General features: G+C 57.9%; 52 protein-coding genes and 1 tRNA gene (2 of these 53 cut by a window edge). 17 read left to right on the top strand and 36 right to left on the bottom strand.

What is annotated here, in order from left to right:
- On the top strand, window positions 1-776 hold the end of the coding sequence (locus IEX40_RS15020; protein ID WP_188749718.1) for a hypothetical protein. It extends 838 nt beyond the left edge of the window; the window shows 776 of its 1614 coding nt (coding positions 839-1614); its start codon lies off the left edge, out of view; the stop codon is at window positions 774-776.
- Here IEX40_RS15020 and IEX40_RS15015 read toward each other — a convergent pair.
- Window positions 773-1705 (bottom strand): LysR family transcriptional regulator, encoded by a 933-nt coding sequence (locus tag IEX40_RS15015; protein ID WP_188749716.1) that lies wholly within the window; start codon window positions 1703-1705, stop codon window positions 773-775. The two genes, IEX40_RS15020 and IEX40_RS15015, sit on opposite strands and share 4 nt — an antisense overlap.
- A 181-nt stretch (window positions 1706-1886) precedes the next feature.
- On the opposite strand from IEX40_RS15015, the gene IEX40_RS15010 reads away from it, so the two are divergent.
- Window positions 1887-2111: a DUF1127 domain-containing protein gene (locus IEX40_RS15010; protein ID WP_188749715.1), complete on the top strand. Its 225-nt coding sequence runs from the start codon at window positions 1887-1889 to the stop codon at window positions 2109-2111.
- A 62-nt stretch (window positions 2112-2173) separates the two neighbouring features.
- Here the strand turns inward: IEX40_RS15010 and IEX40_RS15005 are convergent, their stop codons facing one another.
- From IEX40_RS15005 to IEX40_RS14980, 6 genes are all read right to left on the bottom strand, one after another.
- On the bottom strand, window positions 2174-2392 hold the full coding sequence (locus IEX40_RS15005; protein ID WP_188749713.1) for a Nif11-like leader peptide family natural product precursor: 219 nt from the start codon (window positions 2390-2392) through the stop codon (window positions 2174-2176).
- Between the two features lie 207 nt (window positions 2393-2599).
- Entirely contained in the window at window positions 2600-4531 is a 1932-nt protein-coding gene (locus IEX40_RS15000) for an FUSC family protein (RefSeq protein WP_188749711.1), read from the bottom strand.
- Window positions 4528-5001, bottom strand: a complete 474-nt coding sequence (locus tag IEX40_RS14995; RefSeq protein ID WP_188749709.1) for a MarR family winged helix-turn-helix transcriptional regulator — start codon at window positions 4999-5001, stop codon at window positions 4528-4530. The genes IEX40_RS15000 and IEX40_RS14995 overlap by 4 nt, the downstream gene beginning before the upstream one ends.
- Before the next feature lie 172 nt (window positions 5002-5173).
- Window positions 5174-5329, bottom strand: a complete 156-nt coding sequence (locus IEX40_RS14990) for an entericidin A/B family lipoprotein (RefSeq protein WP_188749707.1) — start codon at window positions 5327-5329, stop codon at window positions 5174-5176.
- 90 nt (window positions 5330-5419) lie between these two features.
- On the bottom strand, window positions 5420-6379 hold the full coding sequence (locus IEX40_RS14985; protein WP_188749705.1) for a sensor domain-containing diguanylate cyclase: 960 nt from the start codon (window positions 6377-6379) through the stop codon (window positions 5420-5422).
- A 157-nt stretch (window positions 6380-6536) separates the two neighbouring features.
- Complete coding sequence (locus tag IEX40_RS14980; RefSeq protein WP_188749703.1) at window positions 6537-7001, bottom strand: hypothetical protein; 465 nt, start codon at window positions 6999-7001, stop codon at window positions 6537-6539.
- Window positions 7002-7111: 110 nt separating this feature from the next.
- On the opposite strand from IEX40_RS14980, the gene IEX40_RS14975 reads away from it, so the two are divergent.
- Window positions 7112-7771, top strand: a complete 660-nt coding sequence (locus IEX40_RS14975) for an HAD family hydrolase (protein ID WP_188749702.1) — start codon at window positions 7112-7114, stop codon at window positions 7769-7771.
- Here the strand turns inward: IEX40_RS14975 and IEX40_RS14970 are convergent.
- Entirely contained in the window at window positions 7761-8660 is a 900-nt protein-coding gene (locus IEX40_RS14970) for a LysR family transcriptional regulator (RefSeq protein WP_188749700.1), read from the bottom strand. The genes IEX40_RS14975 and IEX40_RS14970 overlap by 11 nt on opposite strands.
- A gap of 109 nt (window positions 8661-8769) precedes the next feature.
- Here IEX40_RS14970 and IEX40_RS14965 point away from each other — a divergent pair, with 109 nt between their 5' ends.
- Window positions 8770-9720, top strand: a complete 951-nt coding sequence (locus tag IEX40_RS14965; RefSeq protein ID WP_188749698.1) for a DMT family transporter — start codon at window positions 8770-8772, stop codon at window positions 9718-9720.
- Window positions 9721-9860: 140 nt separating this feature from the next.
- Entirely contained in the window at window positions 9861-10670 is an 810-nt protein-coding gene (locus IEX40_RS14960; RefSeq protein ID WP_188749697.1) for an ATP-grasp domain-containing protein, read from the top strand.
- A gap of 9 nt (window positions 10671-10679) precedes the next feature.
- Here IEX40_RS14960 and IEX40_RS14955 read toward each other — a convergent pair whose 3' ends face one another.
- A complete protein-coding gene (locus IEX40_RS14955) occupies window positions 10680-11309 on the bottom strand; it encodes a TetR/AcrR family transcriptional regulator (RefSeq protein ID WP_188749695.1) in 630 nt (209 codons plus the stop codon).
- Window positions 11310-11523: 214 nt separating this feature from the next.
- Between IEX40_RS14955 and IEX40_RS14950 the strand changes: the two genes are divergently transcribed.
- Window positions 11524-12477: a homocysteine S-methyltransferase family protein gene (locus IEX40_RS14950; RefSeq protein WP_188749693.1), complete on the top strand. Its 954-nt coding sequence runs from the start codon at window positions 11524-11526 to the stop codon at window positions 12475-12477.
- A 51-nt stretch (window positions 12478-12528) separates the two neighbouring features.
- Here the strand turns inward: IEX40_RS14950 and IEX40_RS14945 are convergent, their stop codons facing one another.
- The 9 genes from IEX40_RS14945 to IEX40_RS14905 all read right to left on the bottom strand — a co-directional run bounded on the left by IEX40_RS14945 (window position 12529) and on the right by IEX40_RS14905 (window position 22453).
- A complete protein-coding gene (locus IEX40_RS14945) occupies window positions 12529-12954 on the bottom strand; it encodes an NUDIX hydrolase (protein WP_188749690.1) in 426 nt (141 codons plus the stop codon).
- A 103-nt stretch (window positions 12955-13057) separates the two neighbouring features.
- On the bottom strand, window positions 13058-14122 hold the full coding sequence (locus tag IEX40_RS14940; protein WP_188749688.1) for a sensor domain-containing diguanylate cyclase: 1065 nt from the start codon (window positions 14120-14122) through the stop codon (window positions 13058-13060).
- Window positions 14123-14357: 235 nt separating this feature from the next.
- On the bottom strand, window positions 14358-15593 hold the full coding sequence (locus IEX40_RS14935) for a saccharopine dehydrogenase family protein (RefSeq protein ID WP_188749686.1): 1236 nt from the start codon (window positions 15591-15593) through the stop codon (window positions 14358-14360).
- Between the two features lie 35 nt (window positions 15594-15628).
- Window positions 15629-16726, bottom strand: coding sequence for a carboxynorspermidine decarboxylase (nspC, locus tag IEX40_RS14930; RefSeq protein WP_188749684.1), 1098 nt, complete (start codon window positions 16724-16726; stop codon window positions 15629-15631).
- Between the two features lie 116 nt (window positions 16727-16842).
- Entirely contained in the window at window positions 16843-17451 is a 609-nt protein-coding gene (locus IEX40_RS14925; protein ID WP_188749682.1) for a TIGR04282 family arsenosugar biosynthesis glycosyltransferase, read from the bottom strand.
- On the bottom strand, window positions 17448-18122 hold the full coding sequence (locus tag IEX40_RS14920; protein WP_188749680.1) for a TIGR04283 family arsenosugar biosynthesis glycosyltransferase: 675 nt from the start codon (window positions 18120-18122) through the stop codon (window positions 17448-17450). Before IEX40_RS14920 ends, IEX40_RS14925 begins: the two co-directional genes overlap by 4 nt.
- On the bottom strand, window positions 18119-20239 hold the full coding sequence (locus tag IEX40_RS14915; protein WP_229680802.1) for a dihydrolipoyl dehydrogenase family protein: 2121 nt from the start codon (window positions 20237-20239) through the stop codon (window positions 18119-18121). The genes IEX40_RS14920 and IEX40_RS14915 overlap by 4 nt, the downstream gene beginning before the upstream one ends.
- Window positions 20240-20293: 54 nt before the next feature.
- The gene (gene arsS, locus IEX40_RS14910; RefSeq protein ID WP_188749677.1) at window positions 20294-21247 is read right to left on the bottom strand and encodes an arsenosugar biosynthesis radical SAM (seleno)protein ArsS; all 954 of its coding nucleotides are present in this window, start codon (window positions 21245-21247) and stop codon (window positions 20294-20296) included.
- A 66-nt stretch (window positions 21248-21313) separates the two neighbouring features.
- Window positions 21314-22453, bottom strand: a complete 1140-nt coding sequence (locus tag IEX40_RS14905; RefSeq protein WP_188749675.1) for an FAD-dependent oxidoreductase — start codon at window positions 22451-22453, stop codon at window positions 21314-21316.
- A gap of 142 nt (window positions 22454-22595) precedes the next feature.
- Between IEX40_RS14905 and mtnP the strand changes: the two genes are divergently transcribed.
- Together mtnP and IEX40_RS14895 are read left to right on the top strand one after the other, a co-directional pair.
- On the top strand, window positions 22596-23462 hold the full coding sequence (gene mtnP / locus IEX40_RS14900) for an S-methyl-5'-thioadenosine phosphorylase (RefSeq protein ID WP_188749673.1): 867 nt from the start codon (window positions 22596-22598) through the stop codon (window positions 23460-23462).
- Between the two features lie 14 nt (window positions 23463-23476).
- On the top strand, window positions 23477-25177 hold the full coding sequence (locus IEX40_RS14895) for a VRR-NUC domain-containing protein (protein WP_188749671.1): 1701 nt from the start codon (window positions 23477-23479) through the stop codon (window positions 25175-25177).
- A gap of 16 nt (window positions 25178-25193) precedes the next feature.
- Here IEX40_RS14895 and IEX40_RS14890 read toward each other — a convergent pair whose 3' ends face one another.
- Window positions 25194-25751: a response regulator gene (locus IEX40_RS14890; RefSeq protein ID WP_188749669.1), complete on the bottom strand. Its 558-nt coding sequence runs from the start codon at window positions 25749-25751 to the stop codon at window positions 25194-25196.
- Between the two features lie 652 nt (window positions 25752-26403).
- On the opposite strand from IEX40_RS14890, the gene hutC reads away from it, so the two are divergent.
- Window positions 26404-27114: a histidine utilization transcriptional repressor HutC gene (gene hutC / locus IEX40_RS14885; RefSeq protein ID WP_188749665.1), complete on the top strand. Its 711-nt coding sequence runs from the start codon at window positions 26404-26406 to the stop codon at window positions 27112-27114.
- 43 nt (window positions 27115-27157) lie between these two features.
- On the opposite strand, the gene hutH is transcribed toward hutC, so the two are convergent.
- The 3 genes from hutH to IEX40_RS14870 form a co-directional block, all read right to left on the bottom strand.
- Window positions 27158-28690 carry a histidine ammonia-lyase gene (hutH, locus tag IEX40_RS14880; RefSeq protein ID WP_188749662.1) on the bottom strand — a complete coding sequence of 511 codons (1533 nt, stop codon included), beginning with the start codon at window positions 28688-28690 and terminating at the stop codon, window positions 27158-27160.
- The gene (gene hutU / locus IEX40_RS14875; protein WP_188749660.1) at window positions 28690-30366 is read right to left on the bottom strand and encodes a urocanate hydratase; all 1677 of its coding nucleotides are present in this window, start codon (window positions 30364-30366) and stop codon (window positions 28690-28692) included. The genes hutH and hutU overlap by 1 nt, the downstream gene beginning before the upstream one ends.
- A 477-nt stretch (window positions 30367-30843) precedes the next feature.
- Complete coding sequence (locus IEX40_RS14870) at window positions 30844-31770, bottom strand: LysR family transcriptional regulator (protein ID WP_188749659.1); 927 nt, start codon at window positions 31768-31770, stop codon at window positions 30844-30846.
- Between the two features lie 261 nt (window positions 31771-32031).
- Between IEX40_RS14870 and IEX40_RS14865 the strand changes: the two genes are divergently transcribed.
- From IEX40_RS14865 to IEX40_RS14850, 4 genes are all read left to right on the top strand, one after another.
- A complete protein-coding gene (locus IEX40_RS14865) occupies window positions 32032-33036 on the top strand; it encodes a tripartite tricarboxylate transporter substrate binding protein (RefSeq protein WP_188749656.1) in 1005 nt (334 codons plus the stop codon).
- An 83-nt stretch (window positions 33037-33119) separates the two neighbouring features.
- Window positions 33120-33641, top strand: a complete 522-nt coding sequence (locus tag IEX40_RS14860) for a tripartite tricarboxylate transporter TctB family protein (RefSeq protein ID WP_188749654.1) — start codon at window positions 33120-33122, stop codon at window positions 33639-33641.
- 2 nt (window positions 33642-33643) lie between these two features.
- Window positions 33644-35197 carry a tripartite tricarboxylate transporter permease gene (locus tag IEX40_RS14855; RefSeq protein WP_188749653.1) on the top strand — a complete coding sequence of 518 codons (1554 nt, stop codon included), beginning with the start codon at window positions 33644-33646 and terminating at the stop codon, window positions 35195-35197.
- On the top strand, window positions 35184-36113 hold the full coding sequence (locus tag IEX40_RS14850; RefSeq protein WP_229680778.1) for a shikimate dehydrogenase family protein: 930 nt from the start codon (window positions 35184-35186) through the stop codon (window positions 36111-36113). Before IEX40_RS14855 ends, IEX40_RS14850 begins: the two co-directional genes overlap by 14 nt.
- Window positions 36114-36371: 258 nt before the next feature.
- Here the strand turns inward: IEX40_RS14850 and IEX40_RS14845 are convergent.
- Together IEX40_RS14845 and IEX40_RS14840 are read right to left on the bottom strand one after the other, a co-directional pair.
- Window positions 36372-36448: transfer RNA gene (locus IEX40_RS14845), tRNA-Val, on the bottom strand.
- A gap of 134 nt (window positions 36449-36582) precedes the next feature.
- The gene (locus IEX40_RS14840; protein WP_188749651.1) at window positions 36583-39150 is read right to left on the bottom strand and encodes a bifunctional diguanylate cyclase/phosphodiesterase; all 2568 of its coding nucleotides are present in this window, start codon (window positions 39148-39150) and stop codon (window positions 36583-36585) included.
- A 138-nt stretch (window positions 39151-39288) separates the two neighbouring features.
- On the opposite strand from IEX40_RS14840, the gene IEX40_RS14835 reads away from it, so the two are divergent.
- A complete protein-coding gene (locus IEX40_RS14835) occupies window positions 39289-40119 on the top strand; it encodes a substrate-binding periplasmic protein (RefSeq protein WP_229680777.1) in 831 nt (276 codons plus the stop codon).
- Here IEX40_RS14835 and IEX40_RS14830 read toward each other — a convergent pair.
- The 7 genes from IEX40_RS14830 to uvrB form a co-directional block, all read right to left on the bottom strand.
- Window positions 40107-40760: a response regulator transcription factor gene (locus IEX40_RS14830; protein WP_188749649.1), complete on the bottom strand. Its 654-nt coding sequence runs from the start codon at window positions 40758-40760 to the stop codon at window positions 40107-40109. The genes IEX40_RS14835 and IEX40_RS14830 overlap by 13 nt on opposite strands.
- Window positions 40761-40769: 9 nt before the next feature.
- Window positions 40770-42128, bottom strand: coding sequence for a cache domain-containing protein (locus tag IEX40_RS14825; protein ID WP_188749647.1), 1359 nt, complete (start codon window positions 42126-42128; stop codon window positions 40770-40772).
- An 87-nt stretch (window positions 42129-42215) separates the two neighbouring features.
- Complete coding sequence (locus tag IEX40_RS14820; protein ID WP_188749645.1) at window positions 42216-43502, bottom strand: TRAP transporter large permease; 1287 nt, start codon at window positions 43500-43502, stop codon at window positions 42216-42218.
- 18 nt (window positions 43503-43520) lie between these two features.
- Window positions 43521-44057, bottom strand: a complete 537-nt coding sequence (locus tag IEX40_RS14815; RefSeq protein WP_229680776.1) for a TRAP transporter small permease subunit — start codon at window positions 44055-44057, stop codon at window positions 43521-43523.
- A gap of 83 nt (window positions 44058-44140) precedes the next feature.
- Window positions 44141-45220, bottom strand: coding sequence for a TRAP transporter substrate-binding protein (locus IEX40_RS14810; protein ID WP_188749644.1), 1080 nt, complete (start codon window positions 45218-45220; stop codon window positions 44141-44143).
- Between the two features lie 255 nt (window positions 45221-45475).
- Window positions 45476-47320, bottom strand: a complete 1845-nt coding sequence (locus IEX40_RS14805) for a methyl-accepting chemotaxis protein (protein ID WP_188749642.1) — start codon at window positions 47318-47320, stop codon at window positions 45476-45478.
- A gap of 179 nt (window positions 47321-47499) precedes the next feature.
- Window positions 47500-49515: an excinuclease ABC subunit UvrB gene (uvrB, locus tag IEX40_RS14800; protein WP_188749640.1), complete on the bottom strand. Its 2016-nt coding sequence runs from the start codon at window positions 49513-49515 to the stop codon at window positions 47500-47502.
- Between the two features lie 242 nt (window positions 49516-49757).
- On the opposite strand from uvrB, the gene IEX40_RS14795 reads away from it, so the two are divergent.
- Genes IEX40_RS14795 through IEX40_RS14785 form a run of 3 tightly spaced genes read left to right on the top strand, consistent with a single transcriptional unit; the run spans window position 49758 to window position 53521 of the window.
- Window positions 49758-50945 carry a pyridoxal phosphate-dependent aminotransferase gene (locus IEX40_RS14795; RefSeq protein ID WP_188749638.1) on the top strand — a complete coding sequence of 396 codons (1188 nt, stop codon included), beginning with the start codon at window positions 49758-49760 and terminating at the stop codon, window positions 50943-50945.
- Window positions 50946-51003: 58 nt separating this feature from the next.
- Window positions 51004-52233 (top strand): GGDEF domain-containing protein, encoded by a 1230-nt coding sequence (locus tag IEX40_RS14790; protein WP_188749636.1) that lies wholly within the window; start codon window positions 51004-51006, stop codon window positions 52231-52233.
- The gene (locus IEX40_RS14785) at window positions 52223-53521 is read left to right on the top strand and encodes a TolC family outer membrane protein (RefSeq protein WP_188749633.1); all 1299 of its coding nucleotides are present in this window, start codon (window positions 52223-52225) and stop codon (window positions 53519-53521) included. The genes IEX40_RS14790 and IEX40_RS14785 overlap by 11 nt, the downstream gene beginning before the upstream one ends.
- A 37-nt stretch (window positions 53522-53558) precedes the next feature.
- Here IEX40_RS14785 and IEX40_RS14780 read toward each other — a convergent pair whose 3' ends face one another.
- The 5 genes from IEX40_RS14780 to IEX40_RS14760 form a co-directional block, all read right to left on the bottom strand.
- Window positions 53559-54347 (bottom strand): hypothetical protein, encoded by a 789-nt coding sequence (locus IEX40_RS14780; protein WP_188749631.1) that lies wholly within the window; start codon window positions 54345-54347, stop codon window positions 53559-53561.
- 105 nt (window positions 54348-54452) lie between these two features.
- Entirely contained in the window at window positions 54453-55094 is a 642-nt protein-coding gene (locus tag IEX40_RS14775) for a hypothetical protein (RefSeq protein ID WP_188749629.1), read from the bottom strand.
- A gap of 20 nt (window positions 55095-55114) precedes the next feature.
- The gene (dcd, locus tag IEX40_RS14770; protein ID WP_188749627.1) at window positions 55115-55681 is read right to left on the bottom strand and encodes a dCTP deaminase; all 567 of its coding nucleotides are present in this window, start codon (window positions 55679-55681) and stop codon (window positions 55115-55117) included.
- A 148-nt stretch (window positions 55682-55829) separates the two neighbouring features.
- The gene (gene apbC / locus IEX40_RS14765) at window positions 55830-56924 is read right to left on the bottom strand and encodes an iron-sulfur cluster carrier protein ApbC (protein WP_188749625.1); all 1095 of its coding nucleotides are present in this window, start codon (window positions 56922-56924) and stop codon (window positions 55830-55832) included.
- Between the two features lie 42 nt (window positions 56925-56966).
- Window positions 56967-57671 carry the end of an acyl-[ACP]--phospholipid O-acyltransferase gene (locus IEX40_RS14760; protein WP_188749623.1) on the bottom strand. The gene runs 2823 nt beyond the window's last position, so only the last 705 of its 3528 coding nucleotides appear in the window; its start codon lies off the right edge, out of view; its stop codon occupies window positions 56967-56969.

Genomic DNA, 57671 nt, shown 5'->3' with positions numbered 1-57671 from the left:
GGCACTACACAACCTTTGTTGACGCCCACATAGCGGATGTCTATGCGCTAAGCGGCCGGGTCGATGAAGCGTTCAACCGGATCAATGTCATCAAGTTGCCTAAAGTCCGGCTCAGTGGTTGGCTCAACAGTGCCGACACACTCAATGGTGAAGCACGATACGCGGATGCGAAGCGGTTTGCCGACCGTGCCTATGACGAAGTCGAAACCCTCTCGGAACAGGAGGTCAGTATTGGCGATCTACAGAAGCTGGCCAAGATCTACGCCGTTATACAGCCTGGGGCCGCCACATCCAGCCGCCGGAAATCTCTGCTGGACCTGGCAGCGGTGCGTGCTACGCGTGCCCCCTTCTCCCCCCTTGACTTCAGCCAGAACCTGAGAACGGTGGAACTCTACCGTGATCTATCGGAAACAGAGGCGGCAGACACACTGCTCGACACGCTGTTAACGCGCGCGGCGTCCGCCGAGATGAGCTCGGCACTGGATAGCGCTCTTGTCCGACTTGCACGTATGTTTATCGAACAGGGCAACTCGGAAGGCTACCAGCGGCTGTTGTCCGACTTCGATCTGTCGGATCGGACACGCGACAGACTTAAGGATCTCGAGTTCAAACAGCAGTTGAGCTCGGGTGAGATCAACGCCGCGCTAAAAACGCTGAAAGACTTGCCTGAGCGTAACAAAGTCTGGGCGCTCCGGGACACGACCCTCTACCTTCATGAACACGAGCATCAGCTGGACACCGAAGGCAAACGATTGCTGGCAAGTATTATTGACTAGCCCGTCAGCTGCGCGGTTTGATGTTCGCTCTGTACGGCGCTCTGACTCTCGTCAACGCCCCACAGGGCGCAAACGCTCTCTTTAAGCGCCACCAGGGCAGGCTCCTGCGCTCGTTGCTTCAGCATTACCAGGTTGATCGCCAGCGATGGCACGGCACCGTCCCAACACACACCGTAACCCTCATCGACCGCACGTTCGGCGTCATCCACCCGCACCACCGACAGGCCCACACCGGCACGCAACAGCGTGCGTATCGCATCCTCGTTATCGCACCAGACGATCTGTCTTGGTAGCGGGTTGCCCGCTTCGAACAGGGCTTCAAACAAAAGGTAGAAGGGGCAGCCGGGCGTGGTATAAACCCAAGGCAGACGAGCAAGATCGGCCAGAGAGGCGCCGGCCACCTCTGTCGACCATGCACTGGGCGCTATAATCCGCATTCCGACCTCACCAAGAGGAGTCACCGCCATGTCGGACGCCCGACAGGGGCCAAACATGAATCCGGCGTCCAGCTCATCGTGGCGCAGTTCGTGGAGAATCCTGGCACTGCTGCTCTGCAGAAAATGGGTCACCAGTTGCGGGTGGCGGGACGAGATCATCTGGTACATATCGCCGACCCGCAGATACTCGTAATCGGTGTGCATGCCGACCCGCAACTCACCGACCAACTCTTCACGTAAACGGGAGGCATTTAATTTAAGCTGCTCTGCAGCGTTCAGTGTCAGTCTCGCCTGTTCGTACAGCTGACGGCCGGACTGGGTCAACAGCATCCCCTTCGGGGTGCGCGAGAACAGCTGTACGCCCTGCTCCTCCTCAAGCGCCTTGATCTGAGCACTGATCGCCGGCTGACTGGTAAATAACGCCTGGGAGGCGCGGGTCAGGTTGCCCTCATCCGCCACTTTGACAAAGGTTTTGAGGTGATAGAGTTCCATCTTGCCGTCCTCGCCAGCCCGGTAGGGCTATTCATAATTCTAAGCCTGCCCCCAAGATTAAAGCATAGCCATTTGAGCAGCGCCCATCACAATTCCTGAACGCCCCATTCCATACAAACGATTGGATCAACAATCGCGCACTCCCTAGCCTGTAAGCCTAAACCAAGCAGGAGTGATCGAAATGAACAGCTCAGTTAAAACCGTTGCGCCTGCCGACGCCGTGCAATCGCAAACTGTCGGATTCAACACGCGGTTGAAGAGACTCTTGAAGCGAATCGGTGAGTGGCGACAGCGTCACCGTCAGCGCGATCAGCTGATGGCCCTGTCTCCCTGGATGCTGAAGGATATCGGTATCAGCCGTGCCGACGCCGTTCATGAGGGCAGTAAACCGTTCTGGCGGGAATAAATCACCGGGTGCGGACGCCAATTAACGTCCGCACCAGGCTGCTTCAGCGACTGGCGAGAATATCAGGCCCGTAACAACGCTTTGGCCAGCCGCTCGGACAGCTGATCTTCGGTAAACTGAGGCTCATTAGGTGGATAGAGCTCATCTTCGATGAAATTGAACCCATTTTCACGCGCCAGCGCGAACAGCTCTTTCATTTTCAGACAGGCCTTGAGCGACTCACCCAGGCTGGCATCAGCCTTGGCTGCATCTGCGAACGCCTTGATATCGGCTACAGACATAGTGGTCTCCTTTGATTCCCGGTTATTTGAGTTGCGCTCTATGAGAGCAATATTCGGACCAGAGAAAACCCCGCACCAACAACCGACAACATCATCGATATTCGCGATAAATGCGAACAGATAGCACCATTTAATTGCAGAATCACACTATCACAAACCTGACAATTTCCCCCTATGTCAGCTTTATGACAGCTGACGACGAGACGCTTACCTGAGCTTGCGGGTAAAGAGAGACAGGTTGTCTTCCAATGCCTGCATCGCCAACGCCAACGGCGCCTCATCCTGCTCACCCCGCTCGCGGCCCAATCGACGGCTGACAAGCCTAAGCGCTCTAAGCACGGCTAAAGGATCTCGCCCCAGCTGCGCGATCCGCAGCAGCGCATGGCGTGCCGCGCGCTGGGTCCCAACCGACAGGGCCTGAGGCTTTGCCAACAGCGACTGCAGCATCTCAGTGACCATCTCCAGGCGCAGCAACGTGACACCCCATTCTGCCGCCGGAAACCGCCGGTCGCCAACCAGGTTCGACCAACGTACCAAGTGCAGCAGGCGGTGATACAAACGGATCCGCCACCGCTCCCGGCTCGCGCCGTTTGCCGGCTTTACCGCCATATCGTTCAGTTCATGCAGCATCATTAGGCGCATAGTATCGATACGACGTTCGGCGTTGATCGGATAGATCAGCCAATACCCCAGCATTGCAATCAATGGCGCGGAGACAACTGCCGCCGCCATCGACAAGCCATATTCCAAACTACCGGTAAGTGGCAGGTGGGGCTGCAATAGCAGCAACAGCACCATGTTGTAATCCATGCCGGCAAGCACCAGCCTACGGTGCGCGAAGACCAGCACACCCAGCATGACGAAAGGGAAGATCGACAGCACCAGGACCAATTCATTCTGAACCTCAGGCCAGATCAACCAGCGGCAGATCAGCGCCGCACTGGCCCCCAACACCTGCCCTAGAAAAACTGATCGCATGGTCGACGCTGGGCTGTCGAAGGTGGAAAACAGAGAGGTCATCACCGCCGTGCCCAATAACATGAAGGCGCCAATCTGCGAACCGGACAGCAGCCAAACGGTGCCAACGCTTAGCATCAGCGTCAGCGCCCGAATACCGGATTGCCGAGCACCGATCCAGTCGCGGTGTAGCGTCAGGCTGCTGTCGAGCTTGTCACCCGGTTCCTTGCCCCATCTATCCTCAAGCGCCGCCGCAAGCGCCAGCAGGCGGGACAGGTTATAGTGCAGTCGGGCCAGGTTTGACTCCTGTTCACATAGATCGATCGCACGGCTTAACGCTCGTTTCGAGCACTCGAAATCGGCCAACTCGATCGCCCTCACCGCGTCTCCTAACGCGGCTACGAGCGCTTCGCCGAGCTCGCGGCTTTTCGCCTTGCGACTCCAGATCAGTATCGACACCAATACCAGTAACAGAAGCCGCACGCGCCGCACCTGCTGTCGCGAACGAGCCGAAGCTATCCCGCGCATCTCCAACGACGCATCCAGCGCCGCGAGCCGTGCAATCAGCCGGTCACTCTCCGCAGTCGAGGCCTCCGGACCCGATACCAGTCTTGCCGACAGCAGGCGCAAGACGCCAGCCGTAATAGCCCTCAGCTCCGGACGCTCTTCGCTGCCGCCGGCACGCTGAGCAAAAAACCAGCTGATCGCAATCGCAACCAGCACCCCGACGACGGCGGTCAGCATACGATCGAGACCAAGCGTTAAAATCTGATCGTGATGCGCAGTATCAACCAGCGCCACCAGCGCCGCCGAGTATCCAGCCAGCATACAGCCATAGGAGACGAAACTGCGTACCAGATGCGCTGCAAACACACACAGGGCGATCCAGAGCGACAACCCCAACGCCAACCAGGCGACCTGTCCTGCCGCCAGAAAGACCAGCAGGATGCCGACCATCGATCCCAGCAGCGTGCCGACAAGACGCGCACCACTCTTTGCCAGCAGTTGGCCACGTGTCGGCAGGGAGGCTGCCCATACCGTCATCCCCGCCCATTGCGGATGTTCTAACCCGACGGACCAGGCCAGAGCAATCGCCAAGCACACCGCCAGCCCGGTGCGTAATACAAAGCCAAATCGGACAGTATCGAAGCCCAGTCTCGACAGCCAGCTGATGCCGATCATGCGCCCCGCTCCTCAGCAAGCCTCTTGCTAAGACGGCCTTCAATTGCTTCTATCCAGCACAACATCTGTTCCAGCTGTTCGTCGTCAAGATCATTCAGCGCCTCCGCTTCTGCCTCTTCCAGCGTTTGCCGAATCGCCTCGACCTGTTGCTTTCCCGCTGAGGTTAGGTAGATCTTGCGCGCTCGGCGATCTTCCGCATCGGTGCGCCTCTCCAACAGCCCTTTACGCTCCAAGATATCGATCAAGCGCACCAGCGTTGAGGTGTCGATCCCTGCCCGTTCAGCGAGCAGCTTTTGACTGATCCCATCGCCGGATTGCTCCAGATGCATCAAAGGCACCCAGGTCGCATCGGTCAGACCTGCCTCTGCCAATCTGATATCGATAAAACGGCGCCAGCGGCGGGCCAGGGTTACGAACCGGTAGCCAAAGCGAGCACGGGCAGATCCTGGATGAGCAGTTGAGTTGGACACGGTCACCTTTTCTTGAAGAAAAATAGATTTAATTAAAATAGTTTGAATTCAAACTATATATGAAATATCGATCCCGAATCAAGCTCGCCGGATCCTAGAGCTGGAGAGTCTAGCCAGGAGAAAGGTACGGAGAGCCTGGCGCTCCCCGTGAAAACACTATCAAAGACGTGTGTTAGTTCGACGCGTCGCGAGCAGCGTCGCTGATCGCTTCGCCGGCTTTCTTGAGATCCTTGCCCGCACCTTCGATAGTGGCGCAGCCAGCCAGATAAGATCCTCCGGCCAGAATCAACAGTCCGCTGAAGAAAGCACCGATAATCCGTTTACGCATAACAGCTCCTAATCCAATATCCGAATCGGATAATAGCGCTCAAACAATCGTTGGGCTATCGAGCGCTGTCGGCACCACGCTTGGCCACGTTCAACCTTCCAGCAATTTTGGAGAGACCAAGGACTGCGACCAACTGCAGGCAAAGCGGTTACGCCCGTTTCGCTTGGCCTGATACAGCATACGGTCGGCAATCCTGAAAAGATCGGAGCGACTGTTAGCCTCACCCGGCACCAGGCTGGATACTCCGGCGCTTATCGTCAGCACTTGTCCCACACTGGATGCAGGGTGAGGAATAGAAAGATCGAGCACCTTTCTACGACAACGCTCGGCTATGTCCCGTGCCGCCTCCCGACCGGTATCAGGCAACAGCAGGACAAACTCCTCTCCCCCGTAACGGGCGAAGAAGTCTGTAGAACGTGAAACTATTTCCTGTAGGGCTCCGGCGACCAGTTTCAGACATTCGTCACCCTGCAAGTGCCCGCACTGATCGTTGTAATCCTTGAAGTGATCTATATCGATCACAATCAGCGAAATAGTCGATCCATTGCGCATGGCCCGCGCCCACTCGCGATCCAGAGTTTCATCATACAGACGGCGGTTGGCGACACCGGTCAGGCCATCCTGAAAAGACAACATCTCCAACTTCTTGTTGGCCTGTCGCAGCTCCTCCTCCATCGCCTTGCGTTCGGAGATATCAAAGATGAAGCCAACCAACGCCTTGGTGACACCCTTATCTCGGATCACATGCACCACGTCACGGACCCAGACGTAATCGCCTTCGGCAGTCAAAGCCCGGTAGTCCGCTTCATGATCGACGCCATCTTCACTTAATGCGATGCAATTATGTGCCGTTCGTTCGCGTTCGGCCTCGTGGATCCGATCGATCCAATCCTGTGCCGTAGCCCAGCTCTCACGACTCCAGCCGAGCAGATCCTCTATTTGTGGGCCGATATATTCAAACGCTTTAGTTTCCCAATTGATTTTCCAGGGGATCGCCTTGGTAGATTCCAACAGTGTTTTGTACACATCTTCATCCGCATGATCGATCATAGTCTTACTCCAAGACGCAACTAAACGGCTCGCTACGGGATTGCCGTATGTATCCGAGCTGATTACATGGTTATCGCCACACTATCCATTAAACGCTAATACCCCGTCCAGTTTTATAGTTGGCCAATAGAGACACTATACAAACCGGATGGGGAGATTATTTCAATTTATCCATATTCACATCTCGGCAGTACTTGGCCGTGACGGCTAAATAATCGGCGGCCATATCCGGCGTCAGCAACTCGATCATCACCTGATTCTCGATCCAGAACTCAATTACGCTGAACCCTCCACGTGGCAACTCACGCGCCTGCCACCCCTGCTCTTCGGCAAGCTGAATGATCTCCTGACGCGAGCGGGCTATGGAGATAGCCGCATGGGTGGCGCAGTAACCACTGGTCGTGTCGTTATGTATAAACTGCGCCTGCCCCCCGCTCCGATCCGGAACCATTTCCGTGCCCCTGGGGTACAGCTCGATTGCCGTCCCCTGCTGATCACCCATCCATACGATCCACGAATTCGGATAAGGGCCAAACCTGGACACGACCCCGCCAAAGAGGCTGGCCAATACGCCCGCTACCCGGGCGGTATCGTTAACGGCGATAGAATAATGATGGATCATCCTTATCATCCTGTGCAGACAGATATTCGGTTAATCTATGACCTTGGATAGGCAGTCAGGTATTCGAGTTCTGGTAGACTACACTCTCGCTCGACTCAGTGGATATTCCCATGCCCTTACACGCAATACTCTTTGACCATGACGGCACCTTGGTCGACTCCGAAGCCACCCACATGCAACTCTGGCGCGAAGTCGTCGCCCCATATGGGGTCCAGATCAGTGAAAGCGAGTACTGGCAGCGGATGCTGGGGGTGCCAATGGAGCAGAACGCCGCCGATATCGTGCGGATGTACGGATTAGATGCCGACCCCGAAGCGTTGATCAATGCCAAGATCGCAGCCAACGAACGTTTTCTGACCGAGCACTGGTTTCCGCAGATGCCGGAAGCCAGTCGAATTCTGAACCATCTGGCACAACAGTGCCGTCTCGCCCTGGTCAGCGGTTCCCAGCGCAACTGCGTCAACGCCTCCCTCAGCGGACACGGCTGGCATGCCCTGTTCGAGCAGGTGGTGACCGGCGATGACGTGGCACGCAACAAACCCCATCCTGACGGCTATCGCAAAGCGCTGGACCTGATGCAGCTGGATCCGCAACACTGTGTGGCGGTGGAAGATACCGAAGTCGGTGTTCAGGCCGCCCATGAAGCGGGACTCAGGGTCGTCGCGATCCGCAATCCACTGGCCGAGAGTCACGATTTCGGTCCGGCAACGGTTGTCGTCGACAGCCTGGTCGAAGCGGAGCGCTGGATCAGCGAACGGATCAACCGTTGACGCTATGTTGCTCATACCACTCAACCAAATAATCAATAAAGACCCGCGCCTTGCTCGACAGGTAACGGTTGGGTAGATACAGCGCATAGATCCCGGGAGAGGTCGACTGATAGTCGTGCAACACCTGCTCAAGTTGTCCACTGGTAATGGCCCGATCGACAAGAAAGGAGGTCAGCATTACCACCCCCAGGCCTCCGGCTGCGGCCTCCAGCATTGCGGAGGTATTATTGACCTTCAGTCTCCCCCCTACAGCAACGGACTGCGCGCCATTGGGTCCCTCAAAGCCCCATTGGTTATAGTCAGGGTTGGGCAGATAGATAATACAATCGTGATCGGCCAAGTCCGACGGAACCCGTGGTCGCCCGTGCCTTTGCCAATACTCCGGTGACGCGCAGACGACACGCCTCGTTGTAGTCAGCAGTCGGGCCGCTAGAAGCGATGGCGGATTGCGGGTTATCCGGATCGCGACGTCGTACCCCTCTTCCGCCAAATCCACCGGCCGGTCACTGAGATCCAGCTCCACCTGCACCTCGGGATAGCGCGCCATGAAACCGATCAGCGCGTGAGTCACTTGCTGGGATCCGATGGTTACCGGCGCAGTAACCCTGAGTAACCCACGCGGAACCTCATTGAGATAGGTCACCGCCGCTTCGGCTTCCTTGGCTTCCGAAACGATACGGCTACAGTGACGGTAAAACACACTGCCCGCCTCCGTCAGGCTCAGTCTTCTGGTGGTACGGTTAAGCAAACGGGCACCCAACTGCGCTTCCAGTGCCGAGACCCGTTTACTGACCACCGGCGTCGAAATTCCCAGCGAATGCGCCGCAGCCGAAAAACCGTTGTCCTCCACCACGGCCGCAAATATCGCCATATCATCCAGTGAAACCATACCCATCACCTGATTACGAATAATTTAGAAATAATAATTTTCCGATATCGCCGATTATATCGAAAGAGGAAAAAGATATGCTGTCGTCTTAAGATCCAGGAGAGTCAGGATGTATCGAAACGACCTTCTACCGGCAATCGGCTTACTGCTGATCGCTACGGTTTTCTGGGGCGGGATGTTCGACGTTTCGATGACGGCATTGGCCGCCATGGACGCCTACCACATGACACTGCTGCGCTTTGCCGGCACGTCGTTAATATTGTTGGTGATCCTGCTGCGTAGCGAAGGTTTGTCCGCCCTTCGTTTACAGGGCAATTTCAGGGATCTGTTCCTGCTTGGCACACTGGGATTCGCCGGTTTCAACTTGCTGGTATTCAATGGACTGGCACATACCAGACCCGAGCACGCTGCTGTAATCATGGCCCTGCAACCGATGATTGCGGTATTGCTTACCTGGATTCTAAAGGGCAGCAAGCCGCACCGGTTTACGTTGGCAACTGTGGCGACAGCTTTTGTCGGCGTTTTCTTGGTCATCACCGGCGGAAATCCAGCAGCCGCCTTTGCCGGTGACGCCGCACTCTGGGATCTGCTGTTCTTGGCCGGCGCTCTATGCTGGGTCGGCTATACATTGGGAGCACAGAAGTTTCCAGACTGGTCGCCCCTGCGCTACACCAGTCTCACCGCGGTGCTGGGCACTGCCTCCATCGCGGCAATTACAGTACTCCTTGGCATGAACGGCAGTATACGGTCACCGGAGCTGACTACACTGACCTCACTACACTGGACCTTTGCCTACCTGATCATTGCCGGCGGTGTAGTCGCAGTATTGAGCTGGAATAGCGGTATACGAAAGATCGGTCCTGTCAACGGCGTGTTGTTTATCAACTTCGTGCCGATCACTGCCTTCAGCATCGGCATCGCCCAAGGCCGGGAGTTCAGCAATGCTGAACTGTTCGGCGCCGCGTTGGTGATCTTGGCGCTGGTGAGCAACAATCTCTACCTGCGCAGGGCATCCTCTCTCCACCTGCCGGTCAGCCCAGTCGCCACCGGTAAAAGCTGATCGGAATTAAGCCGGGATCAACAGTCAAAATCCCTCGTCTGACGTTGATTAAAAATTATGCAAAACGGCGCAAATATTGCTTTGCGCCAACCCGAACTGGCCTTAATATCGCGGCATGTTTCTAAACTGACCGCCGCCACATGAACATCATCTCTTTCGACGCTCTGCGTACCCTGCACCTGCCCAACGTGCGCTATATCAAACCCGAACGAATGTTCGCGCACCTGGATGAGATCAGAGACGCCGACTGGATACTCTTTCCGGAATACTGGCAGATCAACGCACTGGTACATGGGCTGAAAAAGAGAATCTTTCCGAGCCTGGCCACTTACATGATCGGGCACGACAAGATCGAGATGACCCGCGCCTTCATGACCGTGATCCCCGGCAACCACCCCTACACGGAGATCTCAGCCAATACGCCCACCGAGGCGGACCGACTGCTGGACCGCATGTACTACCCCTTCGTGGCCAAGGTACCCAAGAGCAGCATGGGCAACGGCGTATTTCTGATCGACAACCCTGTCCAGTGGCAGGAGTACTGCCAGCGTTCCGAGGTGCTCTATGTACAGGAGTACCTGCCGATCGACCGCGATCTGCGCATCGTCTGGGTCGGCGGCAAGGTCATTGGCGGTTATTGGCGCCTGCAGGCGGAAAAGGGGTTCTACAACAACATCAGCCAGGGTGGCCAGGTGGAGGTTTCACTGGTGCCGAAAGAGGCGATGGAGTTGGTAGAGCACGTCGCCACGAGTCTGGATATCAACCACGGCGGTTTCGATGTAGCCATGGTCGGCTCGGTACCCTACATGATCGAGTTCAACCGCATGTTCGGCAACCAGGGCATTCCTCAGCTGCAACAGCACAGCGACAGTGCAATTCTGGAGTATCTGGAGCGGCACCGGCAGGTCGACTTCGAACCGTTTGAGCCGACCCCGACCGTAGCGGTCTGAGGTTGAAGATTATTCGGCCTGACGCAGATTGCCTTCGTAGATCAGGCGCAGGTGTTCCCGGTAAACGAGGATCTGGTCACGCAGCACCGCATTATCGTGAAAGATGCGCGAAAGAATGATCCCGCCCTCAACGACCGAGGTGAACATATCCGCCAGGCTTTCTAGCTCTATCGCCTGGCGCGGCTGATATACCTTTTCGATCTCCGTAAGCTGATCCTTGATCAGCTTACGCCAGCTCAATACCCCCTCCTCAATCAGCGCACGAACCTCATCGTCGAACTGTTGGGTTTCATAGGTAAAGCTCGCCACCAGGCATCCGGGATGGGTCTGTTCCAACTCGTTCATGGTCTCGGCGAAGAGCTTCAGGAATATCAGCAGTTGGTGCAGCGGGTCTTCGGTCAGCTGTCGGGCATCAGCGAACAGCGCACTAAAGATCTGCTTGTCATCGGATAGGTAGCGCTGGACCAGTACCTTGGCCAGCTCGGCCTTGCCTTTGAAGTGGTAGAAAAAGCCCCCCTTGGTGATCGCGGCCTGTTCGAGAATATCCTCGATCGAGGTACCAGCGAACCCCTTGCGCAGTATCAACGATTCTGCGGTGTCGAGCAGCCTGTCCCGGCTACTGTTGCTTCTTGCCGGCATCTATCCAGTCCTTAACTGCACTCCAGGTTTAGCTAACCACCAAGATGCGAACGCACATCCGGCCCCGCTCGAAATAAAACCCATACCAATTTGATTTTAAACATAAAAAATAACGCCGATTTCAATACCGCCGGTCCACTGCTTTTCGGCCCCAACGCACTTAAGCTTCCCAATACACACCGAACGACAACAACAAGTATAGGTAGAGACCGAGATGAACACGAACCGCACCGAGCTATTACAGAGCAAGCTCTTTCTGACTGATGGCGGCATCGAAACCACGCTAATATTCCATGACGGGTTCGAACTGCCCTACTTTGCTGCGTTCACCCTGCTGGACAATGAAAGGGGACAGCAGGCCCTGATCGATTACTACGAAAAATACCTGCCGATCGCCGTCCATTCTCGAACCGGGTTTATTCTGGAAAGCCCCACCTGGCGCGCGCAGGGCGACTGGGCGGAGAAGCTGGGGTATGACACCGCGGCAATCACGCGGGTCAATCGACAGGCGATCGAGATGATGAAGCGCTTACGGCTGGCTTACGAACAGCCGGAGAGCCCAATTGTCATCAGTGGCTGTATCGGACCGCGTGGTGATGGTTATGTCGCCGATACCCGGATGACACCGGCAGAAAGCGGCTTTTATCACCTGACGCAGATCGAGAGCCTGACGCAAGCCGGCGCCGATATGGTCACCGGCCTGACCATGACCTATAGCGATGAGGCGATAGGTATCGCCCTCGCAGCGAAATCTGTCGGTATCCCGGTTGTCATCTCTTTCACTACCGAAACCGACGGACATCTGCCAAGTGGCGAGGCACTCAGCGCAGCGATAAACCGCGTAGACGACTTAACGGACCGAGCACCACTCTACTACATGATCAATTGCGCCCATCCTGACCACTTCCGCGATGCGCTGAACAAGGGCGAGTCCTGGGTCCAGAGAGTCAAGGGGGTTCGAGCCAACGCCTCGCGCCTGAGTCACGCCGAATTGGACCAGTGTGAAACGCTGGATGATGGCGATCCGCATGAGCTCGGTCGCCTCTATCAGGGACTAAGGGAGAGCTTTCCCCAGTTCAGTATTCTGGGAGGATGCTGCGGTACCGATCACCGCCATATCGAACAGATCAGCCACTGCTGCGTACATGGGCAAGATGTAGCGGCCTGAGCAGAATACCGGCCGCCCTTAACCCGGGCGGCCATAAACCAGGTGGCCAGCTCAGCGATGCAGTGATCGAACACGTTCCCACTCCGGCAGTGATGGCAAGATCAAATCAAAGAACTGACGCCCCTTGGGAAAGGTTGGACTTAACCCTGAAAACGCCTCAGGCTCCAGCCATTGCACCTCGGCCACCTCACTCGATGCCAGGTACAGCTCACCCGAAACCACTTCGGCCAACCACCAGTAAAGCTGATACCCGGTGCCAACTCCGTCCGCTTCACACTGCCAGACACATCTCAGTGGCCGAACGGTCAAGCCAACCTCCTCAGCTACCTCACGTATTACCGCTTCGACCTGATCCTCGTTGGATTCCACTTTTCCCGCTGGCGGCGACCAAAAACCTGCGCCCAAAACCTGTTCGGCACGCTTGATCACCAGCACTTTTCCATGATCGAATATGACGGCGACGACAGCAGACTTCATAAGCCAGGCATAATGGGTGCGTTCATCCCGGTTAACCTCTTAAACCTTTAAACCCTTTTACTGGGTTGATAGTCATGCCGGTGTTCGCAGAACTAAACGACGATCAGGATATAATCTGATCATTCACCAGCCTTTCGACCCTGTTTCTACCGGACTTCTTCGCTACGTATAATGCGTTATCGATTCTAGTGAACAGTGCCTCGACACTCTCCCCTTTACCGCATTCTGTCACACCGAAGCTGCAGGTTATAAATAGCCCGGTCTTAATCTCGTACTGACTAATTTGCGCCCTCAATTTTTCAGTGGCGTGCACCGCATCCTCAAGATGAATACTTGGGAAGATAATGACAAACTCCTCTCCACCCCAGCGCGCAAAGATGTCCATATCGCGAATATTGTGACGAACAAAATCGGCAAGTTTCTTTAACACCTCGTCGCCAGTCCGATGGCCATAGGTGTCATTTATATGCTTAAAATAATCGACATCGAAAATAGCCAACGACAGCGGATGACCATATCTTTCCGAACGGGATATCTCTTTACTCAGCTCAACTTCGAACTTATTCCGATTAGCTATACCTGTTAGAGCGTCTGTATTGGATATACTCTCTATCTCGGCTATTTTTTCATTTAACTCTATATTCCGTTTTTCAAGCTCCTCGGCCTTTTTACTTATGATTTTCTCGAGCGTAAGGTTTCCCTCCTCCAGAAGCTCATTCTTTTTTATCAGTTCAATTTGAGCCACCCTCGTATCGTGGATATTATGATGCGCGCCGATCATTCTCGACACCGTGCCATCCGGGTTTTGCTCGACAACTCTGGCCCGATCCGTAATCCATAGATAGTCACCATCCGCCTTCAGGCAACGGTAGTCGATACAGTAGGTATCGATTTTACCTGTGATGTAGAGCTCAAAATTCTCCATGACCCGCTCATAGTCGTCAGGATGAATAACGTTCTCCCAGGTAAAAACATCCTTTTTGAAGGCCCCCACTTCGTACCCCAACATGCGGTACCAGCCTGGGCTGCGAAGCACTTCGCCGGTCTGCCCATTCCAGTCCCAGGTTCCCTCCACGATCACATCAAGAATAATGTTCAACGTCTTATCGGCTTCTTCGACGCTGCCATGCTGATAGGTTGGGTCTGGCTTCATATTTTCTACGGCCATGTAAAAAGCGGAACCTTAAACGGATGTCATGTCGTTAAGGTTAAAGCATGGTCCATGAGTGCTATCTCGGCAAATGCGATCTATCTACACTGGCCGCTATCGCTGGCTCGGGATGAACGCTTATGCGCTGTGGCTCAGCTGATCTGTCTTGAATGTGGCGAGAAACTGAATGGGGAGGCGGTATTGGCGGGCAGGTACAGCCGCCCTGCTCTTGGACAGGGCGGCTGAAGTGGATTTAGAAGGAGACCGGACGGTCGCCCTCATCATCCTTGATCCGGGTCGGCAGACCCATGGTGTTGAGCAGGTTGATGAACGGACGCGGGTCCAGCTCTTCGACGTTGACCATGGTCTTGGGATCCCATTCGCCGGTGGCAACCAGAATGGCGGCGGCGACCGGCGGTACACCGGCGGTGTAGGAGATACCCTGACTGCCCACTTCGTTGTAGGCATCCTTGTGATCGGCCACGTTGTAGATGAAGAGCTCTTTCTCCTTGCCGTCCTTCTTACCCTTGACGAAGTCACCGATGCAGGTCTTGCCGGTGTAGTTCGGCGCCAGCGAGGAGGGGTCGGGCAGTACGGCCTTGACCACTTTCAGCGGCACCACTTCCAGCCCTTCGGCGGTGGTCACGGGCTGTTCGGAGAGCAGGCCCAGGTTCTGCAGCACGGTGAAGACGTTGATGTAGTGCTCGCCGAAGCCCATCCAGAAACGCACATCGGGGACACCCAGATTCTGCGACAGTGAGTGGACCTCGTCATGGCCGCTCAGGTAGGTGGTGCGTTCACCCACTACCGGCAGATCGTCGGTGCGGCTGACTTCGAACATCTTGTTGGACTGCCACTGGCTGTTCTGCCAGGAGTAGACAGTACCGGTAAATTCGCGGAAATTAATCTCCGGATCGAAGTTGGTGGCGAAGTAACGGCCGTGATCTCCGGCATTCACGTCGACGATATCGACGGAGTCTACGGAGTCCAGCATATCGCAACCCAACCGCGCATAGGCGTTGACCACACCCGGGTCGAAACCGACGCCCAGGATCGCGGTAAGCCCGTTCTGTTTAAATTCGTCGCGACGCTTCCACTCGTAGTTGGCATACCAGGGCGGCGTTTCGCAGATCTTGTTCGGCTCTTCGTGAATCGCGGTATCGAGGTAGGCAACCTTGGCTTCGATACAGGCGCTCATCACCGACATATTGAGGAAAGCGGTACCTACGTTGATGACGATCTGCGACTCGGTCTGCTGAATCAGCTCTACGGTAGCGGGAACATCCATGGCATCAAGAGCGAAGGCCTTGATACTGCCCTGCACTTTCATACTGCCTTTTTCTAGGACACTGGAAACAATATCTTCACACTTGGAAAGCGTGCGCGAAGCGATCGCGATATTGCCCAGTGTATCGTTGTGTTGGGCGCATTTATGCGCGACAACCTGTGCCACACCCCCTGCGCCGATAATCAGAACATTCTTCTTCATCACTTTCCTCAACGTCGAATATACAAAAAGTGTTGTCAGGAGAGGTTACCGACAAAATCGTCATAACCAAAGGCTCTGACCAGCCTGATGCTGCCATCCAGCTCCCGAATGGCGATTGACGGCATCTGCACACCGTTAAACCAGTTTTTCTTGACCATCGTGTAACCGGCGGCATCCTTGAACGATAAACGGTCACCCACCGACAACTCGTTGTCGAACTGGAACTCACCGAAGATATCGCCGGCGAGACAGGACTTGCCGCATATCATATAGGTGTGCGGCCCCTCACAAGGTTCCATCTTGGCGGTTTCGCGGTAGATCAGCAGGTCGAGCATATGCGCCTCGATAGAGCTGTCGACCACCGCCAGGTGCTTGCCGTTATACAGCGTATCCAGCACTGTCACCTCCAGCGAGGTGCTCTTGGTGATCGCCGCTTCGCCCGGCTCCAGGTACACCTGCACGCCGTACTGTTCCGAGAAGCTGCGCAGGCGGTCGCAGAATTGATCGACCGGGTAGCCTTCGCCGGTAAAGTGAATGCCGCCGCCGAGGCTGACCCAATCCACCTGGGCGATCAGGTGACCGAACCGCTCCTCGATCTGGCAGAGCATCTCGTCAAAGCGCTCAAAGCTGTCATTCTCACAGTTGTTGTGGAACATAAAGCCGGAGATCTTGTCGATCACGGTTTCAATCTTGGCCGGGTCCCACTCGCCCAGGCGACTGAACGGGCGCGCCGGGTCGGCGATGATGAATTCGGAGGTGCTGACCTGCGGATTGACGCGCAACCCCCGGATCACGCTCTCGGACTGCTCACTGAACCGCTGCAACTGTCCGATGGAGTTGAAGATGATCTTGTCGCAGTTGGCGATCACCTCGTCGATCTCCTCATCGGAGTAGGCCACGCTGTAGGCATGGGTCTCGCCGGCGAACTTCTCACGCCCGAGCTTTACCTCAAACAGTGAAGAGGAGGTCGTGCCATCCATATACTCCTGCATCAGGTCGAACACAGACCAGGTGGCGAAGCATTTCAGCGCCAGCAACGCCTTGGCACCGGAGCGCTCGCGCACATACGCGATCTTCTCCATATTGCGCTTGAGACTGGCTTTATCGATCAGATAGTAAGGTGTCTTGAGCATGGTCGATCCGGGCTGAATTTAAAAAAAGGCGCATTGTAGTGAAGGGGGACCGCAGGGGCCATTCCCCCCAAGGGATATTTGCCGTTTTTTTGGCATTTTTTGCCGCAGTCAGAGGATCAGTTTAGTTGATGATTCAGAAACTCAGGCAGGTGAGCCAAGTCTTCCGGGTCATCGATATCGTGTAGGGTGTCGAGTTCCTGCAGACGCCAGCCCAGTGCCTCGATGCGCTGCCGGGTCAAATCAGCCACCTGTCCTGTACTCCAAGGGATCGGGTTGAACAGCCGGTGATCGAAGCGTTTAAGACCCAGCAGAACATAGCCACCGTCGCTGGCGGGGACCATCACCGCATCGACACAGGACAGGGCACAGGCCGCCGTGCGCAACCGATCCCTCGTCAAATCCGGGCAGTCGGTACCTATCAATAGCACCGGCTGCTCAGGCGTGACCCGCTCAGCGATAGCACTCATGCGCTGGCCCAGATCCCCACCGCCCTGATCGGTCAGTACGAAGTCGGCCGGCAGATCGCGCCAGCATGATAGATCGGCATCTGGCGCAACACACAGTTCAACCGGGCCCAGATCCGCCGCAACCGCCTCGCTCAACGTATGGCGCAACATCCGTTCGGCCAGTCGCGCTGCTCCCTGCTCACCCAGCGCGGGGATCAGCCGTGTTTTTGCCAATCCCGGCAGTGGCGCCTTGGCCAGAATCACGATACGCGTGTTCACTGGTATCTCTCCGCCAGCTGTTCCGCAGGTGCGCCTCGCCAATAGGCCCAGCGCAGACGCCACATCAGCAGAACCGTACGCCACAGACCATAGCGCTCCCAACGGCGGCCGGAAGTGGCAACCGGGCCTGGTAGACAGGCGGGAGGTTGGCGACTGCGCAGTTTACGCGATAGCTCAATATCCTCCATAAGCGGTTGATCGGGGAAACCGCCCACCGCCTCAAACAGTGTACGGCCGACGAATATCGCCTGATCGCCGGTGGCGATGCCACTCAGGCGGGAACGCAGGTTCATCAGCCGGGCGATCAGTTTGAGCATCAGCGGCTTGCCCTCGATACGCACATCGAAGCGCCCCCAGATATCGGGCCAGGTATGTTCAGCCCGCTGTAACTGGGCCAATCCATCACCGGGCAGACGGCTATCGGCATGCAGAAACAGCAGCAGATCGCCGCTGGCATGCGCAGCCCCCGCGTTCATCTGCGATGCGCGCCCCCTGGGGGCCTCTATGAGGGGAAATTCCGCGCCGATGACCTGCCCCTGGGAACCGTCTTCGCTGCCACCATCGACGACCAACACCTCACAGCCTCTCTCACGCCATTGTCCCAGGTGTTCCAGAAGCCCGGGCAGGTTCTCCGTTTCATTGAGCACCGGCACGATGATCGACAGTTTCATCTTCCACCACCCCTGCGCCAGGCGTGATAACGCTCAAGCCAGCCCAACAGCCATTGCGGCGCGTGCGCCTTTTTCCACTCACCGGCGGCATATTTATTCGCCTCGGCCCAGGTGGGATAGGCGTGGATAGTACCGAGGATCTTGTTCAGCCCCAGACCCTGCTTCATCGCCAGCACGAACTCGGCGAGCAGATCCCCGGCATGCTCGCCGACAATGGTCACGCCGAGAATCCGATCCCGGCTGGGCGGGGTGAGCACCTTGACGAAACCCGCGGTGGCACTTTCGGTCAGCGCACGGTCGAGTTCGTCCAATTGAAAACAGCTAACTTCATAGAGAACGCCCTTTTCGGTTGCCTCGCGCTCAGTCATCCCGACGCAGGCCACCTCGGGATCGATAAAAGTGGTCCGGGGGATCACCCGGTAATCGACCGTAAAGCGCTTCAGACTGCCGAACAGGCCGTTGACCGCCGCATACCAGGCCTGGTGGGCAGCGACATGGGTAAACTGATAAGGACCCGCCACATCGCCCACCGCATAGATATTGGGAAAGGTGGTTTGAAGAAAGCCGTTGGTCAAAATGGTTTTATGAGTATCGATACCCAGTTCCTCCAGACCATATCCGGATAGCCGAGCGCTGCGTCCCACCGCACAGATCAACTGGTCGAACGGGATCTGTCGCTCGAACCCATTGTCGCTCACCACCAGGTAGCGGGTGTCCTCGTCAGCCTCGCAGCGCAGTGCAGTGCAGCCGGTCAACAGCTCGACCCCGGATCTGGCCAGCGCATCGGCGGCCAGCGCCGACACATCGACATCCTCTCGCGGTAGTACCCGCACGCCCCGCTGCACCTGGGTTACCTTCGATCCAAGCCGGGCGAACGCCTGTGCGAGTTCACAGCCGACCGGCCCACCGCCCAATACCACCAAGCGCTCGGGGGCTTCTTCCAGCTCGGCAAAGCGCTGCCACAAGGTATCGCTGGTGACATAACCCGATTGTTCAATGCCGGGCAGATTCGGCACACTGGCGCGGGCACCGGTTGCCAGTATGATAGTTCGCGCCGTCAGGCGCCGGGTGCCACCTTCGTTAAGTGCAACCTCCACGGTCCAGGGATCGATGAGCCGGGCGTAGCCCTTGACCACCTCGACACCAAGCTTTGTATAACGCTCGCTGCTGTCATGAGGCTCCACCGCAGCGATCACATCATGCACACGCTGCATCACCCGTTTGAAAGAGAACTTAGGTTCGGCGCTTTCCAACCCCAAACGCTCGGCGCTACGCATATCCTCCGCCAGTCGTGCGCTACGGATCAGCGCCTTGCTCGGTACACAACCGTAGTTAAGGCAATCACCCCCCATCCGCCCCGTCTCAATCAACGTCACCCTCGCCCTCACTGCCGCCGCGATATAGGCCGACACCAGCCCCCCGGCACCTGCGCCGATCACGATCAGATTGCGGTCGAAGGACTCGGGCTTGCTCCAATTGGCATAGATCCGGCGACGCTGCACCAGACCAACAGTCTTGCGCGCCAGCAGTGGAAACAGGCCGAGGATGGCGAAAGAGATGAGCAGATCGAGCGACAGGATGTCGGCGAGTCTTTCCAGTTGGCCGAGATGGGTACCGGCATTTACGTAGACCACGGTACCTGCCAGCATCCCCACCTGCGATACCCAGTAAAATGTGGATGTACGGATGGGCGTCAGCCCCATCAGCAGGTTGATCAAAAAGAACGGGAACACCGGCACCAACCGCAAGGTGAACAGGTAGAACGCCCCATCCCGCTCTATGCCACGATTGATCGGCGCCAGCCGGCCACCAAAGCGGCTCTGCACCCAGTCATGCAGCAGATAGCGCGACACCAGAAATGCCAGCGTAGCGCCGATGCTGCTGGCGAAGGAGATCAGCACTACCCCCCAAAGCAGCCCAAACAGCGCACCGCCGGCCAGCGTCATCACTGCAGCCCCCGGTAGCGAGAGTGCGGTTACCGCCACGTATATAAGAAAAAAAATGCCGGAGACCAGCTGCGGTTGTTCGTCCCGCAGCTGGTGGAAGGTATCCAGACTCGACTTCAGTGAGTCCAGCGTCAGCAAACGATGCCCGTCGGCGAGAAAAAATGCCGTCATGGCCAACAGGATCAGCGCCAATAGCAACAGTTTTCTTTTCACTGCCAACTCCTGTCAGAGGGCCCCGCCGCAGGAGGAGCCCTGCCCTGCCGTGCAGCCGTAGCAGTGGTCGGCAACGCAGATCGGCTGCCCCGCGTAGTCCTGACGTAGCAGATCGCGCAGGTGCGGCTTCGTCTTACCACCCAGGTGCAGCCCGAGCTGCTGATTGAAGTCGCAGTCGTATAGATCGCCCTGCCAATCCACGCTGATCAGCGAGCGGCACATGACATTGGCCAGGTTCGCCTCCAGATGGTTGGCCTTGAGCAGCGCCATATAGGGCTCAAACTGCCCCTTGGAGATCAGCATGGAGCCAAAACGCTGAATCGGCATATTGGCCAAGGTGTACAGGTCGTTGAAGACGATGCCGAAATGCTCGAACAGTTCACGTTTGTAATCCACCTGCAACCGGCCCTGCTCCGGTGGCAATGAAGGTCCCTGGGGGTTATAAACCAGATTCAGCTGCAATCCGCCTGCCGTCTGGCCATAGCCGAGCGCGTTGAGCTTTTGCAGCCCCTGGATGCTTTTATCGAATACTCCCTTGCCACGCTGCCGATCCACATTGTCCAGCGAATAGCAGGGCAGCGATGCCACCACCTCTACCTGCTCCGTCGCCAGGAACTCGGCCAGCCCCTCCTGCCCCGGTTCGAACAGGATGGTCAGGTTACAGCGGTCGATCACCCTGACACCCAGCTTACGCGCAGCGCTGACCAGACGGCGGAACTCCGGATTCAACTCCGGCGCGCCCCCGGTGAGATCCAGAGTTTTGATAGCACGCCGCATGAGCACCTCGATCACCAGATCCACGGTCTCCGCTGCCATCAGCTCGGTACGGTTGGGGCCGGCATTGACGTGACAATGCACGCAGCGCTGGTTACACCTGTATCCCAGATTGACCTGCAGCGTATCGCTAGCCCCACGGACAATGGGAGGAAAATCGGTGGCTTCCAACAACGGTAGCGTTGCATGCATGTTAGTTTTCTCCAGACAGTTTCTACGCCGAACTCTCTAACTTTAGTCGCCCGACACGGACATTCCTTACAGCAATGCGCTATTTTCCCCGCCAGAACTGAAACGTGCGATGAAACCTCGATCGATACGGTCTTTCCAACGCCAGACCCAATCGCCGGCGAACGCAAAAGGCCCCCAACTGGCCACAGCCCGCCGAGCACCGCAAGAGATCAGATAAAGCACCCATGCTCGCGGGTGGAAGGGCTGCAGCCGACCTCCATTCATCAGCACGCCCAGATTATGTGCCAGTACGGGCCCGGCCCTTACCGAGTGCACGCCGGAGCGCATCAGTGGGCTGCCGGGGCGGGATGCAATATCACCAACGGCGAAAAGGTTGGGGTGAGACAGGCTACGGTGGTTAGCGTCCACCTCAATGAATCCCTCTGAATCCAGCCTCAGCGCGCTGCTGCGCAACCAGTATGGCGCCTTGGCGCCGGTGGCGGCGATCAGAGCGTCGCAGTGCAGCTCCGTGCTCCGACCGACCTGAATCAGGTTTCCCTGCGCTGCTGCACCGCCGGTGTAGATCTCGACACCGAGCCCTGTCAGTTCTCGCATGACCGCTTTGCGCACACCCGATGCGAATCCGGGCAACACCCCATGCTCCGAGGCGACCAGTGTTACCCGTGCGCCGTGGCCCGGAGCCGCCAACGCGTATGCTGCAGCCATCGCCAGCTCCACTCCCGCGGCACCTGCTCCGGCCACCACCAGTTGCCCGTAACCGCGCCTCTGCAGCGTATCTTTAAACGAGAGCCAGTCGGCGTGAAACTTATCGAGGGGTTTTACACCGATCAACCGGCCCTGAAAGCCGACCAGATCACCCAGCTCGGTCTCGCTACCGACATCCAGTGAGGCCAACGCATACTTGAGATGCCCACCGCCCGACAGACACAAGCTCTGGACCTCTGCATCAAGGCTCACCACCGCCTGCTCGATAAAGCGCACACCGGCGCGCGTCGCCAACTGCTCAAGGTCGATGCGGCACTGCTCCACCCTGTAGTGACCGGCCATGAGACCGGGCAGCATCCCCGAGTAGTATTGCCACCGCGATGGCGAGATCAGCACCGTGTGCGGGATCCTCAGACGACCCTGTGCCATCGCCTCGAGCACGAACAGGTGGGCATGTCCGCCACCGACCAGCGCCAGGCCACTCCCTTTATCCTTAAGCATCCAGCCACCACAGATCCGATCTTTCCTCGACTTTGTAACTCACAATCGTCGTTCCTTACACTTGAAATTGAGTTTAGTGTAAGGAATGAGATATTCAGGCGACTCTCAGCCAGTCCTACAGATGATAGAGGGAGACAGATTCATGGCTAAGGCGACTATCGGCATCATCGGCGGCAGCGGCCTGTATCGGATGGAAGCGCTGCAGAATGCCGAGGAGCTGCAGCTGGATACCCCTTGGGGCAGACCATCGGACAGCATCCTCACCGGGGAGGTCGGCGGTGTTCCGGTCGCCTTTCTTGCCCGTCATGGCCGTAACCACGCGCTGCTGCCGGGCGAAGTCCCCTACCAGGCCAACATCTACGCCATGAAACAGCTTGGGGTTCGGTATCTGCTCTCCTTCTCGGCGGTCGGCTCGCTAAGGGAGGAGATCGCGCCGCTGGATATGGTGCTGCCGGACCAATACATCGATATGACCCGACAACGCCCCAACAGTTTTTTCGGCAACGGCGTGGTCGCCCATGTCTCGCTTGCGCAGCCCACCTGTTCGGCGCTGGGCGACCTGCTCGCCCAGGCGGTCGATAACCTGCCGCCAGCGGAAGGCGTCAAACTGCATCGCGGCGGCGCCTATCTGTGTATGGAGGGACCGCAGTTCTCCACCCTGGCAGAGTCCAACCTCTACCGCTCCTTCGGTGCCAGCGTGATCGGCATGACCAACATGCCCGAGGCCCGTCTGGCCCGTGAGGCCCAGATCGCCTACACCTCGCTGGCAATGGTGACTGACTACGACTGCTGGCACCCCAAAGAGGCACAGGTAACCGCGGAGCTGGCGATCCGCAACCTGATGCAGAACGCCAGCCGCGCGCAGCAGATTGCCCGCCGTGCCATCGCGCTGATCGCCGCCAAAATGCCGCAATCTGCCGCCCATAGCGCGCTGAATCAGGGCCTGGTGACACCGCTGGAGCAGATCGCGACAGAGCGCCGGGCTCAGATCGAACTCCTGCTGCAGTAGGTCCGTACCTGAGCATGCCGGATTTAGAGCTGACGTCAACGCTGAGCAGTGCCGACCTGAGCGATCCGCTCTATTACCTGCGCAACTTCCACACCCTGGTGGCGTGGGTCCGCGATCACCACGCTGACCTGCTGCACGCATGGGAGCGGGAACAGATAGGCCAACTGCTGGCACTGCCCACACCATCGCAGGCGCTGCTGGTACGCATGCTGATGCGACGGGGCGAGCAGTTTCGCGTTAGTCGACTTATCTACGACGAGGTAGGCTCCACCGTTGATGCCCTCGCTCCGCTCATCGAGCAGGGCTGGGTCGAGTCTGATCCGGAGCTGGACTGCGAGAGCCTGTGCCGTCTGCTGACCCGCGACGAGATGATCAAGACGCTGGACCGCGACCTGGTACACCTCTCCACATCCATGACCAAGGCGACTATCGCCGAACAGTTGCAGGCCAGCCACGGCACGCTTTCCCGCCGGTTAGCCGAATGGGCGCCGGGACTGGACGATCAGTTGCTGCAACTGAACTGCTCGGCGCTGTTCAACCGTCTGCAACTGATGTTCTTCGGCAATCTGACGCAGGACCTCAGCGCCTTCGTTCTGACTGAACTCGGCTACAATCGCTTCGAACCGGTGGCCTTCTCGAAACACTCGCGAGCATTCTGCAGCCGTGAAGAGGTCGACACTTATTTAAGCCTTCACGCAGCCCGCGAGGCGCTGGAGATGGAGCAGCCGTTAACGGAAATTGTCGAGCAGCTGCCCCAGCTTGCACTGAACAGCAGCTGGCTGGAGAGACGCTGTTCCCGGCTGATGTTCGAACTTGGCCGCAGTGCAGAGCGGGCAGGCGAATACGACCTGGCACTGAGCCTCTATAACCAAAGCCGACATCCGGAAGCGCAGCAACGTGCGTTTCGCGTGCTCGAACACAGTCACCCCTGCCTAGATAGCTACTCGGCCCTGCTCGATGCCCTGGAACAGAGTGAGCGTCCGAGCGAGCGTGAAGCACTGGCGCGAATTGAGCGCCGCATGAGCCGAGCCCTCGGCCTGCAGTCCAAGACCCACCTCCGGCGCCCGACACTGCCTCGCCTCAATCTCGACCTGGCGAGCCCTGGACCGGTAGAGGCGAGCGTCGCACGACACCTCAACCGCGCCGATGCCCCGGTCTTTTTTGTCGAGAATGGCCTGATCAACGGCCTTTTTGCCCTGCTCTGCTGGCCTGCGTTATACGCCCCACTGCCTGGTGCCTTCTTCAACCCCTTCCAGGCCGCCCCGGCCGATCTGAACAGCAACGACTTTGTCAACCGTCGCCACTCGCTGTTCGAGGAAGCATTGAGCAGTCTGGCCACAGGTGAATACAAAGAGAGCATACTCGAGCGCAGGCGGAACAAAGTGGGTACCGCCTGTCCGTTCATCAACTGGCAGCTACTCGGTGAGGAGCTGGTCTCACTGGCGCTTGAGTGCATTCCCGCCCGGCATCTGGAGCTTTTTTTCCGACGCCTGCTGGAGGACATTCCGGCACATCGATCCGGTTTACCGGATCTGATTCAGTTCTTTCCCCGGGGCGTCGACGGTAAAACGACGCCGGGTTATCGGCTGATCGAAGTCAAGGGCCCGGGAGACCGTCTGCAGGACCACCAGCGACGCTGGCTCGAGTACTGCATGGACCGGGGGATAGAGGTGAGTGTCTGTTACTTGCGTTGGCAGCAGCTGGACAGCCACTGAAAAGGAGTTCTGGGTTTTACCCAATCAGCTCTTTAACAACACCGATCAACTGCTCGTTGTTAAACGGTTTGCTCAACACCAGGTCAGCGCCGGCCTCTCTTGCCCGCTGCAACTCTTTGTCGCCCAGCGCCGAGATCACAGCAACCCGCGTATGCGCCACTTCCGGCGTTTTGCGAATAAATTCGAGTACTTCGAACCCGTCCATTCCGGGCATGCTCAGATCCAACGTGACCAGTGCCGGCAGCTCCTGAAGCAACTTGGTGCCACCCTGAAAACCGTCGTTGGCAACGCTGACCTCGTAGCCTTCGGCGCGCAGAATACGGCGAATAACACGGGTAATGGCAGGTTCGTCGTCGATAACCAGAACCCGGCGATTATCTTCGCTGGCCAGCTCCGGCGGTATAGGCATACCGTTTTCATTGAGGAAGGCGATGAAATCCTCAACCATCACCCGGTTGTTGCCCCGCCCCGGCAGCTTGAAGCCCTTAAGCGCGCCACGATCGATCCAGCGAATCACCGTTCGCAAGTTCACATCGCACAACTTGGCAATTTCACCCGTGGTGAGCGTTTTCATCGTCCGAAGTCCAAAGAGCTGTAGCTGAGAGTTATAACATAATTCGGAATTAATGCAATTAATGCAATCAGGACATTTATGACAGCCTCGATCTAACCTAAGTTATTGGCTACACAAGCATAAAGTCCACAGAACGTCGTTATCATCCGACAGAGAACAAGGAGCTTCAGTCCCCCGGATTATGACCTCGACGGCTGATCACGTTTCTATTTGCTAGGCTATATGCACTGACCTAATAAGGAGATGACCGATGATCTATATTGCCTGGATAATCGCGATCGTTGGGATGTGTATAGAGCTGGCCGGGATGCTTGGCATGGGGATGGGCTGGACCCTGTCAGGAGCCATAATTACTGTGGTAGGTGGTGTGCTCTGGGGGCTGTGCCCACCAAAATCCGCGAGGTGACCACTAGCAGAACACGGGGGCTAGCCCAGGGCGATGCCCCTCTTACCACAGCGACCAATCCATCCATATACAGCATGCATATACAAGATGCATATACAATTAGTCAAACGGCACCGCACATTCCATCCTGGCCAACATGAGTGTGCCAGTTAATTCATTCGATTAGCGCTATTTCTCTGTCATTGAGCGATCCGATATAGATATATACAATCGAGGCATGACAAGCTGCATGGATCGAGGCCTCGAGTGAACAGCAAACCCCGTTATCAGCAGATAAAAAGCTACATCCTCGACGGTATCAAACAGCAGAAATATACCCCCGGCAGCCGCATCCCTACCGAGCATCAGTTAGCCGAACAGTTCGGCGTCAGCCGGATGACGGTGAACAAGGCGATTCGCGATCTGGTGCAGGAGAACCGGCTGGTGCGCTACCCGGGCCTGGGTACTTTCATCGCCGATGCCAAGGCGGAGTCACCGCTGGCGGAGATTCGCAATATCGCCGAAGAGGTGCGTCAACGTGGCCACGCCTACAGCTGCCGCGTGATCAAGCTCGAAGCCACGGCAGCCAACGAGACCGTGGCGATGCAGATGGGGATGCCGATCGGCACCCGGGTCTACCATTCGGTAATCGTGCATATGGAGGATGACCTGCCGATCCAGCTCGAAGATCGTTTCGTCGCCGCAAGCGCCGTGCCGGGCTATATTGACCAGGACTTCACCCAGGCCACACCTAACGAATACCTGGTGAAAAGTTGTCCGATCTCCAGCATCGAGCATATCGTGGAAGCGGTAATGCCTGATCTTCGTGCGCAGGAACTGCTGGAGATTGATGCCGGCACCCCCTGCATTCTGGTGGGCCGGCGTACCTGGTCTGATGGCCGTCTGATCAGTTTTGCCTGCCTGACACATCCCGGCCCACGCTACAAGCTGCGCTCAATCACTACGCTTGAGCGCTGAGCGCAGCTTCCCTACTCTATCCCATCGACTTCATTCCGCCTGGCTATAGGCTGGCCAGCATACCCTCCGGTATGTATGAGTTAAGCACCGCAGCCTGTATCAGCTGTTTAGCTTTCTCGATATCAGGGGCGAAGTAACGGTCCTTGTCGTAGAACGGCACCACGGCACGCAGTTCGGCCTTGCAGGCTTCGACACCCGCGGCGGCCTTCAGCGGCGCACGGAAATCCAGTCCCTGGCAACCGGCGAGCAGCTCGACTGCCAGCACACCGGCGCTGTTATCCGCCATGTCACGCAGACGGCGCGCGGCGAAAGTGGCCATCGACACGTGGTCCTCCTGGTTAGCGGAGGTGGGCATGCTGTCCACCGACGCGGGATGGGCCAGCGTCTTGTTTTCCGACGCCAGTGCCGCCGCCGTGACCTGGGCGATCATGAATCCGGAGTTGACGCCGCCGTTGTTGACCAGGAAAGGCGGAAGCTTGCTCAGGCTGGAGTCGATCAGCAGCGCCATACGACGCTCAGACAGCGCACCGATCTCGGCGATCGCCAGCGCCAGGTTGTCGGCGACCATCGCCACCGGCTCGGCGTGGAAGTTACCGCCGGAGATGAAGTCGTTCTCGTCGGCGAACACCAGCGGATTGTCGGAGACCGCATTAGCCTCCACCAGCAGCACCTCGGCCGCCTGGCGGATCTGCTGCAGGCAGGCCCCCATCACCTGGGGCTGGCAACGCAGCGAGTACGGGTCCTGCACCTTCTCGCAGGTGGCATGGGAATCACCGATCTCGGAGCGCTCGCCCAGAAGCTGACGATAGGCAGCCGCCGCGTCGATCTGCCCCTTTTGGCCGCGTACGGCGTGTACGCGAGCATCGAACGGGCGCCGACTGCCCAGCGCTGCTTCCACCGAAATCGCCCCGGCAACGGTAGCTGCAGCATAGAGATCCTCGGCGGCAAACAGCCCCTGCAGAGCAAAGGCGGTGGAGGCCTGAGTGCCGTTCAGCAGTGCCAGCCCCTCTTTCGGCGCCAGCGTGATCGGCTCGAGTCCGGCGATGCGCAACCCCTCGGCACCGGACAGACGCTCGCCCCTATAGATCACCTCGCCCTCGCCGAGCAGTACCGTGCTCATATGCGCCAGCGGCGCCAAGTCGCCGGAGGCGCCCACCGATCCCTTCTCGGGTACACAGGGGTAGACCTCGGCGTTGACCAGCTGAATCAGCGCCTCGATAACCGACAAGCGGATACCTGAGAAACCGCGCGCCAGCGAGTTGATCTTCAGCACCATCATCAGGCGCACGCTGGACTCGCTCATCAGCGCACCGATACCGGCGGCGTGTGACAGCACGATACTGCGCTGCAGCAGCTCCAGGTCCTGCGGTGCGATGCGGGTGTTGGCGAGCAGACCGAAGCCGGTGTTGATACCGTACACCACGCGGTTCTCTTCGATGACGCGCGTAACCGCCGCACTGCTGGCGTAAATCGCCTCGTGGCAGGACGGATCGAGCTCAAGCGTCACCGGCACATTGTTCACTTGGCGCAGCTGCGCCAGGGTCATCTCACCGGGACGGATAATCAGTGCATTCATTATTTACCCCCCAGCATCGGCAGGTCGAGGCCCTGCTCTTTCGCGCAGTTGATCGCAATATCGTAACCGGCATCGGCGTGACGCATAACGCCGGTACCCGGGTCGTTCCACAGCACGCGTCCCAGGCGCTTCGCCGCCGCATCGCTGCCGTCGGCAACGATGACGACACCGGCGTGCTGGCTGAAGCCCATGCCGACACCACCGCCATGGTGGATCGAGACCCAGGTCGCACCGCCGGCGGTATTGAGCAGTGCGTTCAGCAGCGGCCAGTCGGACACCGCATCCGAACCGTCCTGCATCGCCTCGGTCTCACGGTTGGGGCTCGCCACGGAGCCGGAATCCAGGTGGTCGCGACCGATCACCACCGGCGCCTTCAGTTCGCCGTTCTTCACCATCTCGTTGAACGCCAGCGCCAGGCGGGCGCGGTCCTTAAGGCCGACCCAACAGATACGTGCCGGCAGCCCCTGGAAGGCGATGCGCTCGCGCGCCATCTCCAGCCAGTTGTGCAGATGCGGATCGTCCGGAATCAGCTCCTTCACCTTCTGGTCGGTCTTGTAGATATCCTCCGGATCGCCGGACAGGGCCACCCAGCGGAACGGGCCTATCCCCTCGCAGAACAGCGGGCGGATATAGGCCGGCACGAAGCCCGGAAAGTCGAACGCGTTTTTCACGCCCTTCTCGAACGCCATCTGGCGGATGTTGTTACCGTAGTCGGTGGTGGCCGCACCGCGTTGCTGCAGCGCGAGCATGGCGCGCACGTGGATCGCCATCGACTCCTTGGCGGCATCGACCACGGCCGCTTCATCCTTCTGCCGCATCTCGGCGGCGTACTCCAGGCTCCAGCCCTTGGGCAGATAGCCGTTCAGCGGGTCATGGGCACTGGTCTGGTCGGTGACCACGTCCGGCACGATGCCACGCTCGACGATCTCCGGCAGGATATCGGCGCAATTGCCGAGCAGGCCGACGGACACCGCTTTGCCCCGCGCCTTAGCCGCCTCGATGATCTCCAGCGCCTCATCCAGCGTATGGGCCTTGTGATCGACGTAACGGGTGCGCAGACGGAAGTCGATGCGGGTTTCGTCACACTCCACGGCGATACAGGAGTAACCGGCCATGGTCGCCGCCAGCGGCTGGGCACCTCCCATGCCGCCAAGGCCGCCGGTCAGGATCCAGCGTCCGTTCGCTTCGCCGTTGAAGTGCTTCTTGGCCATCGCGGCAAAGGTCTCGTAGGTGCCCTGCACGATGCCCTGCGAGCCGATATAGACCCAGGAGCCGGCCGTCATCTGGCCGTACATCATCAGGCCCTGCTTATCCAGCTCGTTGAAGTGTTCCCAAGTCGCCCAGTGCGGCACCAGGTTGGAGTTGGCGATCAGCACGCGCGGTGCGTCCGGATGGGTCTTGAATACGCCCACCGGCTTGCCGGACTGGATCAATAGTGATTCGTCATCCTCCAGCCGTTGTAACACCTCGATGATCTTGTCGTAGCAGGCCCAGTTGCGCGCCGCGCGACCTATGCCGCCGTAGACCACCAGATCCTCCGGTCGCTCAGCCACATCCGGGTGCAGGTTGTTCATCAGCATGCGCATCGCCGCTTCGGTCAGCCAGCTCTTACAGGTTTTCTCGCCACCGGTCGGTGCCTTGATGACGCGGCTGGAATCGTGACGGTTGTCTTTCATTGTTATGACCTCACTTGACAACTAATTAGACCAGGCAGCACGGCTGCGCTATCCCGAACGGTGTGGAGTTCACCTGTCTTGGTGACATATCGACGACAGGCCCGACTCACCGGTTGGCGTTTATCCAGATCCATTCGGCGACGTCAACCACACTCAAGCTTTCAAAATAATTTGTATATACATTTGTATATCACAACATAACCAGAGCGCAAGTGTTCGCGCATTATTCCGTGTATATGGGCGGCTAAAGCGGGCGCATCGCCGCACTATGATGACTGCACTCCTCTCAACAGGAGACTTCAGCTCTATTAAGTATAATGAAGGACGGGGTGGATAGCCGGCACCTCAGTGCGGTGGGGTAAGGCGCTAACGTAACAGAGAGATATTCGGCCACCATCTATGTATATACATAAACTACAGATCAACAGCCGCGTAACGTAACGAATGCTCTGCCCATAACCGGCGTAGCAAGGGGGCTTATACCCTTTGTTCAGCCGCCATGTGCTGGCGCATCTCATCTTTCATAGCGTCTATCAATGATTCGGCAAAACTCGAGAGCTCAACATCGTTTCGCAGTGCAACGTAGGTACTGAAGCGCACTGGATCCTCAAGCTGAATGACCCGAAGATCACTGCTTTCCGCCCCGAGTCCAGCCAACGAAAAACTGTCAAGTACGGCCACACCCAGCCCCTGTCTGACCAATGAGATCACCATTGATCCGAAGCGCACGCGAAAAGTCAGGTCGTATTCGACATTGGTCCGACTGAACACGCTGTTCAGTATCTGGCCATAGGGATCGACAGGGTCGACGCCGATCAATGGGTACTGCGCGATCTCCTCGGCACTCACGACAGTGTGGGAAGCCAATGGATGGTCGCGGTGCACCACACAACGCAATTCACCCTCGGCCAGCGGCAGGAAGTCGATCGCCGGGTGGTCGAAGCTGTAGCTCATACAGACGAACTCACCACGCCCAAGTAGCAGATAGTCGATCGCCTCCTCAAGTTTCAGTGTCTCGACATTGAGATGCAGATCCGGGTAACGCCCGCGCAAGCGACCGATTGCACGGGGTACCATCGTCAGAGCCAGGCTCGGTACCGAGCCGAATACAAGTTCGACCTCCCGTCCACGCTCCAACTGTTCGATCGAGCGGTTCAGGTCGCTGAGCTTTTTATACAGATCATTCAGCTGGGCGAAGATGCCGCTCGCTTCCGGACTTGGCGTGTATTTGCCGCCTATGCGGGTAAACAGCTTGATCTCCAGTATCGATTCCACGTGCTTCATGGTTCGGCTTACGCCGGGCTGTGAGACGTTCAGTAAGCGCGCCGCCCCGGCGATGGAGCCCGCCACCTTGATTGCGCGGATCATCTCGATCTGACGCAGGGTCAACTGTCGTTTTGGCATGACTCTTCCTCCATTGAAACCACTATCTAGCGCAAGCCCGGCAAATCGATGGAGCCCTACTGCCTCCACTAAAATTAACATTATGTTATAGATCTACCAAGTATTGGTATTTGACGTTTACCTCCATCAGCGCAAAATTTAATCACAGGGCGTAACTGGACGATCCAAGTCCAGATGGAGAGACGCAGCACGTCTTTCCCTGCGCGCCAATACGCAACAGACAAGACAGCTATCGTCCAATAACAACAAAGGATAACAGGCATGAAAAAAGCATTGATCAAGACTCTTGCTGGGGTCACCTTTGCCGGTCTGCTCGCCGGTACCGCCCAGGCTCAATACCCCGAAAAAGATCTGCAGGGCATCATCCAATGGGGCGCTGGCGGATCAACCGATACCGTTATGCGCTCGGTAACCCCTCATGCGGAAGATATCCTCGGCCGCGACGTCATCATGACCAACAAGACCGGCGGCGTCGGCGCCATTGCCACCAAATACGTCAACGCGATGAAGGCCGACGGCTACACCCTGCTGATGGGTGCCGAGAACCCGCAGATGTACAAGGTGCTGGGGCTGGCCGACATCGATTACGGCGACATGATCCCAATCAACGTACTGGCCCGCGGCACGCCGATCTTCGTGGCACGCAACGATGCCCCGTTCAACACCATGAAAGAGCTGGTCGAGTACACCAAGAAGCACCCAGGTGAAATTAAAACCGGCTCCACCGGCCCTGGCGGATTGACCTCCATCGTGCTGGCGATGCTGGAGGCGGAAACCCATATCGACTTCACCGGCGTCCCCTATGACGGTGACGGCCCGGCCCTGACTGCACTGCAGGGCGGCGCAATCGATATCATGCCCGCGGTACTTGGCGCCGCCATCGAGCACATCAAGGCCGGCCGCATGAAGGTGATCGGCCTGGTCGATACCCAGTCCAGCCCGCTGCTGCCGGATACCGCACCGATCACTGAAGAAATCCCCGGCTTCAACAAGTACCTGCCCTGGGGTCCGTTCTTCGGCGTCTTCGTCAAAAAAGATACCCCGGCCGAGGCGGTCGAGAAGCTGACGGCGGCCTATCATGAAGCGGCGCAGAACCCCGACTTCAAGGACCTGATGGACAAGCGCGGCTTCACCATCATGAACATCTCCGGTGATGAAGCGGCCAAGTTCCTCGACAGTTACCGCTCTGTCTCCTCCTGGATCGTCTATGACGCCGGCTTTGCCAAACACTCTCCGGAGGAGTTCGGCATCAAGCGCCCCGAGTAATCCAAACCGGGAGCCGGGCAGCCCGCCCGGCTCCACCGGTTGACCACCGGCCAACCGACTATAACTAGAGTGAATCCATCACCATGCCTCATTCCCAGCATAGCTATACCAAACCCGGTGAAACCCTGTTCGGCTTCCTGATGGTGGTGCTGAGCGTGTTTCTGTTCTGGCAGGCCTACAGCATCGCCGGCTTCGAATCCCTGAGCTCGCCCGGCGCCTTTCCGCTGGCCGCCACGGCACTGATGGTGATCACGGCCTGTATCGCCTGCGTGCAGAACCTGCGTCTGCCCTCAGAAGTGCAGGGCCACTTCTTCAAGGAGATCCTGCCGCCGGTGGTGGCGGTGATGATCGCGGTCATCCTGCTGTTCGCGGTGGTGCTCGATACCCTGGGCTTCATCCCCACCGCGCTGGCCTTCCTGTTCCTGACCATCAAGTTTCTGCATCGCGGCGGCGTGATCCGCACGACGCTGCTATCGCTGATGGTGCTGGTGCTGATCTATGTCGTCTTCCGCCTGGTGTTCAAGGTGGTGCTGCCGGAAGGGATCGTGCCGGAACGCGAGATCCTGGCCTACCTGTCCGATCTGTTTAACACGGGAGCGCAGTGATCATGCTTGAGGCTCTGCAATATTTTTCCATGGCCTGGGTCTCGCCCCAGTTGCTGTTCCTGACCGCGCTGGGCACCTTCCTCGGCATCTATGTCGGCGCCATCCCCGGCCTCTCCGTTACCATGGCGGTGTCGATCCTGATCTCGTTCACCTTCGCCTGGGATATCAACAACGCCCTGTGTCTGATGGTCGGCGTCTACATGGGCGGCGTCTACGGCGGTTCGCGCACCGCGATCCTGCTCAACATCCCCGGCGCGCCCTCGGCCATCGCCACCGCGCTGGACGGCTTCCCCATGGCGCAGAAGGGCGAGGCGGGGCGCGCCATCGGCCTGTCCACGGTGATGTCCGTGGTCGGCGGCTTTATCGGCATCTTCATCCTGGCCATCGCCGCGCCCCATATCAGCGAGTTCGCGCTGACCTTCCAGCCCCGCGATTACATGATGCTCGGCATTATGGGGATCATGCTGGTCGGCTCCCTGTCCGGCGAGAGCCTGACCAAGGGTATCTTCGCCGGTGCCTTCGGCATGCTGGTCGGCACCGTGGGCCTGGATCCGCTGACCGCCGAGGAGCGTTTCACCTTCGGCGCGGTCGAGCTGTGGAACGGCATCAATCCGGTGGCGGTGATGATCGGCATGTTCGGCCTGTCCGAAGCGCTGATGCAGCTGCACCACCTGGACAAGGTGGCACTGAAGCAGAAACTGGACCGCATCATTCCGGCCTGGGCCGATGTGCGCAAATACCTGTCGCTGAGCACCCAGTCCTCGGTGCTCGGCACCATCATCGGCGCCCTGCCCGGCACCGGCGGCGATATCGCCGCACTGATGGCCTATGACCATGCCAAGCGGGTGACCAAGAATCCGAAGGTGCCGTTCGGCAAGGGCGCCAAGGAGGGGCTGATCGCCCCGGAATCGGCCAACAACGCCGCCGTCGGCGGGGCCTATATCCCGATGCTGACGCTGGGTATCCCCGGTGATGCGGTGACCGCGGTGTTCATCGGCGCGCTGTTCATCCACGGCCTGAACCCGGGCCCGCTGCTGCTCACCGAGCGCCCGGAGATGTTCTGGTTCACCGTCGGCAACCTGACCCTGGCCAACATCTTCGTACTGATCTTCGGCCTCACCGGGATCAAGCTGTTCGCCCGCATCGTCGAGTGCCCGAAAGGGATCCTGATCCCGCTGATCTTCCTGCTGTCGATCGTCGGCGCCTACGCGATCAACAACTCGGTAGCGGATATCTGGTGGATGCTCGGTTTCGGTGTGCTGGGCTACTTCATGAAGCTGTACGGCTACCAGGTAGGGCCGGTGATCCTCGGGGTGATCCTGAGCCGGCTGGTGGATGAGAACTGGCGCCGGGCGATCATCTCCGAGCGCGGCGACCTGGGCGAGTTCTTCGGCCAGCTGTTCTCCAGCCCGCTGTCGATCGTGCTGTTCTCGATCATCACCCTGGTGTTTGTCAGCCAGACGCCGCTGTGGACGCAGTTGAAACGCTGCTTCAAGCGCCCACCTCGACCGGACGACTCCGCTCACCCGGGTAAGTCCAAGGATGCCGCGGCATGATCCAGAAACCACACTCTACTGCGGGCAGCGCCAACCGGCGGGCATCCGCATCGAAGGTAACCACATGATCAAACTGGGACTTATCGGCCGGTCGATCGCCAAATCCAGCTCCCCATCTCTGCATAAGCTGCTCGGTGAGCTGACCGGCTACGCCATCGATTATCGACTGCATGAGCCTAAGGACAACAGCCCAGCCGCGTTTGCCGAAACTCTGCAACAGCTGCGTGCCGAGGGTTATCGCGGCTGTAACGTGACCTATCCATTCAAACAGGTCGCGCTCGATCTGGTTAGCCAGACCCGGCCTGAGGCGGAGCTCGTGGGGTCGACCAATACCCTGCTGCTGAGTGACGGGGTTCTGGCCGCCAATACCGACTACACCGGCTTCATCCGTGGCTATCGCTCCCGCCTCGGCGATTTACCGGCGGGCACAGTACTGTTGATTGGCGCTGGCGGTGTCGGCCGCGCGGTCGCTTTCGGCCTGTTCGAGGTAGGTGCCAGCGAGGTGATCGTGTTCGATCGCAACGCGGCCGCCGCACAATCACTGGCCGACGCCATCAACGCGGCAGGCTTCAGCGCCGACGTGGTGGGAGCAGGCGCTCTGGCTGATGCCGCGCGTCTTGCCGATGGTCTGGTCAACTGCACACCGGTCGGGCACTACAAAACCCCCGGCAACCCGCTGCCACCCGAACTGTTCGGCGGCCAAAAGTGGGCCTTCGATGCCGTCTACACCCCATTGGATACCGAATTCCTGACCGAAGCCCACCGCCACGGCTTGGCGCTGATGTCCGGGTTCGACCTGTTCATCTATCAGGGGATCGACGCCTTCGAGATATTCATGGATCTAAAGGTCAATGCAACCCGGGCACTTGCTGCGTTCCAGCAGCGATACGCCCTGCACAGCGAGTTGATCCGCTAGCGCGGTGCCTAGCGTACTTTGGGACTGACGTTTCTCGTGTCAGCGCTCAGTCTCTAGTCCCAACGCGATAGACGTTGGTTTTTTCGGGCTACCTTGGGTAGCCCTTTTTTATCGCCTGAGCGGCATAAGGCCCCAGACCCTGACAGAATCGAACAAGCGAAGAGGATGATTGAAAAACTCTGGAAAACGATTGGAATACTACAAAACAAAAACAGCCGCTCGGCATTACCCGTAAGCGGCTGTTTTCTTTAAGAATTCTGGTAGGACTAACTGGACTCGAACCAGCGACCCCCACCATGTCAAGGTGGTGCTCTAACCAACTGAGCTATAGTCCTAAATGTTTGAGCAAGAACCCTTGCCGTCAAACGTGGTGCGTATTATATAGATGCCCCGGACTTTGGCAAGCCCTCGCAAAAACATTTTTTTAGGCTTTTTCTATTTCTTTTCAACGCTTTAGATTATTTTTTGATCAGCCATGCCCTGCCAGGACGGTTAGCCCCCGGCGGGCGCTATCGAACAGTGCGCCGACCTCCTCAACGGTCAGCGGTTTGCTGAGCAGGAAGCCCTGGATCAGATCACAGCCGGCACTTTGCAGGAAACGTAATTGCGCTGCGTCATCGACACCTTCGGCGACCACCCGCATCTGCAGGCTGCGAGCAAGCGCGACCATGGCGTTGATGATCTCTTCATCGCTGCGATTCTTGCCAATACCGATGACAAAGCTACGGTCGATCTTAAGGTAGTCCGCCTGCAGCTCCTTCAGGTAGCTCATCGATGAATAGCCGGTACCGAAGTCATCGACAGAGACGAATACGCCGGCCGCTTCGAGCGCGGCGAGGTTGTTCTTGACCAACGGCGATTTGCTCATCAGCGTGGTTTCAGTGATCTCGACCACGATACGGTCGGTACCGATGTGATGGCGGGCTAACGCACGCAGCAGGCGCCCGGCGATATCGTCCCGTGCCAACTGCACCGCCGATACGTTGAGGCTCAGGTACCCCACTTCCAGCCCCTGACCGTCCCAGGTCGCCAGTTGGGCGATCACCTCATCCATCTGCCAGGCACCGAGTTGGACAATCATGCCACTCTCTTCCGCCACCGGAACGAATTCGGCTGGCGATATCCACTCGCCCGATCCGTTTTGCCAGCGCATCAGCACTTCAACGCCGAGCGGTTTGAGCGTATTGGCATCAAAGATCGGTTGGTAACGCATGGAGAGCTCGCCTTCACCCGCCATCGCCGCCCGCAACCCCTGTTCAAGGTCTACCCGTCGACGCATCAGGTAGTCCATCTTCACATCGAAGAAACGGTACAGGTTGCGGCCATCATGCTTGGCCTTGTACATCGCCAGATCAGCCTGCCTCAGCAGGGTAGCCGGCTCGGTGTCGCCGCTGACACCAACAGCAAGACCAATACTCGCGGATAGCTGGAATCGAGTGCCGTTCAGCTCCACCGGCTGAGCCAGCACCTTGACCAGGCGCGAGGCAAGCTCCTCCAGCCAGCGGGTATTGACCTCTTTGGTGATCAACATGGCGAACTCATCGCCCCCGAGACGCGCCAGGCAGATATCCTCAGTCACCGCATTGAGCAGGCGCCGCACGGTGATCACCAGCAGCTCATCGCCCATGCTGTGTCCCAGGGTGTCATTGACCGTCTTGAAATGATCCAGATCGATATATAGCAGGCCCACCTTCCGTTCATCTGGCGCCTGCAGCGCTTCGGCCAATTTCTCCGCCAGGCGGCGCCGGTTGGGCAACTCCGTCAGCTGATCATGGAATGCGAGGAACAGCGCACGCTGCTCCGCCTCGCGGCGTGCGGTTACATCTTCGTGAACAGCCACATAATGATCGATAAGATTGTTATCGCTACGAATCGGGGTGATGGTTTGATCGACAATCAGTCGGCTACCGCTGCGCGTGCGGTTGACCACTTCGCCACGCCAGACCTGACCGCTGGTGATTGTCTGCCAGAGATCGTTGAAAAAAGCCTTGGGATGCTCGCCTGAATTAAGTATTGCCGGAGTTCGTCCTACCACCTGCTCGGGTCCGTAACCGGTCAACGAGGTAAAGGCGCGGTTGACCCACTGCACCACGCCGCTGGCATCGGTAATGATGACCGCGTTCGCCGTGGTACTGATAGCGGTGCCCAACAACTGAAGACGGTCAGCCATGCTCTTTTGCCGCTGCGATAGGCGAAATATGAATCCGGACGCCAACAGGATCAGCGTCACAATGCCAATAACCAGCCACTGCAGGCGGGAAACCAGCCGATGCCAGTGCGCCAACCCTTGGTTCAGGTCGTACTCCAGCGTCAGGACGACCGGAAACATCGACGTGGCTCGGTAGTTCAGCAGGTAACTGCGTCCGACTTTTTCGAGTTCGACGCTGCCCCACTCCCGCTCGGCCAACCGGGACTTGAACGGCTCCTGCTCGGCCAGACTGTATCCTGGAAGCTCGCCGATAGAGGGTTCGGACACCATCAAACTGCCGTCGTAGTTGGCCAGACGCAAGCTTATAGGCAACTGTTCAATCAATGGCTGAAACTGGGCGCTTACCGCATCCGGATTCCACACGGCAACGATCCACGCCACCAGACTCCCTTCGAGCTTATAGGGCATACAGATCGGCAGTTGATAGATTCCGGCAGGCGCGAATGTCTCGGTCAGAAAACGGCCCTGCAGTGCCCGGCCGAATACCATCGGCAGATGCGTGTCCGCCTGCGCAAGGCAGCTCAAGCCCGCTACGGTCCTTCCAATCGCTCCCGGCTGTGAACTTCCCAACACCAGACCTTCGGCAGAAACCACCGCAAGCTCACGCAGTTGGGGGCTCATCTCTATAAGCAGCGCAAGGCGACGTTGCAGTTCGACAGGCTCAAACAGCAGTTCAGTGGTGTACTCAAGCTGCGCTCGCATACTGTTCATGCGCCCCTGGGTGTCCTGGATACTGCGCACCAAACCACTTTCCAGGGTCTGCGCGAGTACCGCCGACTCGGACTCGATACTGACTCGGGCGCGTGACTCACCGATCGCCTCAAACACGATAAAAACCGCTATGAAACAGGCGCTCAGTACAATCCCGATCACAGGAACGACTAATAAACGATTCCAGATCAATGGAAGAAAACCTCAAACTGCTTATAGTCGGCATCATATACGGTATCGAATAAGGAGCGCACCATGAGCATACGGCCAATTGCTTCAGGTCAGAGTTTTCTTACCCTGTTCACGCTTTTACTGACAATGACACTGCCATCTTTCGGACACGCCGATGACCGCCTGCAACGGATCGAAGCGAGCGGCAATCTGCGCGTATGCATATGGCCTGAATATTTTTCAATCAGTGCACGACACCCGAAAACAGGCGAACTTGAGGGTATTGATATCGAACTCGCGCATGCTTTCGCAGAGGATCTGGGGGTTAAACTGAGCTTCATCGAAACCCACTTTGGCCGTTTCATGGACGATATCGAGCAGGACAGATGCGATATCGGCATGTTCTCCATTGCCATTACCCCGGCACGGGCAGAGCGTATCGACTATAGCAAGCCCTACCTGGCTAGCCACATGTATGGCGTCACCACCCGCACACATCAGGGCCTGAGCAGCTGGGCCGACATCGATCAGGCTGGCGGCGTGGTGTGCGTTCAGGAGGGAACCTATATGGAGGGCTACATGCGCGAGCATCTCAAACGGGCGAAGATGCTGGTGGTGCGCGATCCACGCGAGCGCGAGCAGTCGGTGCTATCAGGCCGTGCCGATATTTTCATCACCGACTTCCCTTACTCCCGCAAGGTGCTGCGTTTCTATGACTGGGCCAAACTGATCGAACCCGACGAACTCAACTCGCCACGCCCCTTCCGCTACGCCTACGCTGTGGCCAAGGAGCAACCTGAGTGGCTGGGGAGGGTTAACCAGTTCGTCGAGCAGATCAAACAGGACGGACGCTTGAGGGAAGCCGCCAGTCATCACGATCTGCTACCGGCCGTAGTCAGCGATCAGGATATCTGAACCAGGTTGTGCTCGATGGCATAACGCACCAATCCCGCCGCCGTCTGAATGTTGAGTTTCGACTTGATGTTCTGGCGGTGGGTTTCGACGGTACGCACCGATATATCCAACTCCCGCGCAATCTCCTTATTATTGCGCCCTTCGGCCAACAGTTTCAGCACCGTCAGCTCTCGCCGGGTCAATACACCGCTGTCCTGCGCCGCGCTTACAGGTTCGTCGAAACGACTGAACAGGGTCTGCGACGCACCGGAGCTGAAATAGGTCCCCCCTTGATGCACGGTCTCGATCGCCTTAACCATCTCCTCCGAGGACACGTCTTTGAGGATGTAACCTGAGGCGCCAGACTGGATCAGCTGCAGGATATACTCGCGATTATCATGCATGCTCAGGATCAAAACCCGCACCTCGGGGCAGCTCTGACGAAGTTCTCGTGTCGCTTCAAAACCGTTCATTACCGGCATCGACACATCCATCAGCATCACGTCAGGCTTCAGTTCGCGTGCCTTGTCCACCGCCTGCTGCCCATTACAGGCTTCGCCGACCACGCTGATTCCGGGCTCATCCTCCAACCTTGCGCGGATGCCATCCAGCACCAGCGGATGATCGTCTACCAATATCACTTTTATCGGGGTGTCGCTCATCGTCTCTCCTCATGCCTGCGCCGACTTGACCGGTAGCCGAACCCGAATCCGAGTCCCCTCACCCAGATCAGTATCGAGCCGGTACTGACCGCCGAGCAACTCTACTCGCTCACGCATATTGCGCAGGCCGATACCCAGCACATGCTTGTTCGAAGAGGGCTCAAAGCCTCTACCATTATCGCGCAGATCCAGCCTGACCACATTTCGTTGATGGTCTAGGCTAAGCATCATCTCGCTGGCATCGGCGTGACGCTCCACATTGGTCAGCGCTTCCTGGATCAATCGATATAGCGTCATCTCGATATCCTCGGGCAATCGCTTCTCGGGCAAACTGATTTCACGCTTGATCCGCACCCCGGTACGCTCGGAGAACTGTTCTAGCAGATTGCCCAGTGCCGACTCCAGGCCAAGATCGTCGAGGATACTCGGACGCAGATCGTGGGAGATACGTCGCACCTCCTGAATCGCTTCATTGAGGACCTGGCGCCCGGCATCCAAGTCCTCCAAACCCTTACTGTCGCCTGCAGACAAGCGACGCTGCGCCAGTTCCATACGATACAGCACCGACACCATCAGCTGGTTGATGCCATCATGCAACTCCCGGGAAAAGCGTCGCCGCTCATTGACGTGAAACAGTATCGAACGCTGCGCCAACGAGCGCAGGCGCACATCGGCCAGGCGGCTTTCATGCAGGTTGATCGCCACCCCGACCAGCACGATCAACAGCATAGTACCCAGCACGATAACGCTGACGGTAAAGGAGTTCTCGCGAATATTGCGGCTCACCTCACTGCGGATCTTGTTGACCTCGGCACTGATATCGTCGATATACAGCCCGGTCCCAATCATCCAGCCCCATTCGGGAATCCTCACCACGTAGCTGATCTTCTCCTCGATCTCTTCGCGCGAGGGTTTCTGCCACAGGTAGTGCCGGTAGCCCCCGCCCTCGGAAGCCGCCTGCATTAACTCACGGATGACATAGACACCATTGCGGTCCTGAATATCGATCAGGTTCTGCCCCACAAGTTCGGGCTGGATGGGGTGCACCAGGTTGACGCCCTCAGCGTCGTAGGCAAAGAAGTAGCCATCGTCACCAAAAGTCATATCGTGAAGGATCTGTTTCACCTCGGCCTGGGCCTTGTCCCTGTCCTCGCCAGACTCGACGATCACCTGCCGAATCAGCGTCTGTGCGATATCGACGTAGTGGCGCAGCTCGCGCCGCTTCGACTCCAGCAGGCTCTGCTCGAATATTTCGATCTCCTGCTCCGATAGCAGCCGCACACCCTTACTTCCCAGCCAGGTGGTGAATGAGGTCACCAGCACCATCGGCAGGATCGCAAGCAACATTATTTTTATTTTAAGCGTCATGGGGTTAGATATTCCTTTAGACCAGAAACAGAGAAGCCGGCTGTGGTTTCCCACACCCGGCTTTTCCGTGCCTGTTGAACTGTCTGTTTATACCAGACCGTACCAGCTCGGCAAAACCATGATTGATATCACGATGATAATCTGGATCAGGATGAACGGCATGACCCCTTTGTAGATATCCATGGTTGTGACTTCCCGCGGTGCCACACCCTTGAGGTAGAACAGCGAGAAACCGAAGGGCGGGGTCAGGAAGCTGGTCTGCAGGTTCATTGCAATCAGTATCGCGAACCAGAGCGGCGCAATGCCGAGCAGATCCGCCACCGGCGCCAGAATCGGCACGATGATGAACGCGATCTCGACGAAATCGATGAAGAAACCAAGGATCAGAATAGCGATCATTGACAGGATCAGGAAGCCGGTTGCACCGCCCGGCAGATTGGACAACACCTCTTCGACGATATAATCGCCGCCGGTGTAGCTGAACGCCATGGAGAAGGCGGTCGCACCGAGCAGGATGGCAAACACCATCGCGGTGACCTTGACCGTTTCGACCGACGCTTCCATCACCATCTTGACACTGAACTGACGGTAAAGAATCGCCAGCACCAGCGCACCGACACCACCCAGAGCCGCGGATTCCGTCGGCGTGGCGATACCGGCGAAGATCGAACCCAGTACCACAAGTACCAGTGCCAGCGGCGGTACGATAGACGAGATCGCCTTGATGTAGAACTGCTTGCGGTTAAGCGAGTCGTCACGCGGTATTGTCGGCGCCATCTCCGGCTTGGCCCAGGCGATCACCAGAATGTAGATCAGATAAGCACCCACCAAAACCGCACCCGGAATAACGGCAGCTTTGAACAGGTCTCCAACCGGAATACCCAGCACATCACCCAGAATGATCAGGATAATCGATGGCGGGATGATCTGCCCCAGCGTACCGGAGGCACAGATGGTGCCGCAGGCAAGTCGTTTGTCGTAGTTGTACTTCATCATCACCGGCAGCGAGATCAAGCCCATCGCGACGACGGAGGCTCCAACCACACCGGTAGACGCCGCAAGCAGCGCACCTACGAGCACGGTGGAGATCGCCAGACCGCCACGCACCCCGCCAAACAGCTGACCCATCGACTCGAGCAGCTGCTCGGCCAGACGGGTACGCTGCAGCACAATACCCATGAAGATAAACAGCGGGACCGCCATCAGCGTCACGTTTTCCATGATGCTCTGAATGCGGAACGGCATGAAAGCGAATATATCGGGACCTTCAGCAAAGACACCGAAGATCAGCGCCACACCACCGAAGGTGTACGCAACCGGAAAGCCGACCAGCAACATCAGCAGGGCGGCAAAAAACATGATAATACCGATCATTATCTGGACCCCGTCTGCTTAATGTTGAACCGGCGTATAGTCATCATCCTGGTGACGACCCGCCAGGATATTGATCGAACGCAGCATCAGCCCAATACCGCTGATGAAGTTGAAAAACATAGCGAACGGGATCACCGATTTGATGACCCAGCGATAGGGCAATCCACCCGGATCACCAGAACCCTCACCAAGCTGGAACGACTCGCGCGCGAAGTCGACACCATACCACGCCACCAGCAGGCAGAAGGGGATCAAAAATACCAGCGTACACACCAGATCGATCCAGGCTTTCTTACGCAGGGCGAGACCTTCATAGATCACATCAACCCGCACATGCCCACCGGCGCGCAAGGTAAAGGGGATGCCAAGCATGAACATGGCAGCGAACAGATGCCACTCCATCTCCTGCATGCCGATAGAGACGGCGTTGAACAGGTAGCGGGATACAACGTCGTAGAATACGTTGAACAGCATCAGCACAAAGAGGATGGCGGCGATCTTGCCAAGCAGATCGGAAAACCGATCAATCGTCTGTTCAAGACGTAACAGAAACATGGTCAGCGACCTCATGGCCCGAGGGGTGAGTTTCAACGAGGCGTGGGAGCCGCAGCCGAGGCTGGGCTCCCGCAGGGCAGAGTTTACTCCTCAGCCATGCTGTTGAGATAGGCGCGCTCGCCGATATCGGTCCAGACGCGGATCAGTTTCTGATACCCGGTCTGGGAGTCGATGATCTCCTTGGCCAGAGGATCGGCTGCCGCGGCTTCTACCAGCAGTTCATCGTTGGCTTTCTTCAGCGCAGCGATAACTTCAGGCGGGAAGTTCTTTACTTGTACGTCGGGGAACTCAGTCTTCATGTTAAACCAGTTCTCAGCCGACGCATGGTGCGATTCGATGGTCATGTTGTAGGCAGACACCTTCATCGCGGTCATCAGGATCTTCTGCAGATCTTCCGGCAGGCTGTCGAACTTCTTCTTGTTGATCAGGAACTGCAGCTCAGTACCTGGTTCATGCCAACCGGTGTAGTAGTAAGGCGCAATCTTGTGGAAGCCCATACGCAGGTCCATGGACGGGCCGACCCACTCCAGCGCGTCGATGGTGCCGCGCTCCAGCGAGGTGTAGAGCTCACCCGGTGCGATGTTGGTCGGGCTTGCGCCCAGCTTGGCCAGTACCTCACCGGCGAAACCCGGAATACGCATTTTCAGCCCGTTGAGGTCCTCAACCGAGTTGATCTCCTTGCGGAACCAACCACCCATCTGCATACCGGTGTTGCCGCCGGGTACCGAGATCAGGCCAAAGGGTTCATACACCTTTTGCATCAGGTCCATACCGCCACCGAAGTAGAACCAGCCATACTGCTCGGTTGCGGTCATGCCAAACGGCATGGTGGTGAAGAACAGGGTATTGGGTACCTTGCCCTTCCAGTAGTAGGACGCGGAGTGGCCCATGTCGTACTGACCGGCGCGGACCATATCAAACACGCCGAATGCGGACTTGTGCTTGTTGGCTGTATCAATCTCAATCTTCAGGCGACCGTTGGACATCTGTTCGGCCAACTGCGCCATTTCGCGAGCGGGGTGGCTGAACACGCCGAAGTTGGTCGGCCAGGTCTCGGCCAATTTCAGGCGATAGGTTTTCTCTGCGGCCTGGGCCGGCGCGATAACAGCAGCAGCTACAGCTGCAGCCGCAATCAACTTACGGGCAAACGTCAGTTTCAACATTGTTCTTATGTCCTTTTATATTGGGGTTCACCAAATCAGCTTAGACACTGATAAAGCGATTTTCAGTATCGCAAAGGTCAACTGGCCAGACCTATTCGCAATAGCGCGCAAACCAACCCGTAATTACGCGGTACCACTCCGAAACAACACGCAAACACCTCTACGTATTTTTACGTAGGTAGCTTGAAGTCAGCCCCAAACCAAGAGGGCGGCTTATTGCTAAGCCGCCCTCTTGGTTACTCTACCGTCTGCCAACTAGCAGCGGAAACGGGAAACCATCTCCTGCAGTCCGCGTGCATGCCCGACTACATCCGACGAGAAGCTGCCGATCTCACGACTACGTTCGGAGCCACGGGATACGTTATCCAGTACTGCATTCATGCTGTGGGCAATCGACTGCGCGGTAGCGGAGATCTGCTCGATGCTCGCCGCTTGCTGCTGATTGCGATCGCTGACCTCGCCAAAGAGTGAGCGGATGTGACTCATCTCCTGAATCGCCTCGCCACCCTGACTACGACTGTCGCTAACCTGGTTCTGTCCATTCTCCATCGCTGCCAGAATCTGCTTCATCTGGACCTGCATATTGTTGTTGATCTCGTTGATGCTGGAGGTCGCCGACACGGTCTTCTCCGCCAGTGCCCGAACTTCATCCGCCACAACAGAGAAACCACGCCCCGCCTCACCGGCGCGTGCCGCTTCGATCGCCGCGTTCAACGCCAGCAGGTTGGTCTGCTCAGCCAATCCGTTGATCATGTCGGTGACACCGTCAACACGCCCAGAAGCCGCATTGAGGTCATTCAGCTGATCATGAATACGGGCAAACAGTTCGGAGATCCGCTCCAGCGAGCCCAGCGCACCGGTAATCACCGCCCCGCCCTTCTCGGTCGCATCCTGAGCCTGATTGGACAGCCTGTTGGTCTCCTCCGAGGCGTTCGCCATCTCCATTACGGTCTGGCTGATCTCTTCCGCGGCCGCCGCTACCGAGCTGGTTTCCGATTCTGTCTGCTCGCTTTCGGTGATCTGAACCTTCAGAGTCTGACTGAGCTCTGAGGACATACGCTGCAGCTGTTCGCTGCTGCCTTTGACACCGTTAAGCACGCCACCCAGCTGTTCGGTCAGATTATTGACAGCAGCGCCCAATCGATCGAACTCATCCTGGCGCCCTTCGCTTACCGGCAGGCGCAGCTGCAGATCACCCGCCGCCACCTTTTCCAGGGAATCCAGCGTGGCAGTGAGCGCGCGGGTCGACTTTCGCCAGGTGTTCATCAGCAGAATAAAGATAATCAATGATACGACAGCACCGGCAATCAGGATGGTCATCCGTGCCTTGCCGCTGGCTTCGTTGGCGCCGTTGCGCGCAGTTGCGAGTTCAGCGAGCACAAATTCCAGATCGCTGGCCACCTCTTCATTCAGGCTGACCAGGTATTGCTCGGACTCCGATGCGACCGCATTCTGCTGCTCCAGCAACACGATCAACTTATCCATTTCCGTTTCGATTTTGGTCAGCGGTTCATCAAAGGTTTCGAGAAAATCGAGCTCGACCAAACTGGTTCTCAAACCTGCTGCGGCTTCCTTGTAGGCGGCGAAACTTTCCGGGGTACGCTGTTCGATTACCTGGGAGACGCTCTCCTTCAGTACCCTGAACGGCTGACGCATAAAGGAGAATAGCGTCCGCTCAAATGCGTCCATCTCCTGGTTCACCGCCGCACGCTGCCCCTCTTCATTGGAGGTACCGATCGCTTTGGTTGTTTCCAGCAGCCGCTTCTTGGCATCGACCCAGCTATCCAGAGTTGCCTGCAAGGTCTCAGCCTTATCCATTCCTTGCTCAACCAGCGTGTTGAGCACCCCCGCCTGCTGCTCCTGCAAGGATGCAAGCGCACCGACCGCGCGCTCGCCATCCAGGCGCGAAACGTTGGAAACCTCGGATTTGAGATTACTCAGATCGATAACCCAGCGCCCGAGCAGATCGACCTGTTCGGCCGCCGTGCTCTGTTTATTGAGAGAGGTTATCGAAAGTGTAACGAGAGCCGCGAAACCGAGAATCGTGAGAATAACCACGAGTAGCAGATTCTGTTTGAACCCGAGCTTCAGATAGGACATGGATGTTCCCTTGTGACAACTTTATAATAATTCGCCCGCTCCTTGGCGGGATCTTTTCGGACATTTCTCTAGCCCACTCTGGGCCCCCCAAATGAGTCCTGTCCGTATTTTGCGACTTTAGTCGCAATGAAACCACTTTTTAACACAACGCCAGTGCAATACAAGCCCGGATGCGGCGATTAAGGCATCGACGCGTGTTTTAAACGCTCCAGTTCATCGCGCAACTGAGCCGCTTTTTCAAACTCCAGATTACGCGCCGCCTCGTACATTCGGTCTTCCAGTTGATTGATAGTCCGCGCCAGCTCCTGAGCGCTCAGCTTGCCCTCATCCACCCGATAACTGGTTTCAGGCTCGGCGACCTTACGCCCACTCCGCCCGCCCTTACGGCCGGGAATGTTCGCGCCTTCCATGATATCGGCTATCGATTTGACAATGCCGCGCGGCGTAATGCCGTGCGCCTCGTTGAAGGCGACCTGCTTGTCACGACGGCGCTCGGTCTCGCCGATCGCACGCTCCATGGAACCGGTCATGCGATCAGCATAGAGAATCGCACGTCCGTTCACGTTACGCGCGGCACGACCGATGGTCTGAATCATTGAGGTTTCGGAGCGCAGGAAACCCTCCTTGTCGGCATCGAGTATCGCCACCAGTGCCACCTCCGGCATGTCGATCCCCTCACGCAGCAGGTTGATCCCCACCAGTACATCGAACTCGCCGATGCGCAGATCACGGATGATCTCGACCCGCTCGACGGTGTCAATGTCGGAGTGCAGGTAACGCACCCGGACATCGTGTTCGGCTAGAAACTCGGTCAGGTCCTCCGCCATCCGCTTGGTCAGGACGGTCACTACCACGCGTTCGTTGCGCGCTGCGACAAGGCGAATCTCGGAAAGCAGATCGTCTACCTGCGTCGATGCCGGGCGCACCTCGACCACCGGATCGACCAGGCCGGTCGGTCGAACCACCTGCTCAACCACCTGTTCGGCATGCGCCGCTTCGTACTTGCTCGGCGTCGCCGAGACAAACACCATCTGAGGTGCCAGTCGTTCCCACTCCTCGAACTTCAGCGGTCGGTTATCCAGCGCCGAGGGAAGGCGGAAGCCGTATTCAACCAGCGTCTCCTTACGCGAGCGATCCCCCCGGTACATGGCACCGAGCTGCGGAATGGTGACATGGGATTCGTCGATGATCACCAGCGCGTTGTCGGGCAGGTATTCAAACAGGGTCGGCGGCGGCTCGCCCGGCCCGCGGCCGGACAGGTAGCGTGAGTAGTTCTCGATACCCGAGCAGTAGCCGAGTTCCAGTATCATCTCGATATCGTACAGGGTGCGCTGCTCCAGACGCTGCGCCTCGACCAGCTTGTTGTTGTCGCGCATCTGCTTGAGACGCTCGCGCAACTCCTCCTTGATATGGTCTACCGCCTCCAGCAGCACCTCCCGTGGTGTTACGTAATGAGTCTTCGGATAGATGGTGGCGCGCGGCACCTTCTGCAGCACTTCACCGGTCAACGGATCGAAATAGCTGATCTGCTCGATCTCCGCGTCAAACAGTTCGATACGGATCGCTTCCTTCTCCGATTCCGCCGGAAACACGTCGATGACATCGCCACGCACCCGATAGGTACCACGATGCAACTCGACATCATTGCGGGTGTACTGCAGCTCCGCGAGCCTGCGCAGCAGAGCGCGCTGGTCGATCTCGTCACCGCGGTCGAGGTGCAACATCATCGACAGATAGGATTTCGGGTCGCCCAAACCGTAGATCGAGGAGACGGTGGCGACGATAATCGCATCCTCCCGCTCCATCAGCGCCTTGGTCGCCGACAGCCGCATCTGCTCGATATGATCATTGATCGAAGCATCCTTCTCGATAAACGTATCGGACGATGGCACATAGGCTTCGGGCTGGTAGTAGTCGTAATAGGAGACGAAATACTCCACCGAGTTGTCCGGAAAGAACTCGCGGAACTCTCCATAAAGCTGTGCGGCCAGCGTTTTGTTGTGGGCAAGGATGATGGTCGGCCGCTGCACAGCGGCAATAACGTGGGCCATGGTGAACGTTTTGCCCGAGCCGGTCACACCAAGCAGCGTCTGCGCCGCCAGTCCCGACTCCAGACCATCGACCAGCTGCGCGATCGCTTTCGGCTGGTCACCCGCCGGCTCAAACGGAGAGCTGACCTTGAATCTCTCTTTCATCCATCTATCCTGCATTCAAGCGAACCCGGAAGTATAACGCGTAACGCCTGTGCAAAGCATTCGCTTCCCGGTGACCAATAACGAGCACGCGCGGATTTCTTATCGGCAACTTAATTCACTAAAGTCACCTGTTGATCCGTTTTTTACGACAACAGGGATTTAGAGTGGATCCTTAATCCTGTATGCTCTGCGAGTTACACTTCATGACGATTTCGGGCACTGATAGCAAGAGGAACCTAGGCTTGGACGTGCAACTCTCCAACCGCGTAAACAGCATCAAACCCTCGCCGACACTGGCGGTCACCAACCGTGCCGCTGAACTGCGCGCCGCGGGACAGAACATTATCGGTCTTGGCGCCGGCGAACCGGACTTCGACACTCCGGCTCATATCAAACAGGCCGCCATCGACGCGATCAATAGCGGTTTCACCAAGTACACCGCCGTTGATGGTACTCCGGCGCTGAAGAAGGCGATCATCGCCAAGTTCGAGCGCGATAACGGCCTGAAGTATGAAGCGAACCAGATCCTGGTTTCCTGTGGCGGCAAACAGAGCTTCTTCAACCTGTCACTGGCGCTGATCAACCCGGGCGACGAGGTCATCATTCCTGCACCCTACTGGGTTTCCTACCCGGATATGGTGCTGGTCTCAGACGGCAAGCCGGTCATTGTCACCACCACTCAGGAGCAGCGCTTCAAGATCAGCCCACAGCAGCTGGAAGCAGCGATTACGCCGCGTACCCGCCTGGTAGTCCTGAACAGCCCGTCCAACCCGACCGGCGTTGCCTACACCCTGGAAGAGCTGGCGGCACTGGGCGAAGTCCTGCGTCGCCACCCGGATGTGCTGATCGCCACGGATGACATGTACGAACACATCCTGTTCGGCGACAAGCCGTTCTGCAACATCCTCAACGCCTGCCCGGATCTCTACGAGCGCACCATCGTGCTCAACGGCGTCTCCAAGGCCTACTCGATGACCGGATGGCGCATCGGCTATGCCGCTGGTCCCGCCAAGCTGATTGGCGCCATGAAAAAGGTCCAGTCGCAGAGCACCTCGAACCCGACCTCAATCTCCCAGGTCGCCTCACAGGCCGCCCTCGAGGGGGATCAGGAGTGCGTCAAGGAGATGGTCAAGGCGTTCAAGGAGCGTCACGATTACGTCGTATCGGCACTGAACGAGATCGAAGGGGTCGAGTGCATTCCGGCGGATGGTACTTTCTATGCGTTCCCCAGCTTCCAGAAAGTGATCGACGCCCGTCCAGAGTTTGCCGATGATATCGCGCTCGCCGAGTACCTGCTGACCGAAGCGGGCGTCGCACTGGTACCGGGCTCCGCCTTCGGCGCACCGGGCAACTTGCGCCTGTCATTCGCCACCAGCATGGATGTGCTTAAAGACGCGATTGGACGTATCGCGAAGGCACTCAACAGCTGATGTCCAGACAGCGGGAGCCCTCTCCCGCTGTCCCACCCGCTGCAATGGAGCCCCGGTGTTGAAAACCCGCATCATCACCGAACTGTTCAAAACGGCCGAACATCCCGTCGCACTTGTCAGAGATGACACCGCCGAATGGCACAACCGATCCTTCGCCTCACTGTCGGACGATAATCGCCAACGCTTGATCGATCACGCGATCGCCGGCGAGCCAGGTCCAATGCTGCTCGACGGCTACCTGTTCGAATTACTCCACGCCAAGCATCAGCGCCTGCTCATCGGCACCTCTTGTATCCGCGACGACAGCGAGAAGCGACTGATTCGCAGCCTTCTCCCCGCACTGGCGGAGGGCGGCGATCCCTGGTTAACGACCGCGTCCATTCTTGGCCCTGCGCTGAACTGGAGCCACTGCGCCGCCATCAAGCACAAATCGGCGAGCACGGACGAACTGCTCGGGCACTGGCACGCAGGCAAGCTCAACTCCCCAGAGCAACTTTCCCTAACCGACAGTGCCGCAGCCGAGCTGTACGGTGGCGGAAACGAGCAATTGATCCTGTTCAATCCCGCCGAACTGTACCCACAGGACAGGTTATTCCGGAACGACCCGCCTGCGGTAACATTGATGCAACGGGTGGAACTAACCGGCGGTCAGGCCGTCGGCATTCTCTGCGCATGGGGCAAGCCCGACACCGCCAGTCTGGCGCTCTCAGCCAGATTGCTGGCAATCTCGGCAGACCTGCTCGCCTGCCATCTGGCAATGAACGGGAGGGAGCCCGGCAAGGAGTTACCCACTCCTCTCGATCATCCGCTCGATGAGCTCACAGGACTGTCCGGTCGCGCCGCCTTCGACGCCACTCTGGAGGCGTTCGAGGAGCACTATCAGCAATACGGTCAGAACTGCGAAATGGCGATGCTCGATATCAACGGCCTGTCATCGATCAATCAGCTCAAAGGCACAACCTTTGGCGATGACGTACTTCGCACCTTTGCTCAGAAGTTGAGCCAGATCTGCCGACCGGAGGATAGGGTTTTTCGCTTCGGCGGAGATGAATTTGTCGTATTAATGCCTTATCGTCAGGATCCACCGCCGCTACAAAAGCGCCTGATCGAAATAGAACAGGAAATGCGTAAACTGCCGGGTCTGGACAAATTTAGTGCCAGCGCAGGTATCGCCAACCTATTGGAAACCAGCGGCAGCAGCGATGACTTAATGCTGCTGAGCGACCGCCGTCTGCGCCAGGCAAAAACGGTACGCAACGAAACTCAGGGAACAGACAATGCGCAATAGAGAAGTGTTGAGATCGAGAAGATGGTTACTGACCACCACACTACTGACCGCTCTCGGGTCGAGCTCGAGCCAAGCCGGAGCCCTGCACGATCTTTACCTGCGCGCACTGGCGAACGATCCGCAGCTAAAGACGGCAGAAGCTACCTACAACGCTGACCGCGAAGCGCTACCGCAGTCACGTGCCGCACTGCTGCCACAGGTCGGCCTCAGCGCCGATACGACCCGCACCGACACCCGCACTTTCGACGGAAACAGCCACGGCTACAGCCTGGCACTAAGCCAGCCGGTATTCGATGCCAGCAGCTGGTTCAACTTCCGGCGCGGCCAGGTACTCGACGAAAAGGCGCAAACCGAATTTGCACTGGCGCAGCAGTCACTGATCCAGCGCACTGTCGACATCTATCTCAATGTACTGCGGGCGCAGAGCGCGCTGGACCTGGCACAGGCCCAGGAGCGTGCGCTGAAACGCCGCCTGGACCAGGTAAATGCCCAATTCGACGTCGGCCTGATCGCCATCACCGATGTGCTCGACGCCCAGGCGTCCTATGATGATGCGGCAGTACAGCTGATCGATGCCCAGGGCGCCCTGCGCAATAGCTTCGAGGCGGTTGAACGTCTGGGCGGTAGCGGGATCGAACAGGTTTCGCCGCTCAAAAGCGAATACCCGATTCAGTCGGTCAGCCCGAACTCTCCCGAATCCTGGCTTGAACGCGCGCTGCAGGACAACCTGGATTTTCGCGTCAGCCAGTACAATCAGGACGCCACCCGCCGCACTCTCCAAGCCGCCAGAGCCGAACGACTGCCCAAGGTGACGCTGGAGATGCAAAACGGAGAAAGCACTCAACGTGGCGACTGGAACGATAACAACAGCATTGCACTGTCGCTATCCGTACCGCTTTATACCGGCGGTTCACTGAGCTCCAGCATCAGCGAGGCCGACCTGCGCAACCAGGCCGCCCTGTTCAGCCTTGAGGACCAGCGGCGTAACCTGATCGAGCAGACCCGCTCACTGCTACGCGACCTCAACACCAGCGTAGAGAGCGTCAAGGCCCGCGCCCAGAGCATCACGTCCAGGGAAACGGCACTGCAGGCCACTGAGGAGGGGTTCTCGGTAGGTACGCGCAACGTGGTCGATGTACTCGATGCGGAAAACGCGCTGTATCAGGCCAGATTGAACTACGCCAATGCCCGTTACGACCACGTCAGCACCCTGTTTCAGTTCAAACAGGTAGTCGGCAGCCTGAGTCCGGAAGATATCCTGGCACTGGACAGCTGGCTGGAGCCCTAAAAAGCTCCAGCTCACCTCTCAGGTGAAATCCGGCGCGTCAGTGCACCGTCGGATTATCATCCTCGGTCTCTGACAGTATGGGCTGCCCCTCACTGTCATGACCGATGGCCCCCATTTCGATAGCCCGCTCCAGCAACTGCTGCACCAGCATCTCCGCAAGATGCGCGCTGACGATGATGCCGGCGGGCGGGTCGCCATCGAACAGCTCCTCATCCACCAGATCATCGGCCCGCAATCCCAGCAGCAGCGGGTTTTCCAACAGCAAGGGCGCCAGATCGTCCGGCGTGAAGATGGAGTGATCCGAGGAGACCATCAGTGCCAGCTGGTAGGCATCGTGCGGCCCCTCCTGCAGGCGTTCCAGATACGTCTGCTCCGCAGCATGGAACATATCGCTTAACCGACTGCGGCCACGCGCCGGGGTAAACTCGCCCGCATCCGAGTAGTCGACACCGGTAACCGAGGGCACCGAATCAAGTTCATGCGCATCCACCAGCACCCGACCGTCGGAATCCACCGCCAACCATTCTCGATTAACGGCCACGGCCAGCAGCCCCTCCAATGCAGCGGCGACGATATTGCTGGTCACGATCGCCCCAACGCACGGGTTGGCGCGCTCGCGGTCATCATCGATCAGGTCACTGGCACGTGCGGACAGCAGCTTGGGGTCTTCAGAGATCAGTGCGGCGAGCTCGGGGCCGGACAGCCAAAGGCGAGTATTGCAGACACGGTGCGCGGTCAGGTAGGGCTCAACCTCGCCATGGTCCAGCATCGTCTGCACATACTCCTTGCGCACACGATCCAACAGATCAGCCAAACGACGGCTCATATCAGGCTCTCCCAATAGATGCGAAATCAGACTTAATACTAACCGCCATCTCGGAGCTTGCCCAACTACGCGGACGCAAAAAAAGATAAATCCCGAGGACAGCGCTCAGTGGATGGTGATACCGACAGGGGCCACGCGTGCTTTCATCTGGTCAAAGGCGTGACGCAGGTGGGATAATGGCATCAGCCCGAAATCGACCGGATCGATCGGCAACTCGTACCAGTCCAGTGACCAGACGCGGGTCATCAGCTCATACTCACCAATCAGCGCGTCGAGCAGGATCATCGCCGCCTCGACACGCGGATCCATCTCCAGAATCTTCGGCGCATCGACCAGATAGATCGCCAGCTGCAACTTACCGTTCAACTCGCGCAGCGAACACCAGAACTCGTCAATCTCGCAGAGCTCCTCGCCCATGTTGACGAACGCGGGTACCGGATCATAGCGCTCGTTGAAGGCGCGGAAATTGATTCCGCTCAGTTCCGGTGCCGCACCGACCACACTGAGTACGGCATGGATCGACTCCGGGTAGCCATCGCAACCGAAGATCATCTCCACCGGACCGCCGTCGGACTCGCGTTCGAAATGGAAAGTCAGGTTGCGATCAATCTTCTGCAGCGACAGCCGATAAGCGGCCAGCAGCGAATCCGCCTCGAACTGCGTATCGCCCTGGCTGGCAAGCAATTGATCGAGCGTACGCTCTACCTGATGCCAGAAATCTTCTATCTGCTTGAGGCTAATATTCATGAATTACGGATGATCTGCTCTCAGGTCCTGGGCACGACAACACCGGTCTGACCCTGGTATTTGCCACCGCGGTCGCGGTAAGAGGTTTCACACACTTCGTCAGCACCGAGGAACAGCATCTGCGCCACCCCTTCATGGGCGTAGATCTTGGCCGGCAGCGGTGTGGTGTTGGAAAACTCCAGCGTGACATGCCCCTCCCATTCGGGCTCAAGCGGCGTGACGTTGACGATGATGCCACAACGGGCATAGGTGCTCTTGCCCAGGCAGATCGTCAACACATCACGTGGAATTCGGAAATACTCAACGGTACGCGCCAGGGCAAAGGAGTTGGGCGGAATGATACAGACATCGGATTTCACATCGACAAAACTGCCATCGTCAAAATTTTTCGGATCGACGATGGAGGAGTTGATGTTGGTGAATATCTTGAATTCATCAGCGCAGCGCACATCGTAGCCATAGCTAGAGGTGCCGTAGGATACGATCGGTTGGTCGTTGACACGACGCACCTGTGACGGCTCGAATGGCTCGATCATCTTCTGTTCGGCCACCATTCGGCGAATCCAGCTGTCTGACTTGATACCCATAAAAACCTGTTCCAGCCCCTGTCTGCTCGGAGATAAAGAGGCGCCATTCTACAGTGCTTCGATGGGATAACGCCAGCTTCACCGGGTTTTCAGCGGCGATTCCTCGCTACTGGAAACCCGGTGAAGCTGGGATCAAACAGCGGCGGTATCAGTCGCCGAAGATTGAGATATTGGGGATCCGACTCGACTGGCTTGCTCGCTGAGCCAACCGTGCCGACAGCTTCGCCGCGATCTCCAGGTAGCGCTGGGCGTGAGGCCCGTCCGGATCCGCCACCACGCTGGGCTGGCCGCTGTCCGCCTGCTCGCGAATCGCCAACGCCAGCGGCATCTGGCCGAGCAGCTCGCACTGATACTCATTGGCCAGCTTGTCACCACCACCGCTGCCGAAGATCGCCTCTTCGTGACCGCAGTTGCTGCAGATATGGGTGCTCATGTTTTCGATCACACCCAGCACCGGGATATCCACCTTGCGGAACATCTCGATCCCCTTGCAGGCATCCAGCAGCGCGATATCCTGCGGCGTGGTGACAATCACGGCACCCGAAACCGGCACACGCTGCGACAGGGTCAGCTGAATATCGCCGGTGCCCGGGGGCATGTCGATCAGCAGATAATCGAGATCCTCCCAGCGGGTCTGGTTCAACAGCTGCTGCAGCGCACCACTGACCATCGGGCCGCGCCACACCATCGGCGTATTGTCGTCGACCAGGAAGCTCATCGACATCACCTGCACGCCAAGACTCTCCACCGGCAGGAAGTATTTCTCCTCGGCGGTCTGTGGACGGGTCCCGGATGGTACTCCCAGCATCATCCCCTGGCTGGGGCCATAGATATCGGCATCGAGCACGCCAACGCGGGCGCCCTGCGCCTTCAGCGCTAGAGCCAGGTTGGTGGTCGTGGTTGATTTGCCGACCCCGCCCTTGCCGGAGGCGACGGCGATGATATTGCGTACGCCCTCAAGCCCCGGCAGCTTGTGCTGCCCGCTATGCGCCGCGATATTCTGGGTGATCTGAACCTCGACCTCAGCATCGGCACCGGTTTCGGCCACCCTGGCAGACAGTGCGCGCTTCAGCGCGTCATGTTCATGGGCGCAGGCATAGGGCAACTCGATCACCACGCTGACCCGCTTACCTTCGATGCCCACCGACTTGACTGCGCCGACGCTACCCAGCGACTGTTCAAGCAGGGGGTCTACCCAACTTTCGATATGCCCCTGAATCTGGGATCGATCAAGCTCCGACATCAATTTACCCCTCGTTTACGCAAATCCGACTATTTAAGTCAGCTATTGTGACGAATCCACACCCACCAAGTCCAGTGCCGTCTGCCTGGCGCCTTTAAGATCGGGCTTGCCACTGCCGAGACAGGGCAGCTTGGGCACGGAAAATATTCGTGCCGGCAGCATCAGGGCCGGCATTCCCGCCTCGACCAAACGCTGACGGAGGTCGCTGTCACACGTGTCCGGCGCACCACTCTCATCCGAGCCCACAAGCAACACCACCTGCTCACCCTTTCGCTCATCCGGCACAGAAGTGGCCATCAGCTCCACCTCGCCTCCCAATATCCGCTGGGCGTGCTCCTCGACCGCGCCGAGCGAGATCATCTCACCACCCACCTTGATAAAGCGGGAGTAGCGATCAACCAGCGTAAGGAAACCATCGGCATCGAGATACCCCTTGTCGCCACTGACATACCAACGCACGCCGTCACGCTCGATAATCACCCGCCGAGTACGTTCCGGATCGTCCAGATAGCCTTGCATGAGCTGAGTACCACCGATCAGCACCATTCCACTCTCACCCACCGGAAGCGGCTCATAGCTCTCGGGATCAACGACACTGAACCAGGAGCCGGGCAATGCCATTCCGACGGTTCCAGGTTTGTTACCTACCTGCAGAGTCCAGTAGCTGGTATCGAGATAATCGGGCAGATTCACGCTGGCAACCGGCGTGGTTTCGGTACACCCGTACCCCTCCAGCACCGTTTTATG

The sequence above is a fragment of the Marinobacterium zhoushanense genome, assembly GCF_014641945.1.
In the GTDB taxonomy this organism is placed as follows: Bacteria; Pseudomonadota; Gammaproteobacteria; order Pseudomonadales; family Balneatricaceae; genus Marinobacterium_D; species Marinobacterium_D zhoushanense.
Note: the sequence above shows the minus strand (reverse complement) of the source record. Positions and strands in the feature narration are given on the sequence as shown.

Bases quoted from the DNA above. Each gene is read 5' to 3' on its own strand.
- IEX40_RS14780 (WP_188749631.1), bottom strand. From the start codon at position 54,347: ATGAGCCGTCGTTTGGCTGATCTGTTGGATCGTGTGCGCAAGGAGTAT.
- IEX40_RS14975 (WP_188749702.1), top strand. From the start codon at position 7,112: ATGCCCTTACACGCAATACTCTTTGACCATGACGGCACCTTGGTCGAC.
- IEX40_RS14895 (WP_188749671.1), top strand. From the start codon at position 23,477: ATGCCGGATTTAGAGCTGACGTCAACGCTGAGCAGTGCCGACCTGAGC.
- IEX40_RS14830 (WP_188749649.1), bottom strand. From the start codon at position 40,760: ATGAGCGACACCCCGATAAAAGTGATATTGGTAGACGATCATCCGCTG.
- IEX40_RS14965 (WP_188749698.1), top strand. From the start codon at position 8,770: ATGTATCGAAACGACCTTCTACCGGCAATCGGCTTACTGCTGATCGCT.
- arsS (WP_188749677.1), bottom strand. From the start codon at position 21,247: ATGCATGCAACGCTACCGTTGTTGGAAGCCACCGATTTTCCTCCCATT.
- IEX40_RS14860 (WP_188749654.1), top strand. From the start codon at position 33,120: ATGCCTCATTCCCAGCATAGCTATACCAAACCCGGTGAAACCCTGTTC.
- IEX40_RS14985 (WP_188749705.1), bottom strand. From the start codon at position 6,379: ATGATCGATCATGCGGATGAAGATGTGTACAAAACACTGTTGGAATCT.
- IEX40_RS14805 (WP_188749642.1), bottom strand. From the start codon at position 47,320: ATGTCCTATCTGAAGCTCGGGTTCAAACAGAATCTGCTACTCGTGGTT.
- IEX40_RS14935 (WP_188749686.1), bottom strand. From the start codon at position 15,593: ATGAAGAAGAATGTTCTGATTATCGGCGCAGGGGGTGTGGCACAGGTT.
- IEX40_RS14890 (WP_188749669.1), bottom strand. From the start codon at position 25,751: ATGAAAACGCTCACCACGGGTGAAATTGCCAAGTTGTGCGATGTGAAC.
- IEX40_RS14775 (WP_188749629.1), bottom strand. From the start codon at position 55,094: ATGAATATTAGCCTCAAGCAGATAGAAGATTTCTGGCATCAGGTAGAG.
- IEX40_RS14990 (WP_188749707.1), bottom strand. From the start codon at position 5,329: ATGCGTAAACGGATTATCGGTGCTTTCTTCAGCGGACTGTTGATTCTG.
- apbC (WP_188749625.1), bottom strand. From the start codon at position 56,924: ATGTCGGAGCTTGATCGATCCCAGATTCAGGGGCATATCGAAAGTTGG.
- IEX40_RS14980 (WP_188749703.1), bottom strand. From the start codon at position 7,001: ATGATCCATCATTATTCTATCGCCGTTAACGATACCGCCCGGGTAGCG.
- IEX40_RS14905 (WP_188749675.1), bottom strand. From the start codon at position 22,453: ATGCTTAAGGATAAAGGGAGTGGCCTGGCGCTGGTCGGTGGCGGACAT.
- IEX40_RS14835 (WP_229680777.1), top strand. From the start codon at position 39,289: ATGAGCATACGGCCAATTGCTTCAGGTCAGAGTTTTCTTACCCTGTTC.
- IEX40_RS14820 (WP_188749645.1), bottom strand. From the start codon at position 43,502: ATGATCGGTATTATCATGTTTTTTGCCGCCCTGCTGATGTTGCTGGTC.
- IEX40_RS14825 (WP_188749647.1), bottom strand. From the start codon at position 42,128: ATGACGCTTAAAATAAAAATAATGTTGCTTGCGATCCTGCCGATGGTG.
- hutU (WP_188749660.1), bottom strand. From the start codon at position 30,366: ATGAAAGACAACCGTCACGATTCCAGCCGCGTCATCAAGGCACCGACC.
- IEX40_RS14940 (WP_188749688.1), bottom strand. From the start codon at position 14,122: ATGGCCGTAGAAAATATGAAGCCAGACCCAACCTATCAGCATGGCAGC.
- IEX40_RS14855 (WP_188749653.1), top strand. From the start codon at position 33,644: ATGCTTGAGGCTCTGCAATATTTTTCCATGGCCTGGGTCTCGCCCCAG.
- nspC (WP_188749684.1), bottom strand. From the start codon at position 16,726: ATGCTCAAGACACCTTACTATCTGATCGATAAAGCCAGTCTCAAGCGC.
- IEX40_RS14785 (WP_188749633.1), top strand. From the start codon at position 52,223: ATGCGCAATAGAGAAGTGTTGAGATCGAGAAGATGGTTACTGACCACC.
- mtnP (WP_188749673.1), top strand. From the start codon at position 22,596: ATGGCTAAGGCGACTATCGGCATCATCGGCGGCAGCGGCCTGTATCGG.
- IEX40_RS14810 (WP_188749644.1), bottom strand. From the start codon at position 45,220: ATGTTGAAACTGACGTTTGCCCGTAAGTTGATTGCGGCTGCAGCTGTA.
- IEX40_RS14815 (WP_229680776.1), bottom strand. From the start codon at position 44,057: ATGTTTCTGTTACGTCTTGAACAGACGATTGATCGGTTTTCCGATCTG.
- IEX40_RS14955 (WP_188749695.1), bottom strand. From the start codon at position 11,309: ATGCCGGCAAGAAGCAACAGTAGCCGGGACAGGCTGCTCGACACCGCA.
- IEX40_RS15000 (WP_188749711.1), bottom strand. From the start codon at position 4,531: ATGATCGGCATCAGCTGGCTGTCGAGACTGGGCTTCGATACTGTCCGA.
- IEX40_RS14960 (WP_188749697.1), top strand. From the start codon at position 9,861: ATGAACATCATCTCTTTCGACGCTCTGCGTACCCTGCACCTGCCCAAC.
- IEX40_RS14865 (WP_188749656.1), top strand. From the start codon at position 32,032: ATGAAAAAAGCATTGATCAAGACTCTTGCTGGGGTCACCTTTGCCGGT.
- hutH (WP_188749662.1), bottom strand. From the start codon at position 28,690: ATGAATGCACTGATTATCCGTCCCGGTGAGATGACCCTGGCGCAGCTG.
- IEX40_RS14915 (WP_229680802.1), bottom strand. From the start codon at position 20,239: ATGACGGCATTTTTTCTCGCCGACGGGCATCGTTTGCTGACGCTGGAC.
- IEX40_RS14870 (WP_188749659.1), bottom strand. From the start codon at position 31,770: ATGCCAAAACGACAGTTGACCCTGCGTCAGATCGAGATGATCCGCGCA.
- IEX40_RS15010 (WP_188749715.1), top strand. From the start codon at position 1,887: ATGAACAGCTCAGTTAAAACCGTTGCGCCTGCCGACGCCGTGCAATCG.
- IEX40_RS14970 (WP_188749700.1), bottom strand. From the start codon at position 8,660: ATGGTTTCACTGGATGATATGGCGATATTTGCGGCCGTGGTGGAGGAC.
- IEX40_RS14950 (WP_188749693.1), top strand. From the start codon at position 11,524: ATGAACACGAACCGCACCGAGCTATTACAGAGCAAGCTCTTTCTGACT.
- IEX40_RS14945 (WP_188749690.1), bottom strand. From the start codon at position 12,954: ATGAAGTCTGCTGTCGTCGCCGTCATATTCGATCATGGAAAAGTGCTG.
- uvrB (WP_188749640.1), bottom strand. From the start codon at position 49,515: ATGAAAGAGAGATTCAAGGTCAGCTCTCCGTTTGAGCCGGCGGGTGAC.
- IEX40_RS15015 (WP_188749716.1), bottom strand. From the start codon at position 1,705: ATGGAACTCTATCACCTCAAAACCTTTGTCAAAGTGGCGGATGAGGGC.
- IEX40_RS15005 (WP_188749713.1), bottom strand. From the start codon at position 2,392: ATGTCTGTAGCCGATATCAAGGCGTTCGCAGATGCAGCCAAGGCTGAT.
- IEX40_RS14850 (WP_229680778.1), top strand. From the start codon at position 35,184: ATGCCGCGGCATGATCCAGAAACCACACTCTACTGCGGGCAGCGCCAA.
- IEX40_RS14920 (WP_188749680.1), bottom strand. From the start codon at position 18,122: ATGAAACTGTCGATCATCGTGCCGGTGCTCAATGAAACGGAGAACCTG.
- dcd (WP_188749627.1), bottom strand. From the start codon at position 55,681: ATGGGTATCAAGTCAGACAGCTGGATTCGCCGAATGGTGGCCGAACAG.